Raw genomic sequence first — 55,430 nt, forward strand, 5'->3', positions numbered from 1 at the left:
GGGAGGAACAGCGGGTTTCCGAGCGCTGGAGTCTCTTGGTAGCCCCCTTTTCAAAAGGGGGCGGGCGCCGGAGGCGACGGAGATTTGCGCGGGGTGCGTGGACGAGCGCACACGCTCGGCATCCGGGCAAATCCAGTCCTACAATGCGGGGATGATGCGTCTATTGCCTGCATTGCTGATATCGGCCCTGCCGCTGCTCGCGGTGGGTCAGGTCAACGGCACCAAGGACTATCTGCAGCGCATGGATGCCGATGGCGACGGTCGGGTCAGCCAGGCCGAGTTCCTGGACTGGATGAGCTACGCCTTCGATGCGCGTGACCGCAATCGCGATGGCGTGCTGTCCGGCGACGAGCTGCCGGGCGGCAAGGGGGCCGCCATCACCCGCGCAACCCATCGCGAGCGATTGGCGGCCACCTTCCGCAAACAGGATCGCAGCGGCGACGGTTATCTGGATGCGCGGGAGCTCGCTGCTCCCCCGCAATAGGCCGCGGCCCGATCAATGAAACGCGGCGGCGTCAGCCGCCGGACAACAGCCGGCGAGCCAGGCGTTCGCTGCCGGTCAGCTCGGCCAGATGGTGCAGCTGGTTGTTCTCGTAGGCCTGGTTGAAGGTCGCCACGTCGATGGCCAGGACCTTGCGGAACGCCTGGATCGCCGCCTCGCCCTTGGCCGATGTGATGCGTTCGCCGTGGCGGGCGATCAGGTCCATCATCGCCAGCGGATAGCGGACCGGCAGTCCGATGCGCACGTGCACGTTGCCGATGCCCAGCCGCTTGAGTGCGTAGGCGTCGTCGTATTCACCGCAGAACACCTCCACGAACCAGTTGGCCAGGGTGGTGGCCAGGCGTTCCTTGTCGCCGATGAATTCCCGGGTCGGCTCATGCGACAGCAGGCGCTCGTAGAACTCGGCGACCAGGGTCGGGGCCGCTTCGCGGGCCATCGGCTCCAGCGCCTTCAGCAACGCGCATTCCTCCGCCGACAGGGTGAGCAATTCGCGCAGCTCGCGGACGATGGCTTCGTCCTTGACCGTCCAGCTCTTGCGTTCGTGATTCATGGCGTCTGCTCCTTACAGGATGGCGGTCAACTGGGTGATCACGTCGGCCACTTCCAGTTCGATCAGGCCGACATTGGTGTCCGACGGCGCCACCAGCGCCAGGCAGGCCTTGCTGCCGACCATGTAGATGAAGATGCGGCCATCCGCGGCCACCAGCTTGATGCCGCGCAGCGTTCCGGTGGACAGGGTTTCGGTGATGCGCCGGCCCACGCCCAGGGCGGTGGCGGCCATCGCCGCGACCCGCGCCGAATCGACGCCGGGATCGGTAATCGACTGGCAGACGGGCATGCCGTCGAAGGTGCAAAGGAAGCTGCCCTTCATGCCCGGAATGGCGCGTGTCAGGGCGTCCAGCGTGGCTTGCATCTGTTCTTGCTTGCTCATGATGTGTCCTCGTGAAAACAGGGAAGAAGGCCGCGTGCAGGCGATCAGACGCGCTGCAGCAGCTGGTGGATGGCATGGCGGGCGTGCGCGGCGTCGCGGGGATTGAGCGCAAGCACCTGCTGTTCGGGAACACCGAAGTAGGCGGCGACCTCGGCGGCGGTCCAGCCGTCGGCCGCCAGATCGGTCCGGGTCAGCCCGATGATGAATTCCACCGGCTGGCGGCTGATCACGAACTCCAGGATCCGCCGCGCCTGCGGGAATTCGTTGGGCGCGTCGCAGGGCACCAGCACGATCAGGCCCAGCGCGCCTTCGCTGAGGACGTCCCACATGTAGTCGAAGCGCGACTGCCCGGGCGTGCCGAACAGGTGCAGCACGTAGTCGCCCAGTGCGATCTGGCCGAAGTCCAGTGCGACCGTCGTGTGCGTCTTGCCGATCCGCTCGGTGCTGACTTCCTCCGTGCTGACCACTTCGGTCTGGGACACGGAACGGATGAAGGTGGTCTTGCCGGCGCCGACGGGGCCGGAGATAACGATCTTGAGTGGGGTCATCGGGTGAAGAAGCTGGCGATGCGCTGGCCCAGGGACTGGCGCTGCTTGCGTTGTTCCGGATCGAGCCGATCCACGTATGCCTGCATCGGCCAGACTTTCTTGACCTGACGCAGGCGTTGCAGGTTGCGGCGCGTGCCTTCGAGCGGGAATCCCAGTTGCCGCGAGATCCGTTCGGCGCTGGCGCCCTCGGTGAGCAACGGCACGGCCGCGCCGAGGAACTCGGCCAGATCCGGCGGAAGTTCCACCTGGCGACCCTTGATCACCAGGAACATCGTCTTGGGATGCGGCAGGTCGCGTTCGTCCAGTGGCACCGCGCCGCGGCCTTCCAGCAGTTCGTCCATCCGCAGGAACGAACGCTTCGCCTCCACCGTGGCCAGCGGCTCGAAACGGAACTCGCCGTTCCCCTGCGCGAACATGCGCAGCAGCACTTGTCCTTCGCTGCGCGAGTCGATGGGGCGTTCCACGGTCATCCGGGTGATGCTGGTGCCGGCGATGTCCAGGCGGAGCACCTGGCCATCCCGTTGATCCACGGTGAGCACGCCGTGCTTGCCGACAACCACGGTCAGGATGTCGCGCAGCGAGAAGTCGCTCAGGTTTCCGTGGATGGCCATGGGATGCCTCGATCGCGGGAAAGGCCGGGTCGCCTGACCGATGGCCGGGCGAACGAAGGTTCTGGGGAGAGTCCGGGCAGGATAGGAAGGCGCCACCGCTTGCGAAATCGGAGGATTCCTAAAAGCGCGTGTCGCCGCGCGCACAAAAAAACGCCGGCCACGAGGGCCGGCGTCGGGTTGGCCGGAATGCGTCCGGCCGGCGCGGAGGGAGCGCGCTTACTGGGTGATATCGACGTCCTTGGTTTCGCGCAGGAACAGGATGCCGACAATCAGGGTCAGCACCGCCACGCCGATCGGATACCACAGGCCGTAGTACATGTTGCCGGTGCCGGCGACCAGGGCGAACGAGATGGCCGGCAGGAAGCCGCCGAACCAGCCGTTGCCGATGTGGTACGGCAGCGACATCGAGGTGTAGCGGATGCGGGTGGGGAACAGCTCCACCAGATAGGCCGCGATCGGGCCGTAGACCATGGTCACGTAGATCACCAGCACCCACAGCAGGAACAGCGTCATCGGGATGTTGATGCGTGCCGGGTCCGCCTTCTCCGGATAGCCGGCCGAGGTCAGCGCGGTCTTCAGGCGGGCGCCCAAGTCGGTGCCCTTGGCCTTGGCGTCATCCTTGGACAGCCCGGCCGCTTCGTACGACTCGACTTGATTGCCGCCGACCTCGACGCGGGCCACCGAGCCGGGAGCGGCCGCCTGCACGGTATACGGCACACCCGCCTTGGTCAGCGCCGCGGTGGCGACGTCGCAGGAACTGGTGAACTTGCGCACGCCGGCCGGATCGAACTGGAAGCTGCAGGTGGCCGGGTCCGCCACCACCACCGCCGGCGAGCTCGCGCGGGCTTCCTCGATGCCCGGGTTGGCGAAGTGGGTCAGGCCCTTGAAGATCGGGAAGTAGGTGATCGCCGCCAGCAGGCAGCCGGCCAGGATGATCTTCTTGCGGCCGATGCGGTCGGACAGCCAGCCGAAGAAGATGAAGAACGGCGTGGCCAGGGCCAGTGCGCCGGCGATCAGCAGGTTGGCGGTGGTGCCGTCGACCTTGAGCGCCTGGGTCAGGAAGAACAGCGAGTAGAACTGGCCGCCGTACCACACCACCGCCTGGCCGGCGGTCGCGCCCAGCAGCACCAGCAGCATCAGCTTGAGGTTGCCGCCCTTCAGGCTGTCGCGGAACGGGGTCTTGGAGCCCTTGCCCTCGGACTTCATCTGCTGGAACAACGGCGATTCGCTCAACTGCATGCGGATCCACACCGACACGCCCAGCAGCACGATCGAGACCAGGAACGGAATGCGCCAGCCCCAGGCTTCGAACGCCTCGGTGCCCAGCGACAGGCGGCAGCTGAGGATCACCAGCAGCGACAGGAACAGGCCCAGCGTGGCGGTGGTCTGGATGAAGCTGGTGTACAGGCCGCGCTTGCCGTTGGGGGCGTGCTCGGCCACGTAGGTCGCCGCGCCGCCGTACTCGCCGCCCAGTGCCAGGCCCTGCAACAGGCGCAGGCCGATCAGGATGATCGGGGCGGCCACGCCGATGCTGGCGTAGGTGGGCAGGATGCCGACGATGAAGGTGGACAGGCCCATGATCACGATGGTGACCAGGAACGTGTACTTGCGCCCGATGCGGTCGCCCAGGCTGCCGAAGAACGCCGCGCCGAACGGACGCACCGCGAAGCCGGCGGCGAAGGCCAGCAACGCGAAGATGAAGCCGGTGGTCTCGTTGACGCCGCTGAAGAACTGCTTGGCGATGATCGCCGCCAGTGAACCGTACAGATAGAAGTCGTACCACTCGAAGACGGTACCCAGGCTGGATGCGAAGATGACCTTCTTGTGGCCTTGGCTGAGTTCGCCGGACGGCGAATGCTTGAGCGTGGTTGCGTTCATTCCTCTCCCCTCAGAACGAGTATTTGACGTGGGTGTGCAGGCGCTTCAGGTCGCCCTCGCGGTCATCCTCGAGTGAACGCTGGCCGAAGATGAGTTCCGCGCCGATGTCCAGTTTCGGAAACGGCGAGTAGATGACGTTGGCGTGCATCGACTGGGTGCGCTCGGTGACGCCCCAGCCGGTGAGCGACACGTCGTTGTCGAAATGCGAAGCCGAGTACATCAGGTTGGTACGGACCTTCGGGCTGAACACGTGGCGCCAGGCCACGAAGCCGCCGTAGCCGTCCAGCGCGCTGATGTCGCCGTCGGCCTCGGTGACCACGTCGCTGCCGACGCCGAAGGCCAGGTAGCGGCCGATGCCCTGGCCGGCGTTGACGGCGTAGCGGATGTCGTCGTTCTTGCCCAGGTTGAACTTGCCCGAGACGCTGAGCGCGGCGCCGGTGTCGGTCTCGTCGGCCACCTTGAACTGGCGCAGTAGCGCGGCCACGGTGAAGTGGCCCCAGTCGCCCTTGGTCAGCCAGCGCGCGGTGAAGTCGGGCGCGGCATTGTCTCCGCTGTTGAAGCGCGCGCCGGTCAGGTAGGGCGTGACGGTGGTCTGCGGGTTCTCGATCGAGAACGACCACGGGCCATTGGTGTAGCGCAACTGCGCCTGGCGCACGAAGATGGTGCCGTCGGTCGGGCCGACGAAATCGACCGCGTCCGGCAGCGCGCCGGCGTCCATGAAGTTGGACCAGGTCTGGCCGGCCAGCCAGTTGTTCCAGGTCACGTAGGCGTGGCGCAGGGTGACGGCATAGGTGTTGGTGGCGGTTTCGTTGCCGGCCAGCGCGTTGCTGCCGCCGCCGAAGAAGTCCGCCTCGATGAAACCCTTGAACTTGTCGCCGTTGTCGGTGACGTGGTCGGCGCTGAGCCAGAAGCGCGAGAACTGGGCATGGAAGTCGGCGTAGGGATCGCCGCCATCGGCGTTCGCGCCCGCCACCGGGATCGTGCTGGGCACGTAGAACAGGCGGCCGGAGGAACCATCGGCGATGCGGCCGTCGCTGGTGTCGGTCACCATCGCGTCCATCTTGATGAAGCCGCCGTAGGAGAACGTGGTGCCCGGATTGGCGGCGGTCATGATGGTGGTGCCCTGGATCGGCTGCTTGCCGGCCGGCAGCGCCGGCTTGGCCGCCTGCGCGGCCTGGACCTGGGTCACCTGTTCCTGGGTACTGCTGATCTGGGTCTGCTGTTGCTGCTGCGCCGACAGCAGCAGTTGCACCTGCCGCTCCAGTTCGGCCACGCGGGCCTCCAGCGCCTTTTCCTTCGCCGTCTGGGCGAACGCCAGGCCCGGCGCGATGCAGGCGACGAACAGCGCGGCGGCCAGCGGCCGCCTGGCCATCGTTGCGAAACGTGTGGTCATAACCCCTCCCGGTTTGGACGCATGCCGTGCTCGGCACGTGCCGGGCAGACTTGCGCCGTTGCCTCCGCCGCGCCTATTCGCCATTGGTCGAATGACGCGCGCCGGCCGCCAAAACCCCTTCAAAACGGCTTCCACGCGCGGGTGGGCATGCGGGTGCGCGGCTGGAATTACGACCAAGGTCTAACAGGGTTGCTGCGATGCCGCATGGCCGGATGCGGCAAACTCGGCGCGTCGCCCCTCCCGCGGAGCGTTGCCGGCGCTCGCGGTGTGATGGGCATTCTTGTCAGAATCGCATCCTCAGACTTTTCGTTCCGCTGTCCCCGGGAGGGCCCCCATGAGCGACATCTACCCCATCAAGCCGGACTTCGCCGCCAAGGCGCGCATCGACCGCGCCGCCTACCAGCGCGACTACCAGGCTTCCATCGACCATCCTGAAAAATTCTGGGGACAGGTCGCCGAGCGCCTGGACTGGTTCAAGAAGCCGACCCGGATCAAGGACGTCAGCTACCAGCTGGATGACTTCCACATCCGCTGGTTCGAGGACGGTGAGCTCAACGCCAGCGTCAACTGCCTGGATCGCCAGCTCGCCGCCCGCGGCGACAAGACCGCGCTGCTGTTCGAGCCGGACAGCCCGGACCAGCCGTCGCTGCGGGTCACCTACCGCGAACTGTACGAGCGCACCTGCAAGCTGGCCAACGCGCTGCGCGCGCTGGGGGTGAAGAAGGGCGACCGCGTCACCATCTACCTGCCGATGATTCCGGACGCGGCGGTGGCGATGCTGGCCTGCGCGCGCATCGGCGCGATCCACTCGGTGGTGTTCGGCGGCTTCGCCCCCAATTCCATCGCCGACCGCGTGGCCGACTGCGGCAGCAAGCTGATCATCACCGCCGACGAGGGCCTGCGCGGTGGCAAGAAGGTGCCGTTGAAGGCGAACGTGGACGCCGCGCTCAAGCTGCCCGGCACCAATTCGGTCGAGACCGTGCTGGTGGTGCGCCACACCGGCGGCGCGGTGGACATGCAGATGCCGCGCGACCGCTGGTTCGACGCGGTGGTCGACGAGCAGCCGGCCGAGTGCGAGCCCGAGCGGATGAACGCCGAGGACCCGCTGTTCATCCTCTACACCTCCGGTTCGACCGGCAAGCCCAAGGGCGTGCTGCACACCACCGGTGGCTACCTGCTGTACGCGGCCTACACCCACGAGGCGGTGTTCGACCTGCGCGAGGACGACATCTACTGGTGCACCGCCGACGTGGGCTGGGTGACCGGCCACAGCTACATCGTCTACGGGCCGCTGGCCAACGGCGCCACCTCGGTGATGTTCGAGGGCGTGCCCAACTACCCGAGCGTGTCGCGCTTCTGGGAAGTCATCGACAAGCACCAGGTCACCATCTTCTACACCGCGCCCACCGCGATCCGCGCGCTGATGCGCGAGGGCGAGGCGCCGGTGAAGAAGACCTCGCGCAGCTCGCTGCGCCTGCTCGGCAGCGTCGGCGAGCCGATCAACCCGGAAGCCTGGCGCTGGTACTACGACGTGGTCGGCGACGGCCGCTGCCCGATCGTGGACACCTGGTGGCAGACCGAGACCGGCGGCATCATGATCAGCCCGCTGGCCGGCGCGATCGACCAGAAGCCGGGTTCGGCCACGCTGCCGTTCTTCGGCGTGCGCCCGGCGCTGGTGGACGCCAACGGTGAAATCCTCGACGGCGCCACCGAGGGCAACCTGGTCCTGCTGGATTCCTGGCCGGGCCAGATGCGCACGGTCTACGGCGACCACCAGCGCTTCATCGACACCTATTTCCGCACCTATCCGGGCACCTACTTCACCGGCGACGGCTGCCGCCGCGACGCCGACGGTTACTACTGGATCACCGGCCGCGTCGACGACGTGATCAACGTCAGCGGCCACCGCATCGGCACCGCCGAGGTGGAAAGCGCGCTGGTGCTGCATCCGAAGGTCGCCGAGGCGGCGGTGGTCGGCTTTCCGCACGACATCAAGGGCCAGGGCATCTATGCCTACGTGACCCTGAAGGCCGGCGAGGTGCCCAGCGAGGAACTGCAGAAGGAACTGGTGCTGTGGGTGCGCAAGGAAATCGGCCCCATCGCCGCGCCGGATCACCTGCAATGGGCGCCGGGCCTGCCGAAGACGCGCTCCGGCAAGATCATGCGCCGCATCCTGCGCAAGATCGCCGAGAACGCGCCGGACCAGCTGGGCGACACCTCGACCCTGGCCGATCCGGGCGTGGTCGATTCGCTGGTCGCGGAACGGAAGGTGAAGTGAGCATGGCGGGGGCCCGCAAATCCCCCCCAGCCCCCCTTTTTCAAAGGGGGGAGTACTTGCGGTCGGCGTTCCAGCGGGCTGCCAGCATCGAAGGCACTCCTGGAAGCCGGGTAATGCCGGGAGTCGGAGGCGCCCCGCGTCTCCCTGGCCCACATCGCGGTTTTTCCGAAGGAATCCCCCCTTTGAAAAAGGGGGGCAGGGGGGATTTTCCCTCAGCGTTCGCGGATCACCCGCAGAATCACTTCCAGCACGGCGGTCGTTTCCAGCAGCGCTTGCCGATCATCGAACCGGAGGACGCGCAGCCCCTGGCCCGCCAGGAATGCATCACGGCGTCGATCCCCTGCCAGGCCGTTGGCGGTGAAGTGCTGGCTACCATCCAACTCGATCACCAGATCCGCGGCAGGGCCATAGAAATCGACGACATATCGCCCAAGCGGCTTCTGCCGGTAGAACTGCACGCCATCGAGCTGTTTCCTGCGCAGGTGGAACCACAGCCGCTGCTCGGCGTCGGTCATGTCGCGGCGCAGCCGGCGCGCATGGGGTTTGAGGTAGCGGTGGTAGGGACGCATCCTGAGAGTGAATCCCCCCTGCCCCCCTTTTTCAAAGAGGGGAAAGGCTCGATTCCGCGTAAGGAAAGTCAGCTGCCACCAACAAACTGCACCGGATTACGCACACGGCAACCTCGCAGCACTACCACCGAAGGAATTCCCCCTTTGAAAAAGGGGGGCAGGGGGGATTTGCTCCAACCCGGGAGAACCACATGACCACCCTGCTGATCGCCGACGACCATCCGCTGTTCCGCGAGGCGCTGCGCGCGGCGGTGCAGCGGGTGCTGCCGGGCGTGCGCCTGCACGAGGCCGACAGCGTGGACGCGCTGTATGCGCTGGTGGACGCGCACCCGGATGCGGATTTGCTGCTGATGGACTTGAACATGCCCGGCGCGCAAGGGTTCAGCGCGCTGGTACATGTGCGCGCGCTGCATCCGCAGCTGCCGGTGGTGATCGTGTCCGCGCGCGAGGAGCCGACCGTCATGCGGCGCGCGCTGGATCATGGCGCGCTGGGCTTCATTCCCAAGTCGGCCGATTCGGACACCATCGGCGAGGCCATCGGCACGGTGCTGGACGGTGAACGCTGGGCACCGGTCGAAGCGATGAACGCGCCGGCCATCAGCCGTGACGAACACGAGATCGCACAGCGCCTGCGCGACCTCACCCCGCAGCAGTTTCGGGTATTGCAGATGCTGGGCGTGGGCCGGCTCAACAAGCAGATCGCCTACGACCTGGGCGTGTCCGAAGCCACCATCAAGGCGCACGTCACCGCGATCCTGCGCAAGCTCGGCGTCACCAACCGTACCCAGGCGGTGCTGATGGCCGGTCGTCTTGCGGTGGATCCGGACGGCGTGGTGCCGCCGCCGGAAGAGGATTGACGACCGGCGACGGCGGACCGGCCATCGAATGGGCTGTCTTGATGCGGAACGTTCCGGGGCAGCGGAGCAAGCTCCGCTCTACTCCGCCCTTGTAGAGCCGAGCTTGCTCGGCTGCCTTTGTCGGGAAGCATCGGCCATTCGAGCAAACCGCAGCGGAGCAAGCTCCGCTCTACGTGCGGCAGGCGGCGAAGAGATCCCGATCGCGGTCGTATACGCCGGTGCGCACGTCCAGCAGGCCCAGCACGGACGGAAACAGGTTGTCGTGGCTGGCCGGTTGCGTGGATTCCCGGCGCAGGCAGGCGATGTCCAGGCCGCTGCCGGCCGCGAAACCCGGCGAGAACCACATCACCATCGGCACCCGGGTCTGTTCTTCCGGGGCGATCGCATAGGGCACGCCATGCAGGTAGAGGCCTTTCTCGCCCAGCGATTCGCCGTGATCGGATACGTAGATCATGGCGGTGTCGTAGCGGGGATTGCGGCCCAGCTGGCCGATCAGCTTCGCAAGCACATGATCGGTGTAGCCCAGTGCGTTGTCGTAGGCGTTGACGATGGACGGGCGATCGCATTCGCCCAGATCGACCGATTCGCACACCGGCGTGTAGAGGCGGAACGCGGAGGGATAGCGCTCGAAGTAGTTGGGGCCATGGTTGCCCAATGGGTGCAGCACCACCACGCGATCGCCGCCACCGGCGGGTACGGCGGCGTCCAGGCCACGCAGCAGGATCTCGTCCAGGCAGCGTTTGCCGTTGCACAGGTCGGGATCCTTCGCATCATCCAGCGCCTGCATCGGCAGTCCCTGGCAGACGCCCTTGCAGCCGGACTGGTTGTCGCGCCACAGGGTGCGGATGCCGGCGTACTCCAGCACATGCAGCAGCGATTGGTGATCGCGGATCTTCTTCTGGTCGTAGTCGTGCCGACCGTAGGGTGAAAACATGCAGGGCAGGGAAACTTCGGTGCTGCTGCCGCAGGCGGTGACGGCCGGGAAGTTGATCACGCCCATGCGCGACAGTTCCGGCGTGGTCTGGCGCGAATAGCCGTTCAATCCCCAGTTCTGCGCGCGCGCGGTTTCGCCCACCACCAGCACCAGCAGCCGCGGCTTGCGGCCGGCCGTCTGCGGCAACTGGCGGGCGTCCTGGCCGATCGGCGTCCTGGCGGTACGGCTTCCCGGCGGCGCGGCCGTCAGCACCCGGGCGAGTGAAACCAGGTAGTTCGCCGGCGTCACCAGATAACGCACCTCGCGGCGATTGCGAATCAGCGAGGACAGGTCCTGGTACGACAGCATCGCCGCGCCCGCGAAGGCCACCAGCAGCGCCGCCAGGAATCCGCCGCGCATGATCAGCGCGCGCCGCCACGGCTGTTCGCGCAGCCGCACCCGCCACAGCAGGGCGATCGGCAGGCTGGCGAACAGGATCGGCATCAGCAGGCGCCAGCTCAGCAGTTCGCTGGACTCCTTGCGATCGGTATGCAGGATGTTGCGCAGCATGTCCGAATCCAGGTACACGCCATAGCTGCCCATGTAGTAGGTGGCGATGGCGGTGACCAGGATCAGCCCGGCCAGCAGCGGACGCGCATAGCGGCGATGCACGACCAGTCCGAGCAACAGCGCGTGCACGGCGGTGATGATCACGAACAGCGCCGCGGCGAACTTCCACTGCACCGCCGGCGCGACGATCACGTTGCGCCAGAACTGGCCATTGCTGAAGAGGGTGAAGTAGAGGCTCACCGCCAGCAACAGGGTTTCGCTGGCGGCCACCGGACGCTGGCGCAGCCACGCCGGCGCGGCGGAGCGGACATTGCGGCGCAGACCGGCTTCCAGCGGACTGGCGTTCATGGCTCGCTCCGCGACAACAGGCCGGGAGCCGGCGGCGCTGGCATGACGCGCCGCGCCGCCGGGGACCGTGCCGGCACCAGCAGGCAGGCATGCAGCAGCAGCGCGATCGTCCAGCAGATGGCCAGGGTCCACAGGTCGTGCGAGAGGAAATGGGCACCGCGCAGCTGCTGGGCGAAGCCGAACAGCAGCCCGGCCGCCAGGCCGACGCCCAGACCCAGCCAGCGCAGGCGTGGCGCGGTGGCCAGGAAAAAGAAGTACAGCGCCACCCACGCATAACCGGCGCTGGCGTGGCCGGCGGGAAAGCACGACGCCGTTGGCAACCGCGCCGGCCGCGCGCTGAACAGATCGACGAACGGCCGGCTGCCGCCATAGCGGGCCAGATCCCACGGGCAGTCCATGTCCGTCCACAGCTTCAGCGTGCCGACCGCTGCGGTCGACAACGCGGTGGCCAGCAGCAGGAAGAACAGCGGCCGTCGCCATGCCTTCAGGCGCGGGAAGGAACCACTGGCGATCAGCAGCAGTGCCACGCCGTACCAGCCCAAGGTACTCAACCGCTTGCCCATCACATGGATCAGGTGCTGGGTGACGAAACCCTGCTGCAGCGACCAGCGATGGCCTTCCCAGGCGTACAGCCGATCCGCCAGCCACAGATCGCCGCGCAGCGGGATCAGGATCACCGTTGCCAGCGCGAACACCGCCAGCGGCCAGCCGGCGTGGTGGACGAGGAAGTCGCGATCGAAGGCCGGCGGCGGACGGATCTCGCCAAGCGGCATGGAGGGCTGTGGTGCGGCAAAGGACATCGGATACGTTCATTCCGGCCCCTGCGCCGGTATGAAGGCCATGCTGGTGACGCCGCTGTCGGAGAGTCGTCGGAACCCCGTTCGCGCGTCGTTAACGCGGCAGGCGGCGCAGGGCACGCTTCAGCCGCCGTTGCCATTGCGCGACCGCTTCACCCGTGTCTCCCCGCGCATGGGAGAATCGTCCCGTTCCGACCGGATTCCGACACCGGGAGGTACAGCGTGGCGACCCGCCGGGATGCCCGTGCCGGTCAACGACGAGGACGGAAACCCCGATGCGGCTGCTCGTGATCGAAGACAACCGGAGCCTGGTGGCAAACCTGTTCGACTACTTCGAAGCGCGCGGCCATGCCCTGGATGCCGCGCCGGACGGGGTGACCGGCCTGCACCTGGCCACCACGCAGGCCTACGACGCGATCATCCTGGACTGGATGCTGCCGCGGATGGATGGTCGCGAGGTGCTGCGACGCCTGCGCGAAACGCATGCCGGCGACGCGCCGGTCATCATGCTCACCGCGCGCGACGAACTGCCCGACAAGATCGCGGGCTTCCGCGCCGGCGCCGACGACTACCTGACCAAGCCCTTCGAACTGCCCGAACTGGAGGTGCGGCTGGAAGCGGTGCTGGCGCGCAGTGGCGGGCGCGGTCGCAACCGCCTGCTGCAGGTGGCGGATCTGAAACTGGACCTGTCCACCCTGGAAGCCAGTCGCGCGGGGCAGCCGCTGCACCTGTATCCGGCCTGCCGCAAGCTGCTGGAAGTGCTGATGCAGGCCAGTCCCGGCGCGGTGACCCGGGATCGCCTGGAATACGCGCTGTGGGGTGACAGCCCGCCGGACGGCGACATGCTGCGTTCGCATGTGTACGAGTTGCGCCGCAGCGTCGATGGACCGTTCCCGGTGAAGCTGATCCAGACCTTGCCGCGGGTGGGCTACCGGCTGGCGGCACCGGAGGAGCAGCGCGATGGCGGCTAGGAACAACAGCCTGCGCCGGCGCATCCTCACCTGGCTGCTGGTCTACGTCTCGCTGCTCTCGGTCGCCATCTTCATCGGCGGCCTGATCGTCAACGAGGAGGCCGAGCGCATGGTCTGGAGTTCGCTGCTGCGCGCCGAACTCCATCACTACCAGGATCGCGTGCAGGCCGATCCCGGCTATCGCTGGACCGATACCGACGACATGACGCTCTACCGCTGGAACGACGTGCCGCCGCCGCCCAAAGTATTGCGCGCGCTGCCGCCCGGCCTGCACGACGACCTGTGGGTGGAGGGCAAGCTGCGGGTGGTGATGATCCAGGACCTGCCCGGCGGCCGGGTCGCGCTGGCGCTGGACATCACCGAGTTCGAGGGATTGGAGGAGACCATCAGCAGCGGAATCGTGGTCGGCATGTTCGCCTCGGTGATCCTGCTTGGCCTGCTGCTGGCCTGGGGGCTGGGCCGGGCGATCCGTCCGCTGGGCGTGATGGCCGACGATATCGCGCGCCTGCGGCCCGAACGCGGGCGCCAGCGTATCGGGCTTGAACCCAGCGCCAGCCGCGAACTGCGGGTGATTGCCGATGCCTTCAATGACTACCTGGATCGCAGCGAGCGCTTCGTCGAACGCGAGCGGGCCTTCATCAACAGCGCCAGCCACGAGCTGCGCACGCCCATCGCGGTAATCGGCGGCGCCGCCCGGCTCGCCTCGGATCAGGTGGGCGTGCCGCCGGCCGCGCGCGAACAGATGCAACGCATCGCGCGCAACGTCCGCCAGATCGAGCAGCTGATCTCGCTGCTGCTGATCCTGGCCAAGGACCCCGAGCGCCTGGCCGCGGTCAGCGATGCGGTGGCGTTGGACGAACTGCTGCCGGAAATCGTCGAAGACCATCGCCATCTCACCCACGGCAAGGATCTTGCGTTGCGGTTGGGTCCGCTGTCGGCGGTCCGGGTCACCGCGCCGGTGGCCATTGTCCAGGCCGCGATCGGAAACCTGTTGCGCAACGCCATCGAGAACAGCGATCGCGGCGTGATCGACATCCGCCTGGACGCCGATGCCACCGTGACGATCACCGATCCCGGACACGGCATGAGTCCGGAGGAGATCAGCCGCATCTATGCGCAGTTGGCGCGCGGGGAAGGACGCGACGGCGGCGGCATCGGGCTGGATCTGATCGCGCGCCTGTGCGAACACCTGGGTTGGCAGCTGGACATCGATTCGGCGCCGGAACGCGGCACGGTGGCCCGACTGCGTTTTCGCCGGTAGCGCCATCGCTCCAGGCCGTGCCGCCGAGGATCGCTTTCCGGTGAAATGAAAGCGATCGACATCGCGCGCGTTCGCCGCCCGGAGAGGGAAGCGAATCAGCTGCGCGCGAGGTATGCCTGTCATTCGCGTAACTTTGAACGCGAATGCCTTTTTCCAGCGCGCAGGGCTGGTTAGCATCGGTCGGGCATCATCGCGCCGCCATCGCGGACGGCGCATCGACTGGCGCGTGCTCGACGGGCCATCTCCTTGTCCACCGCATCCCGGAGGCACGCCCATGCGATCCGCCCACATCCGTGTCCTGCATCGATACGTTTTCCACCGACATGATCTCCATCGACGCCGGTACCCGGCGGCAGGATTCAGCCTGCTCGAACTGATGATCGTGGTGGCCATCATCGCCATCCTGGCAAGCATCGCTTTTGGCAGCTATCAACATCACGTCGTCAATACCCGTCGCGCCGCCGCCGCCGCATGCCTGCAGGAACGCACCCAGCGCCTGGAACGCTTCCATACCCTGCATCTTTCCTATCTGGATACGGCGGGCAAGCCTCCCGCCCTCGCGGAGTGCGGCGATGGCCTGGCCCGGCACTACCAGATCAGCCTGTCCGCTGTTTCGGCGCGTGCCTTCACATTGCAGGCGGTGCCGCAGGGAACGCAGGCCAGGGCCGACACCCGCTGCGGCACGCTTGCGATCAACCAGCTGGGTGTCCGCACGGTCAGCGGGACCGCGAATGCGACACCGGGGGAATGCTGGTGACCACCGGCGGCGCGCGCGGGCAGCGGCGGTAGTCAGGCTTCCAGGCGCTGGCGGGCGTCGTGGTGCGCGGCGAGGAAGGCGCGCAGCGACGCCGGCTTGACCGGTTTGGTCAGCAACCGGTAACCGCGTTCGCGGGCGCGCTGTTTCAACTCGTCGCGGCCGTCGGCGGTCAGCAGGGCCCCGGCCATCGGGCCCGCGCTGGCGGCGCGCAGCGCGTCCAGCGTATCCAGGCCGTCCAGCCGATCGTGCAGGTGGTAGTCGACCAGCACCACCGTCGGCGCCGAGGCCATCCGTTCCAGCGCCTCGTCGACCGTGGTGGCGGTGATCACCTCGACCTGCCAGCGGCCCAGCAGCGCGCGCATGCCGTCGAGGATCTCGCGATCGTTGTCCACGCACAGCACCCGCAGGCCGGTGAGCGAATCGGCGGCGAGTCCACGCCGCGGCGTGGACGGACGCGCCGGCGCGCGGGTGGCGCGCGGAACGACGATCGAGAACATGCTGCCGTGATCGACCCGGCTGCGCGCGTCCAGGTGATGCCCGAGCAGGCGCGAGATGCGCTGGCAGATCGACAGGCCCAGGCCGAGTCCGCGCTCGCCCCAGTCGAACGGCTGCTGGTAGCGGTGGAACTCGTCGTAGATCTGCCGCATGTGGTTTTCCGGAATGCCCGGGCCGGTGTCCCAGACCTGCAGCGACACCTTGCCGTCGAGCATGCGCATGCCCAGCACGATCCGGCCCTGGCGGGTATAGCGCAGGGCGTTGGCCAGGAAGTTCTGCAGCACCCGGCGCAGCAGGCGCCGGTCGGTGCGTACCGACAACCCGCGCGGATGCACCCGCAGATCCAGCCCGCGGCCGGCGGCCACCGGCGCGTACTGGGCGGCCAGTTCGCGCAGCAGTTCGCCGGCGTCGAAGTCGCTGATCTCCACCCGCAGGCTGCCCGCGTCCAGCCGCGACACGTCGAGCAGGCCGTCGAGCAACTCTTCGGCGGCGCGCAGCGAGGCATCCACGCGTTCGGCCAGGTGCCGTTGCTCGCCGTCCTGTTCGCCGTCGCGCAGGGCCGAGGCGAACAGGCGCGCGGCGTTGAGCGGCTGCAATACGTCGTGGCTGATGGCGGCGAGGAAGCGGGTCTTGGACTGCTGGGCCGCTTCGGCCGCGCGGCTGCGTTCGGTGACGCGCTGCTCCAGGGTCTCGTTGGCTTCCCGCAGCGCCAACTCGGCGCGCTTGAAGTCGGTGATGTCGTTGTAGCTGGTGACGTAGCCGCCGCCGGGCAGGGCCTGGCCGCGCATCTCGATCACCTGGCCATCGCTGCGCACGCGCTCGAACACGTGCGGCGAGCCTGCCCGCATGTAGGCGATGCGCTTGCCGATCTGCGCGTCGACGTCGCCTTCGCCCAGCTCACCGCGCTCGGCGTTGTAGCGGATCAGGTCGGCGACCGGCCGGCCGACGTACAGCATGCCGTCGGGGTAGCCGAACATCTGCTGGTAGCGCCGGTTCCAGGCGACCAGGCGCATCTCGGGATCGACCACGCTGACGCCGGCGGCGATGTTTTCCAGGGTGGTGGAGAGGATCTCGCGGTTGAAGCGCAGTTCCTGGCCGGCCTCGTCCAGCACCGCGACCACTTCGCCCAGTTCCATGCCCGATCCGCGCAGCACGCTGGTCAGGACAATGCGCGCGGACGCCGCACCGATCGAGGCGGCCAGCAGACGCTCGGTGAATTGCACCCAGGCGCGGTCGGCAGAGGCGCCGGGCTGCATCTCGCGGCCCAACGCCTGGGCCTGTTCCTGGAACGCGCGGCGCGCATGGCGCTCGCCGACCACCCGTTCGGCCAGGGTCTGCAGGTCGCCCACCCGCACGCTGCCGGGCCATTCGCCGGCGACCAGCGCCGGGCGCTGCGCGTACGGATCCAGGAATGGCGCCGCGCGCAGGCGATCGTCCACGCCGGGCCGCCAGCGCGCGGAGATCACCATCATCGCGCCGGTGTTCACCAGCAGTGACCAGAACGTGCCGTGGGTGAGCGGATCCCAGCCGCTCAAACCGAACAGCTGGTGCGGCCGCAGCCAGGCGATGCCGAACGGTCCGGTCGCGATCCATGACGCATCGAAGCCACCGGCCTGGGTCATGGTCGGCAGCAGCAGGGTGTAGATCCAGGTGCCGAAGCCCAGCAGCATGCCCACTTCCACGCCGCGCCGGCTGGCGCCGCGCCAGTACAGGCCGCCGATCAGGCCCGGCGCGAACTGGGCGACCGCCGCGAACGCCATCAGGCCATAGGACGCCAGCGTGCTGTCGTTGCCGCTGCTGCGGTAATAGATGTAGGCGGCGAGCGCCAGCAGCAGGATCGCGAACCGGCGGATCCACAGCACCCGCGAAGCGACGTCGGCTTCGGCGTGATGATCCGCCCAGCCGCGCCGCAGCAGCACCGGCATCACCAGGTCGTTGCTGACCATGGTGGCAAGCGCGATGCTGGCGACGATGACCATGCCGGTGGCGGCGGAGAAACCGCCGACGTAGGCGATCAACGCCAGCGCCTTGCTGCCGTCTGCCAGCGGCAGCGCCAGGATGAAACTGTCATCGGCCACGCCGCTGCCGATGCCGAAGGACGCCACGCCGGCGGCGGCGATCGGCACCACCATCACCGAGATCAGGACCAGGTAGGTGCCGAACAGCCAGCGCGCCCGACGGATGTCGCCGACGTCGCTGCATTCGACCACCGCGACATGGAACTGGCGAGGCAGGCAGACGATCGCGAGGAACCCGAGCAGGGTCTGGGTGACGAATCCGACCGGTGGCGAATTCTCGAACAGCGTGCGTGCGGACTCGGCGACCGGGATGGAGCGGCCCTGCAGCCACAGGTAGGCGAACAGGCCGACCGCGATCATCGCCACCAGCTTGACCATCGACTCCAGCGCGATGGCCAGCATCATGCCGTGATGATGTTCGGTGGCGTCGACCTGGCGGGTGCCGAACAGGGCGGCGAACAGCGCCATCAGCAACGCCACGTACAGCGCGGGATCCGAGAAGAAGCCATGCGCGCTGCCGCCGGGCTGGCCGGTCAGCACGCCCAGGCTCATCGCCACCGCCTTGTACTGCAGCGCCAGGTAGGGAACGACGCCGATCAACGCGATCACCGTCACCAGCGCGGCCAGCCGGCGCGAGCGTCCGTAGCGCGAGGAGATGAAGTCGGCGATCGACACCGTGTTCTCGCTGCGCGCGATCAGTGCCAGCCGTTCGATGATCCGCCAGCCGAACAGCAGCAGCAGCAGCGGACCCAGGTAGATCGGCAGGTAGCCGATGCCGTTGCGCACCGCGCTGCCGACCGCGCCGTAGAAGGTCCAGGACGAGCAGTAGACCGCCAGCGCCAGGCTGTACACCACCGGACGCAGCCACGGCCGATCCGGATACATCGGGCGACGATCACCCCACCATGCCACGCCGAACAGCAGCGCCGCGTAGCTGATGGACACCAGCAGCAGAATCCAGCTCGAAACCAATGCCGCCTCCCGGCGCCCGACATCGGAACCAGCGTAGCAGCGGAGCTGGCTCCGCTCTACAGCGAGGGAGGAAATCCGCCGGGGATGCTGGCGGGTAAACGACGGCCGGCGAGCGCGCCCGCGTCAGCGCGCGAGCAACTGGCGGGCGACCGCTTCGGCCTGGCCCCGCAGTTCAGGAATGGCGGTGCTTTCCCACAGGTTGCCGATCCGCAGGCTGCCCAATACCCACAGGTCGGGCTGGACGCGGCCATCGGCGTCCAGCACCCGCCCGTCGTCGCCGGCGTCGATGCCGATGCCGTGCGGGCCGGTGCGCGCGTGGCCCTCGCCCAGCAGCTCGGTCAGCAGCGGATTGCGCATGGTCGGAACCCGCATCTCGACACCGGTGGCGTTCACCACCCGATCCACTTCCAGCGCCAGCCCGGGCCTGCCACGCACGTTCGCGCCGACCTGCACGCAGCGGCCGACCTGCATCACCGTGTCCAGGCGGCCGCGGTGCATGCGCAGCTGCCCGCGATCGATCAGCGCCTGCAACTGCTCGTGCACGGAAATCGCCACCCGGTGCCGGTGCACGTCCCACAGCCGCACGACGTGGCGCAGGAAACGCCGCTGGTCGGATTCCGACAGGGAACGCCACAGCGCCTGTCCGTGCGGGCGCAGGCGTTCCATCACCGCCTGCCAGGGCAGGCCGGCGGCGGCGGCTTCGCGCACGCGTTCGCGGACGAAGCGCAGGCGCGCGCGCAGGTCCAGCGGCAGCAACCGCGCCGGATCGAAATCGGCCACCGCATGCGGCGCATGCGGCTGCGGCAGCCAGCCATGCCGCGAAAGCACATGGATGGTGCCGCGATGTTCGGTGGCGACGAAGCTCAACACCGCGTCGACCATGCTCAATCCGGAACCGACGATGCACAGCCGGGCATCGCCGGGAACCGCGCGCACCGCGTCGAAATCCCAGGCCGACAGGCTGGCATCGGCGGACAGGCCGCCGGCGCCGCGCGCCGGCAGCGGGCGTGGGCGGTTGCCGACCGCCAGCACCACCGCATCGCAATCGGCCTGCGCGCCATCGGCGAGCCGCAGTCGCCAGCCCGCCTCGTTTCGATCCATCGCCATCACCGGCTGGACGATGTGCACCAGCGTGGCCGGGCTGGCCGCGCGCGCGCGCTCCAGGCGATCGCGCAGGTATTCCCCGTAGCGATGACGCTCGACGAACGTGGGTGCCAACGCGGCGCGTTCCTGCGGATCGGCGCTGAGGAAATCGAGGAAATCGTCCGGCTGATCGCTGAAGCCGCTCATGCGTTGTGCCGGCACGTTGAGCAGGTGTTCCGGATAGGGCGTGGCATAGGCCACGCCACGGGCAAGCGTGGATTGCGGTTCGTAAAGCGCGATGCGCAGCGGCGCGGTCGCCGCGCGCAGCAACTGGATGGCGGTCAGGACGCCGCCGGCGCCTCCCCCGATGATGGCGATGTCATGGGCGAGGCCCGCGGATACGCTGGTCATGGGCCGCATTGTAGTGGATCGATCCGGCGCGCCTCATGCTGGCTTGGCATCAGTGGCGCATGACCGGGCAACGCAAACTTTACAAATACGCGAAAACCGTTGCGCATCAGGCGCTTTCAACATCGACGTTTTGTTACATCAGCGAATCCGCCAGGCGCGCGATGCCATCGCGGCTGCGCCGCCACGCCGGGCGTCGTGCCCAGTCCTCGCCGTGGACGCTGCGGGCATCGCGCAAGTATTCCGATTCGATCCCGCGCAGCCGGGCGACGACCGCGCGGTCATAGCACAGCAGGCCGATTTCCGCGTTGAGCGCGAACGAGCGGATGTCGAGGTTGATCGAACCGACCAGCGCGACTTCGTCGTCCACGCTCATGTGCTTGGCATGCAGGAAGTGCGGCTGGTACAGCGCGATGCGCACGCCGCAGGCCAGCAGTTCCGCGTAGTAGGACTCCTGAGCCCACGCGGTCAGGCGCTGGTTGTTGCGATCGGACAGGATCAGTTGCACCTCCACGCCCGACAGCGCGGCGATGCGCAGCGCGCTGAGGGTGGCGTCGTCGGGCACGAAGTAGGGCGTGGCCAGCACGATGCGGCGCTTGGCCAGGTGGATCAGCGCGTTGACGGCATCGCGTGCGTTCTCGAAGGGATAGGCCGGCCCGCTCGGCAGCAGTTGCATCGCGACCTGGCCCGTGCCGGTGGCGCGAACGGGATCCACGTGCAGGCGCTCGCCGGTTTCCAGGTACCAGTCGCTGGCGAACACCGCGTCGAGCTGGGCGACGATCGGCCCGCGCACGTGGGCGACCAGTTCGCGATTGGGAAAGCCGGGAATGAACATCGGGTCGGCGAGGTTCTGCGAACCGATGAAACCGGTGGCGCCATCGATGACCGCGATCTTGCGGTGGTTGCGCAGATCCATCCGGCCACTGCGACGCCAGCGCAGACCACCGGGAAGCAACTGGTGGACCTGCACGCCGGCCTTGCGCAGGCGTCGCGCGTAGCGGCGCCATCCGCGCTTGGCGCCGACCGCGTCGAGCAGCAGCCTGCATTCCACCCCGCGCCCGGCCGCGCGTTTCAGCGCGGCGGCCACCGCATCGCCGACCGCGTCGTCGAACATCAGGTAATACAGCAGGTGGATGCGCACGCGTGCCCCGTCCATCGTCGTGATCAACGCGCGCAGGGAATCGTCATAGTCGTCCAGCAGTTCGACCGTGTTGCCGCGGATGGGCATGAACGCGCCCTGCCGCTCGACCAGCGGCGCCATCTCCGCGGCGATACCGGCGTCGGGCTGCCAGCGCAGCGCGGCGAGCGGCCGCTGTTCCTCGCGGATTACCTGCGAGGCGCGCGCCTGGCGCTGGACGCGTTCGCGCGACAGCCACGGATGGCCCAGCAGCAGGTAGGCCGGCAGGCCCAGCAGCGGCACGAACCCGACCAGCAGCATCCAGCTGCGCGCCGCCGCCGGCGAAGTGCGGCTGGGAATCCACAGCAGCGCGGCCAGCCGGATCATCCAGTCGAGGATCAGCAGTACGGTTCCCAGCGACCAGTCCATGCGGCGCCTGTGAAGGATGCGATGGCTGATTCTGGCCGCAGTCGGTGCAAACCGGAAGGTGGCGGGGTGTTGCCGGCCAACCGCGCAAATCCCCCGTCGCCCGCTACGCGGGCGCCCGCCCCCTTTTTCAAAGGGGGCTAGCAATCATTGCCGAGTTCAGCTGCCAGAGAATTGCTGTTCCTCCCCCTTTGAAAAAGGGGGACCGAGGGGGATTCGCTCTTCGCTTCATTCCCGAAGCAAACAAAAAGCCCGCCTTGCGGCGGGCTTCGGATGACGCGGATGCGCTCGCCGGGGGCAAGCGCATCACGACATCACTTGATCTTGCCTTCCTTGTAGATCACGTGCTTGCGCACGACCGGGTCGTACTTCTTCATTTCCATCTTGCCCGGGGTGTTCTTCTTGTTCTTGTCCGTCGTGTAGAAGTGGCCGGTGTTGGCCGAGGAGATCAGACGGATCTTGTCACGCTTGGTTGCCATGTTCGATTACTCCTCAGACCTTCTCGCCGCGGGCACGCAGCTCGGCCAGAACGGAGTCGATGCCGTTCTTGTCGATGGTGCGCAGGGCATGCGCGGAAACTTTCAGCTTGATCCAGCGATTTTCGCTGGCGACCCAGAAGCGGCGCTCGTGCAGGTTGGGCAGGAAGCGACGACGGGTCTTGTTGTTGGCGTGCGAGACGTTGTTACCGGTCTGCACACGCTTGCCGGTGACTTGGCATACGCGGGACATACGCACCTCGAAAAAAGTTTGATGCTTCCCTTGGCCAGGGAGGCGGCGGCCCGACGACACGGCCTGCGAACAGACCGGACGACACGCGATGCGGAGGAAAAACCTCGCTGTGGACCCAAGCCGGAATCGCGCTTCCGGCCGCAAATCCGGACAAGCCGGACACAGCGAGCCGCGCATTATGGAGGGCTTTCCCTTTCCATGCAAGCACTTAGGCCGGAAACGGGCCCGGGACGGTTCCCCACGCCCCGGGCCGTCCGGTTCAGCTCGCCGGCCGGGCCTCCGGAGCCGCCGCCGCGGCCTTCCGCCCGTGCAGCCAGCGGTACAGCACCGGCAGCACCAGCAGGGTCAGCAGGGTCGAGGAGACGATGCCGCCGATCACCACCGTGGCCAGCGGGCGCTGGACCTCGGAGCCGGCGCCGACGTTGAAGGCCATCGGCAGGAAGCCCAGCGAGGCCACCAGCGCGGTCATCAGCACCGGCCGCAGCCGGCCCAGGGCCCCGTCGACCACCGCTTCCTCCAGTGGATCCCCCTGCTCCCGCAGCTTGCGGATGAAGGCGATCATCACCAGCCCGTTCAGGACCGCCACCCCGGACAGGGCGATGAAGCCGACCCCGGCCGAGATCGACAGCGGGATCCCGCGCAGGGCCAGGGCGATGACGCCGCCGGTCAGGGCCAGCGGCACCCCGCTGAACACGATGGCCGCGTCGCGGGCCGAGCCGAAGGCCCAGAACAGCAGGGCGAAGATCAGCGCCAGGGTCACCGGTACGACCACCGACAGGCGCTGGCTGGCCGAAATCAGCTGCTCGAAGGTGCCGCCATAGTCGATCCAGTAGCCGGACGGCAGCTTCACCCCGGTCCCGACCCGCTGTTGCAGCTCGGACACGAAGCCGCCCAGATCGCGACCGCGCACGTTGGCGGTCACCACCACCCGGCGTTTGCCGTTCTCGCGGTTGACCTGGTTCGGCCCGAGGGTGGTTTCGATCTTCGCCACCTCGCGCAGCGGCACCGTCCGTGGCGTGCCCGACGCCAGCGCCATTTCCCGGCTGGACTCGTCGGCGTTGGCGTCCCCGCCCAGCGGGATCGGCAGATCCTGCAGCGCGGCCGGGTCCTGGCGCAGGTGCTCCGGCAGGCGGATGACGATGTCGAACCGGCGATCGCCCTCGAACAGCTGGCCGGCAACCTCGCCGCCGACCGCGGTCGCCACGGTGTCCTGGACCACGCCGGGATTGAGGCCGTAGCGGGCCAGCGCGCGCCGGTCCGGGGTGATGGTCAGCAGCGGCAGGCCGGTGGTCTGTTCCAGCTTGACGTCAGCCGCGCCGGGTACGCTCCGCGCCACCGCCTCGATGCGGCGGCCGACGTCCACCAGCGTGTCCAGATCGTCGCCGTAGAGCTTGATCGCCACGTCCGCGCGGACGCCGGAAATCAGTTCGTTCATGCGCATCTGGATCGGCTGGGTGAACTCGTAGTTGTTGCCGGGCAACTGCTTCACCGCCGTCTCGATCTCGGCGACCAGCTCGGCTTTGGACTTGCGCGGATCCGGCCACTGGTCGCGCGGCTTGAGGATCAGGAAGGTGTCGGCCACCGATGGCGGCATCGGGTCGGTCGCGACCTCCGCGGTGCCGAGCTTGCCGAACACGCGTTCCACTTCGGAAAACTGCTTGATGCGCGCTTCCAGCGTCGCCTGCATCCGCAACGCCTGCTCAAGGCTGGTGCCGGGGATGCGCATGGCGTGCATGGCGATGTCGCCCTCGTCCAGGCTGGGGATGAATTCCGACCCCAGCCGCGTGGCCAGCAGGCCGCACACGGCCAGCAGCGCGACCGCGCCGCCGAGCACCCAAGCGCGCCGGCGCAGCGCCCAGTCCAGCGCGGGCGCGTACGCACGGCGCGCCCACAGCATCACCCGGGTTTCCTTTTCCTCCACGCGGCCACGCAGGAACAGCGCGATCGAAGCCGGCACGAAGGTCAGCGACAGCAGCATCGCGCCGGTCAGCGCCAGCACCACGGTGATCGCCATCGGGTGGAACATTTTTCCTTCCACGCCGGTGAGGGCGAAGATCGGCAGGTACACGGCGGTGATGATGCCCAGGCCGAACAGGCTGGGGCGGATCACCTCGGCGGTGGCCGAGGCGGTGGTGTCCAGCCGTTCCTCGTCGCTCAATACCCGCCCCAGCCGGTGTTGCAATTCGCCGAACCGGCGCAGGCAGTTCTCGATGATGATCACCGCGCCGTCGACGATCAGGCCGAAGTCGAGCGCGCCCAGGCTCATCAGATTGCCGGACACGCCGCCGCGGACCATGCCGGTGAGGGTGAACAGCATCGCCAGCGGAATCACCGCCGCGGTGATCAGCGCAGCGCGGAAATTGCCCAGCAGCAGGAACAGCACCACGATCACCAGCAGCGCGCCTTCGACCAGGTTCTTGGCCACGGTGCGGATGGTGCGATCCACCAGCACGGTGCGGTCGTAGACCGGGTTGGCCGACACCCCCGGCGGCAGGCTGCGGTTGGCTTCGGCCAGGCGCGCGGCGGCGGCCTGGGCGACGTCGCGGCTGTTGGCTCCGATCAGCATGAACACCGTGCCGAGCACGACCTCGTGGCCGTTCTGGGTGGCCGCGCCGTTGCGCAGTTCCGGGCCTTCGCCGACCGTGGCCACGTCGCGCACGCGGATCGGCACGCCCTCGCGGCGATCCAGCACGATGTCGCGGATGCCGTCCAGATCCGCGACCTGCCCCGGCGCGCGCACCAGGTACTGCTGGCCGTTGCGCTCGATGTAGCCGGCGCCGACGTTCTGGTTGTTGGCGGCCACCGCGTCGACCACGTCGCGCAGGGTGAAGCCCAGCGCGACCAGCCGCGCCGGATCCGGGGTGATGTGGATCTGGCGCGCGTAGCCACCGATGGTGTTGACCTCGGTGACGCCGCGGGTATTGCGCAGCTGCGGCTTGATCACCCAGTCCTGCAGGGTGCGCAGATCGGTGGCCGTCCACTTGCCGCCATCGGGCTTGCGCGCGTCCGGCTTGGCATCGACGGTGTACATGAAGATCTCGCCCATGCCGGTGGTGACCGGACCCAGTTCCGGCTCCAGTCCCCCGGGCAACTGCGACTTGACCTGTTGCAGGCGTTCGGCGACCTGCTGGCGGGCGAAGTAGAGATCGACGCCGTCGTCGAATACCACCGTCACCTGCGACAGCCCATAGCGCGAGATCGAACGGGTGTGATCCATCCCGGGCAGGCCGGACAGCGCGGTCTCGATCGGGAAGGTCACGCGCTGTTCCGATTCCAGCGGCGAGTAGCCGGCGGCCTCGGTGTTGATCTGCACCTGCACGTTGGTGATGTCGGGGGTGGCGTCGATCGGCAACTGGCGGAAGCTCCACGTGCCCACGCCGATCAGCGCGAGGGTGAGCGCCAGCATCAGCCATCGGTGGGCGATGGCGAAGCGGATGATTCTCTCGAGCATGGCCGGGTCCTCAGTGGTCGTGGGAAGCGCCGGACTTCTCGATGTCCGCCTTCACCACGTAGCTCTGTTCGACCACGACCTGGTCGCCCGCCTTCAATCCGGACAGCACTTCCACCCGTTGCGCGTCGCGCTTGCCGAGCTTGAGCGGCCGTACCTCGTAGGTGTCGCCGACCCGCACGAACACCACGTCCCAGTCGCGGAACTTCTGCAGCGACGCCACCGGTACCACCAGCGCGGCGGGTTGCCGATCCACGGTGACGCGCGCGGTGATCGCCGAACCCGGCCGCCANACCGTCCGCGTTGGCGATGACCGCGCGCGCGACCGTGCTCTGGCTGGCGGTGGCGGTGCCGGGCAGCACGCGTTCCAGGGTGGTTTCGGCCTGCGCGCCGTCGCTGATGCGGGTGATGGTCACCGGCGAGCCGGCGCGGATGTGCTGGGCGTCGAAGCCGAACACGTGCAGATCCACCCACAGCGTGGACAGATCCGCGACCTCGAACAGCGTCGTGCCTTCGGCCGCGACCGATCCCACTTCGGCGTTGCGCGCCAGCACCACGCCGTTGATCGGCGTGCTGACGGTGTAGGTGGTCAGGCTGAGGTTGCTTTCAATCGACGCCAGCGCCTGTCCGGCGCGCACCCGGTCGCCGACGTTGGCGGCGAGCCGGCGGATCGGGCCGGGAAAGCGCGCGGCGACCTTGGCCACGCGGCCTTCGACCGGGGTCAGCAGGCCCTGCACTTCATGTTCGTCGGCGATGATGCCGGCGCCCGCCGGGGCGACCCGGATGCCGGTCTGTTGCGCGATCGGCGCGGCGATCTCGGTGCGTCCCTCATAGCTGGGATAGGCCCAGCGCAGTGAACGCCCCTCGATGCCCGCCAGTACTTCCACGTCGAAGGAGTGCGGTTCGATCACCTCGGCCGTGCCGAGCAGGCTGCCGTCGGCCTGCGCCTGCAGGCGATGGGTCTCGGCAAGGCCGCCCAGGCGCTTGAGTCGGACTTCGACCGTGCCGGCGCTGGCCGGCAGCGGTTTGCCGTCGCGGTACAGCCAGGCCTGGAATTTTGGCGGCGTGCCGTCCTCGGCCATCGCCAGTTCCACCGCCAGGCCATCCTTTTCCAGCAGGCGGCCGCCGTGCTGGCCGGTGGCCGCCTCGGTTTCGGCGTGCTCGCCGGAGGCGTGGCCGTGTTCGTCGCCAGCGGCTTCGCCATCGGCGCCGCCGCCGCAGGCGGCCAGGGCCAGGGTCAACAACAGCAGCGGCATCCACCGCAGGGCGGGAGTGCGGATATTCATGGGGAGGTTCCTTGTGCGGGGGCGGCGGCCACGAACGGCTGGCCGGTCAGGCGCTGGATTTCGATCAGCGCGCGCTGTGCGTCGAGGGCGGCGTCGAGCTGCTGCCGGCGCGCGCTGGTGCGCTCGGATTGCAGCTGCGCCCATTCCAGATAGCTGATGGCGCCGGCGCGATACGCGCGCTCGGCGGCGCGTTCGGCCTTGGCCAGCTTCGGCAGCACCGCCTCGTCCAGGCGCTCCACTTCGAACTGCGCGGTGCGGTAGCGGCCATGCGCCTCGGCCAGGGTCGAGTACAGCGCCAGCCCCTCGGCTTCGCGTTCGATCTCCACCAGCGCCAGCTCCGCCTCGGCGGCACGGATGCCGGGTTCGGCGCGGCGCGCGCTGCCCAATGGAATCGCGACGCTGGCCATCAGGCCGGTATCGCCGTTCTCCTGCAACCGGCGCACGCCGAACTGCCAGTCGACATTGGCGCTGCGTTCGCTGCGCGCCAGTTGCACGCGTGCTTCGCGGATGCGGCGCTCGTCGGCGAAGCGGGCCAGTTCGGGCGTGCTGTCCAGCAAGGCGGCCAGTTCGCCGAAGTCGGCGACCGCCGGCAGCGCCAACGGATTGCCGGCCACGGTGTCGAAGCCGGGATCGCGTTCGCCCCACAGCGCGGCCAGATGCTGGCGCGCGGACATCAACAGGCGATCGGCACGATCGCGCTCCAGTTCCGCGCGGGTGAGCGCGGCCTGCGCGGTCAGCAGCACCGATTCCGGCGAAGCGCCCGCGGCCAGCCGCTGGCGCGCGGCCGCGACCGTGCGCGTGCGTTGCTCGATATCGTCCAGCGCCACCACGCGCTGGCGCTGGGAGGCGGTGATGGCCAGGTAGCGGCGCGCGACTTCGGCCAGCAGATCCAGCCGGCGGGTCTCGCGCTGCACCGCCAGCGCGTCGATGCGGCTTTGCGCCAGCGTGCGGCGGGCGTCCCATTTGCCGCCGCGCTCGAGTATGCCGGCCAGGGTCAGGCTGATCTCGGCGCCGCCGAAACCGCTGACGTCACCGGTGCCGAGCGCGTTTTCGACCGACGCGCCGGCGGTGAGGCCCGGGCGCAGCGCGGCGACCTCGGCCTCGGCGGCGAGCACGCGCTGCTGGCCGTCAATCAGGCGCAAATCGGGATGGGTACGGGCGACGCGCGCGAACGCGTCGTCCAGGGAGATGACAACAGGCGACTGTGCCCGCGCGGGTGCGACGGACACGGCCACGAAGGCGGCCAAAGCCGCCAGACGCAACCACATGGGAATTCTCCGAAAGGATCGAGGACGAACGAAACCCGGCCGGGCCGGGGGTGCCTCAGATCGCTATCGGCGGGCGCAACAGCTTGTCGCTGCGGTGGGTGGGAACCGGCGCGTCGTGCGGGAACGACACGGAATCCAGCGGCGCGAGCGGCTGCCAGATCGTGGCCGCCACCGGCATCGCCGGCGCGTGGCCACAGCAGTGCGTGGCATGCATCAGGGCATGCAGCAGGCCGCGGGTCTTGCCGGATTCGTCGCCCCCGCGCTCGTGCCCTTCGCCGTCCGGGACCGCGTCCGCATCCACATGCGAATGCAGGCCGCCGCCGTGGCCGAGTTCGTGGACGCCGCCCACCGAGGCCATCACCGGCTGCGCGATCACGCCCAGCAGCAGCACGCACAGCGCCAGCAGGCGCATGAGGGTGGGGCGGCGGAAGCGGCGGAGCAGGGACATGGCTGCACAGGCTAACGGCGGGGCATGGCGTTACACAATCGCAGGGGCGATGGGGATTGGGGCCGGCGCCAAGAGCGAATCCCCCTCGGTCCCCCTTCTTCGAAGGGGGAGGAACAGCGCGGTAGGGTACGGCGACGCCTCGCCGTCAGTGGCTGGCCTTGTCGCGGTGCCAGCCGCGGTGCCGGATGTCCAGGTACAGGCTGTACAGCGCGGTGAAGGCCGGGAACAGGTTCTGCAGTACGCCGACCGAGTCCTGCTTGGCCGAAAACAGGAAGTAGCTCAGCGTCATCAGGCTGCCCAGCACGCTCATGTACCAGAACAGGCGCGGGATGACCGGCTTGCCGGCGCGCCGGGAGGCGATGAACTGGACCAGCCAGCGGCCGCCGAACATCAGTGCGCCTGTGTAGCCGATCAGCTTCCAGCCGGTGACATGCAGGCCGGTCCAGTAGAGCGCCTCGATCGGCTGGTTGAGCCAGTGCACTTCCACCTCAGAGCTCCCGGACCGCCGTGCGCTTGCCGCGCTTGATCAGCCAGGCCACGCCGCGCAGGTCGCTGATGCCGACCAGCGCGCGGTTGAGGTTGTTGTACTTGGACACGCCGGCGGTGCGATGGCGGTGATTGACCGGCACACTGATCGTCTTCCAGCCGGCGCGCTGCATCAGCGCGGGCAGGTAGCGGTGCATGTGATCGAAGTAGGGCAGGTCGAGGAAGGCTTCGCGTTCGAACAGCTTGATGCCGCAGCCGGTATCCGGCGTCTCGTCGCGCAGCATGCGCGAGCGGATCGCGTTGGCCCACTTGCTGGCCCAGCGCTTGCTGCCGCTGTCCTGGCGGTTGACCCGCCAGCCGGCGTAGAGCCTGGTCTGCGCCTCGCCGCCATCGCGCGCGGCGATCAACTTGGGAATGTCGGCCGGATCGTTCTGGCCGTCGCCGTCCAGGGTGGCGATCCAGGCGCCGCGCGCGGCCTTGACGCCGGTGCGGATGGCGGTGCTCTGGCCGCTCTGCTGGACATGTTGCAGCACCCGCAGTTCCGGCACGCGCGCCTTCAGGGCCTGCAGCACGGCCAGGGTGTCGTCGCGGGAATGGTCATCGACGTAGACGATCTCGAAATCGATCCGGCCACGCAGCGCGGCGGTGATCTCGTCGATCAGGGGCGTGACGTTGTCGCGCTCGTTGAAGACCGGGACGACGACGGAGAGGGCGGGGCTGGATGTCATGGGCGCCTATTTTGCCGCCACCGGCTGAATCTGGTCTTGTCGATGTGTCGGCGCGCCTCCGCTGGGGACGCGCCCCGGGCCTCAGCCGCGCGGGCCGCGCAGCTTCTCCAGCACGCCGTCGAGGGTGTCGAGATCGGTGTACTGGATGATCAGCTTGCCCTTGCCGCCGCGTCCGTGGGCGATGGTGACGCGGGTGCCGAGGCCTTCGGACAGCTCGGTTTCCAGGGCGGCGATGTCCGGCTGCGGCGCGGCCTTGCCGGGCTTGGCCTTGCGGCCGATCACCGGCACCTTGCCGGCGGCGAACTGCTGGGCGCGGTGTTCGACCTCGCGCACCGACCAGCCCTGGTCGGCGGCATCGGAGGCCAGCTTGCTGGCCAGTTCCGGCGACAGCGTCAGCAGCGCGCGGGCGTGGCCCATTTCCAGCCGGCGCGCTTCCAGCAGCGCGCGGATGGCCGGCGGCAGTTCCAGCAGGCGCAGCAGGTTGGACACCGCGGCGCGCGAACGGCCGACCGCTTCGGCGGCCTCGGCGTGGGTCAGCGAGAATTCGTTGATCAGGCGTTGCAGCGACTGCGCTTCTTCCAGCGGGTTCAGATCCTCGCGCTGGATGTTCTCGATCAGCGCCATCGCGATGACGGTGCGATCGTCCAGCTCGCGCACCACCACCGGCACTTCGGCCAGGCCGGCTTCCTGCGAGGCGCGCCAGCGGCGTTCGCCGGCGACGATCTCGAAGCGTCCGGGCGCCAGTTCGCGCACCACGATCGGCTGGATCACGCCCTGCGCCTTGATCGACTCGGCCAGCTCGCTGAGCTTGGCCGGATCCATCGCCATGCGCGGCTGGTACTTGCCGGGTTGCAGGTGCGCCACCGGCAGGGTGCGCAGGGCCTCGCCCGGCTGGGCTTCCGGTGGTGGGGTCTCGGCCGCCTTGGGGCCGAGCAGGGCTTCCAGCCCGCGGCCCAGGCCGCGTTTCTTCGACGCGCTCATCAGGCGTACTCCATCCTCTTTTCTTGCTTCTTGCGTTCACTCTGGCGGCGGATGATTTCCCCGGCCAGGCCCAGGTAGGCGACGCCGCCGCGCGAGGTGCGGTCGTAGCCGACGATGCTCTGGCCGTGGCTGGGCGCCTCGGCCAGGCGGACGTTGCGCGGCACGATGGTGCGGAACACGCGATCGCCGAAATGCTGGGTCAGTTCCGCCGAGACGGCGTTGGCCAGGTTGTTGCGCACGTCGAACATGGTGCGCAGCACGCCCTCGATCTCCAGGCCGGGATTCAGTCGTGTCTTCAGCGCCTCGATGGTTTCCACCAGCGCGCTCAGGCCTTCCAGCGCGTAGTACTCGCACTGCATCGGCACCAGCACCGAGTCGGCCGCGGTCAGCGCGTTGAGGGTGAGCAGCGACAGCGCCGGCGGGCAGTCGATGATGATGAAGTCGTAGTCGGCGCGGATCGGTTCCAGCGCGGCCTTCAGGCGCAGCTCGCGGCCGTCGATCTCCATCAGCTGGATCTCGGCGGCGGTCAGGTCGATGTTGCCGGGAAGCAGGTCGAAGCCTTCCTGGGTGGTCACGATCGCCGTGCGCGCGTCGACTTCCTGCAGCAGCACGTCGCAGGTGGAATTCTCGAGTTCGCGCTTGTCCACGCCGCTGCCCATGGTGGCATTGCCCTGGGCGTCCAGATCCACCAGCAGCACGCGCTGCGGCGCACGCGCCAGCGCGGCGGCCAGATTGACGGCAGTGGTGGTCTTGCCGACGCCGCCTTTCTGGTTGGCGATCGCGATGATGCGGGCCATGCGGGTGGTCGCCTCGGGACACGGGGTGGATGGGGGATTATGCGGGGTCCGGACCGGTCCTGCGAATTCGCCTCGCCGATCCGGCCGCGCGGCGGCGCCCGGGAACGGCGCTCATGCCCTCGCGGCGTCCAACGATATCAATCGGTTATGGGGATCGAGGCGCGGGTTCAGGCGCCTGCCTTGCGCACCACGATCAGATGGCGCTCGCCGACCAGGCCGGGCACGCGCAACGGATGGATGGCCTCGACCTGCCAGTCCGGTGGCAGCGCGGCGATTTCCTCGTCCGGCCGCACGCCCTTCATCGCCAGCAGGGTGCCGCCCGGTTTCAGCAGGTGTCCGCCGACGGCGATGATGCCGGCCAGCGTGTCCATGGCCCGCGCGGTCAGGTGGTCGTAGGCGGCGGGTTCGTCCAGCGCCTCGGCGCGCGATTCGGCCACCCGCGCGTTGCCCAGGCCCAGCTGGCGCACCGCCTCGCGCATGAAGCGGGCCTTCTTGCCGTTGCTTTCGACCAGCGTCACCCGCAGTCCGGGGTGGGTGATGGCCAGCGGAATTCCCGGCAGCCCCGGTCCGGTGCCCAGATCGGCCAGGCTGCCTTCGGCGACGTGCGCGTGCATGGCCAGCGAATCCAGCAGGTGGCGGGTCACCATCTCGGCCGGGTCGCGGATCGCGGTCAGGTTGTAGGTGCGGTTCCAGCGGTGCAGCAGGGCCAGATAGTCCAGCAGCGGCGGCGCCAGGGCGGCGGCGTCCAGGCCGAGTTCGGTCAGGCCCTGGCGCAGTTGCGCGTCCAGGCCGGCGGGCAGCGTCGAGGCATTCATCGCGCGCATTATCCCCGAACGGCGGGACTCAGGCCCGCCAGGCCAGCGCGCCGCGGTAGCCGGGTAGCGGTTCCCATTCGTGCAATTGCCATTCGGCCGGGGAGCCCAGCGCGGGATCGCAGTCGATCAGCTGCAGGCCGCCTTCGCGTTCGCCGAACACCAGCTTCTCCAGGCCGAAGGAGACGCCGTGGCCGTGCGCCTTCAGCAGCGCCTCCTTGGCGCACCACAGGCGCACGAACGCGTCGGTGCGGGCGCCGTCGTCGCGGGCGCGCAGCCAGTCCAGTTCACTGGGATGGAAGAAGCGCTGCGCGATTTCCATCATCCGCAGGCGCTCGCGATGGCGCTCCACGTCCACGCCCAGATCGCGTGCCGGCCCGAGCGCGACCAGCAGCACCTCGCCGCTGTGGCTCCAGCTGATCGCCTGGTCGTCGAAGGGCGCCGCGAAATGGGGCTTGCCGCGTGCGTCGCGCCGGATCGGCAAGGCGTCGGCCGGCTGTGCCAGTGCTTCGGCCAGCACCTGCCGCGCGGTCGGTTCGCCGCGCATGCGGGGGGGATGCGCGCGCAGCCAGACCTGGAACCGCCCGAACCGCCAGGCGGGCGGCGTGGTCGCGGATGGGAAGATGGAGGGAATCTCGGTCATGGTCGGCCGGTGGTGCGGGGCAGCGTGCATCGCGGCGCGATCCGCGTTATCACCGCGCTGCAAGGATGCCATTCCCCCTATCCGGCTTAACAGTGGTTTCACGGCGGCAATCGCTTAATCGCACCGTCCCCGGTCTTCGGGGCCGGAGTCCACAACGGAAGGAGACAGGCAGAATGAATTTTCTCATCTATCTGATCGTCGGTGGTATCGCGGGCTGGCTGGCCAGCCTGGTGATGAGGCGTGATGGTTCGCAGGGCATCATTCTCAACATCGTGGTCGGCATCATCGGTGGTTTCCTGGGCGGATGGCTGCTGCCGGCGCTCGGGCTGGGCCTGGGAGGAGGCTGGATCGGATTCCTGGTCACCGCCTTCATCGGCGCAGTGGTGTTGCTGCTGATCGTCAACCTGTTCACCCGGGGACGCGCACGCTGACGCCACGATGATCCGGTTTCGCTGCGGCCGCGTGCGCTGATTCGAGACGCACCCAAGGTCCGTGGCATCACAAAGGCCCGGCGCACGCCGGGCCTTTGTTTATTTCCTTCAAACGAGTGCGGATCAGCCGGCCAGTTGCACCCAGGCCGGCGCGTGGTCGCTGGGGCGTTCCCAGGTGCGCGGCTCGCGATCGATGCCGGCGGCGGCGGCCTGCGCGCGCAACGCGTCCGAGACCAGGGTGAGATCGATGCGCAGGCCCAGGTTGCGGCGCAGCCCGCCCATCCGGTAGTCCCACCAGCTGTACACACCGGCTTCGTCGTTGTGCATGCGGAAGGCGTCGTGCAGGCCGAGCGCGTATAGGCGGCGGAGCGCGTCGCGCTCGGCGACCGAGGTCAGGATGTGGGCATCGCCCCAGACCTTGGGGTCGTAGACGTCGCGATCGTCCGGGGCGATGTTGAAATCGCCCAGCACGACCATCTTCGGGTGCCGCTGCAGCTCCTCGGCAAGCCAGCCGTGCACCGCGTCGAGCCAGCGCAGCTTGTAGGCGTACTTGTCGGTGCCCACGTCCTGGCCGTTGACCACGTACAGGTTGACGATGCGCAGATCGCCCACGGTCGCGGCGATCACGCGCTTCTGTTCGTCCTCGAAACCGGGGATGCCGATCTGCACTTCCGTGGCCGGCACGCGCGACAGGATCGCCACGCCGTTGTAGGTCTTCTGCCCGGCGAAGATGCTGCGGTAGCCCAGCCCGGCCAGCACGGTGTCGGGGAAGCGGTGATCCTCCAGCTTGGTTTCCTGGATGCCCACCACGTCCGGCGAGAACGCACCCAGCCATTGCTCCAGATGCGGCTGGCGGACATTGAGCGAATTGACGTTCCAGCTGGCGATCTTCATCCCGTGCATCCGTGGTCGTGGGCGCCCGCGGGCGCCAGAGAGACAGAAGCGTCAGTGTAAGTGATGTGTCCGCGACGGCGTGCGCGCGGCAAGCGCCACCTTGGATGCCTCATGCGCCGGAAGCCTCGTTGGCCACGCTCGCCACATGGCCTTCGCCCTCGCCGTCGCGCATCAGGTGCGAGGCCATCCACGCCGCCAGCAGCATCATCGTTCCGCCGAACACCGCCACCAGCCGCATGGCGTCGGTGAACGCGGCGCGCGCGGTCGTTTCGATGGCGATGGCCTGGCCGGCCGGCAGCGTTTCGGCGGTGGCGATCGCGCCGCCCAGCGTGGACAGGGCATGGCCGGCGGCGGCGTGTGCCAGATCCGCCGGCAATGCCGGCTCCAGCCAGAAGCGGTACAGCGCCATGCCGGCGCTGCCGAGCAGCGCGATGCCCAGCGCGCCGCTGAGTTCGGCGCTGGTTTCCGCCAATGCCGACGCCGCGCCGGCGCGTTCCGGCGGCGCGGTGGTGATGATCAGTTCATTGCCCACGGTGAACACCGGCGCCATCCCGATGCTCATCGCCAGCATGCCAGCGATCAGGATCCACAGCCCGTGCGGCGGCACCACCAGCGCGGTGATGCCGAAGCCGACCGCCGCCACCAGCAGGCCGCGCACCATCACCCGCCGCGCGCCCCAGTGGCGCGCCAGCTTCGGCGCCAGCAGCGATCCCACGGTGAAGCACAGCGACCACGGGACGGTGGCGAAACCGGCTTCCAGCGGCGACAGCCCCAGCACCAGTTGCAGGTACTGGGTCATGAAGATGTACACGCCCATCATCGACAGGCCGGCCAGCGCGTAGGCGACAATCGCCGCGCTGAAGGCGGGACGGCGGAACAGGGTGACATCCAGGAACGGATAGTCCAGGTGCCGCTGTCGGCGCACGAACAGCACGCCCAGTACCAGGCCGGCGGCCAGCACCAGCAGACCGCGCGTATCGGCGCCGTACTCGGCGATCCGCTTGAGGCCGTACACCACCGCCAGCACCGCGAACAGCGATTGCGCCATGCTCGCCGGATCCAGCCGGCCGGCGTCGGGATCGCGGTACTCGGGCAGCAGCTTCGGTCCCAGCAGCAACAGCAGCACCATCACCGGCACCGCGGCCAGGAACGCCGCGCCCCACCAGAACCATTCCAGCAACAGGCCGCCGACCAGCGGGCCAATCGCGCCGCCGACCGAGAAGCTGGCGATCCAGACGCCGATCGCGAACTGGCGCTCGTGCTCGTCATGGAACATGTTGCGGATCAGCGACATCGTCGACGGCGCCAGGGTGGCGCCGGCCACGCCCAGCAGCGCGCGCATGGCGATCAGCATCTCCGCGCTGCGCGAGAAGGCGGCGATGATCGAGGCCGCGGCGAACGCGGCCGCACCGATCAGCAACAGTCGGCGCCGGCCGATGCGATCACCCAACGTTCCCATCGTGATCAGGAAGCCGGCCACCAGGAACCCGTAGATGTCGACGATCCACAGCAGTTGCGAAGTGGAAGGGTTGAGTTCGGCGCTGATCGCCGGCAAGGCCAGGTTGAGCACGGTCAGGTCCATCGCGTAGACCATGCAGGGCAGGGCGATGGCGGCCAGGCCAATCCATTCGCGGCGGGTGGCCTTGGGGGACGTCGGGGAGATCATGGGCGGTCCTGTGCGGGGTGACCTGACTATGACGCGCGAGCGGTGCGGTTTTCGACAGCGGGAAAATGCATGGGGGCCGCTTTCTCCGCCGTCGCCTGAATGACGGCGGGAGGACGATATCGATGAACGGGCCTTGTCGTCATTCCGGCGGTCTCCAACGGCCGGCAGGTCGGTCAAGCCGGGACCTGCATATGGATGCTGCACGCGGGTGAATCACGGCGGCGCGGCCCCGCTGGGCCGAAGGGATCGCGAGCCACGCTCGTGCTCCCAATGCCGTGGGAAGGCATGCGCCGCCGTCTCGGCCAGCAAGGCCGCTTGGATGCCGGGTTCGAAAGCGGAATGGCCCGCATCGGGCACGATGGTCAGCCGCGCTCCGGGCCAGGCTCGGGCGATGGCCAGCGCGCCATCCACGGGGCACAGCATGTCGTAGCGGCCGTGCACGATCGCTCCCGGCAGGTCACCCAGTTGTTCCGCCGCCGCCATCAGCGCATCCGGCTCCGTGAAAGCGCGGTTGATCGTGAAATGCGCTTCGATGCGTGCAAGCGCCAGGGTTTCCGGTCCGGGGAGGATTTCCTCCCCGGAAGGCAACAGGCGTTCGCAGGCCGCTTCCCAGCGGCAGAATGAAACGGCCGCCGGCATGTGCACGGCCGGATCGTCGTCGCACAGGCGTCGATGGTAGGCAGCCAGCAGGTCGCCTCGCTCCTCTTCGGGGACGAACTCTTCGAACCCGGCGAATGCCTCCGGCCAGAACCGGCGTAGCCCGCCATAGTCCCAGGCGATATCGTCCTCGCGATTCAGCCAGATGCCGCGCAGGATGAGGGCGACGCAACGATCGCGATGCTTGCCGGCGTAACTGAGCGCCAGCGTGGAGCCCCAGGATCCGCCGAACAGCAACCACCGGTCCATGCCCAGCCGCTGGCGCAGCCGCTCCATGTCGGCGACGAGGCTCCAGGTATCGTTGGCGTCCAGGCTGGCGTTCGGCCTGGACTTGCCGCATCCCCTCTGATCGAACTGGATGATGCGGTAGATATCCGGGTCGAAGAACCGCCGATGATAGGGAGAAGAGCCCGCGCCGGGGCCGCCATGCAGGATCAGCGCCGGCTGGCCCTCCGGGTTGCCGGACTGGCAGTAGTGGATTGCATGTCCGTCTCCGACATCAAGCAGGCCCTCCGCGAAGGGCTCCAGAGGTGGAAACATGGTTCAGTCCTTCGGTTGTTTGTGGAGGGCGACACCCAGCATCACCAAGGCGATGCCCAGCATGTCTTGACCGTTGGGGATTTGAGCCAGGACCAGCGCGCCAACCAGCGTAGCCACGGCGGGCAGCAGCGCCAGCATGAGGGCGAAGGTGGAACGCTTGAGCTTCGCCATTGCGAGCTGGTCGCAGACATAGGGGATGACCGAGGAGCAGACACCTACGCCGATCCCGGCCATGACGAGCAGAGGGTCGCTGAAGGCGGCGAGGGCTTGTTTGAAACCAATCGGCAGGACGACGATCAGGGCGATCGCCATGGCTGCGCCCAGCTGCTGGATGCCATTGCCGGCACCCGTCCGGGCCATCCGATGACCCAGCAGGATATAGGCGACGAACAGCGCACCGTTTAGAAAAGCCCAGAACAGGCCGACGGGATCACTCGACCAGGTGACATCGATTAGGGCGAAGACGCCAACGATAGCGAGCGCAAGGGCGGCAAGGTTCCGTTTCGTGCGCAAGCCATGGACGGCAATGCTGATGGTGCCGACAAACTCGATGGCGGCGACAAGGCTGATCGGCAGGCGGTCGAGAGCAAGATAGAAGGCGCAGTTCATCAGGGCCAGGCAAACGCCCATTGCCGCGATCAACCAGCGGCCGGACCTGTCCGCCCGACCGAGCGTTTGCCACGGTCGGGTGATCGGAGCGAAGACGAAAGCCGCCGTCGCGATCCGCAACCACGCCACCCCCAGCACACCCACGGCCGGAAAGAGAAGCACGGCAAAGGAGGGGCCGAGATAGTGGAACACGGCGCTGACGCCGAACCAGAGGTGGGGCGGCAAGGCATCAAGGGCGCGGCGCGCAGGCTGGGGTATCGCTTCCATATGATCATGATAGAAGGCGATATTCTCGTTTTACATGGACAAAATAAGGTCGAAAGCGCATTCTTCTGAGGCTTTGGATTGAAATATGACCGTTTTGCCTACAAAAAGAAGTAATCATGAGCCGACGCATTGTTCGACCCCTCGACACGCTTGATCGACGGTTGCTGGAACTGCTGTCGGAGAATGCGCGGCTATCGATGAAGGAACTCGCCGACAAGGTCGGTCTTTCTCCGCCCGCCGCGGCCGAGCGCGTCAGGAGACTCGAGGAGAGCGGCGTCATCGAGGGCTACACGATTCGATTGAATCCTGGCGCCGTGGGGCTGCCGCTGGCGGTGCACATGCGCCTGCGGCCGATGCCCGGCGAACTCTCGCGCGTTGCCGCCCTTCTGCAGGAGACGCCGGAGGTCGTGGAAGCAGAGCGTGTGACGGGGGACGACTGCTTCGTCGCACGTGCTTTCGTGCGAGGGGTGGAGGAACTTGAGTCCCTGATCGACCGGTTTCTTCCTTATGCCGCGACCAATACGGCGATCATCCAATCCTCGCCGGTGAAGCGCCGCATGCCCCGGCTGCCGCTCGACGAGGGAGATTGACCAACCAATCTCCGCTCTCGGCAACCGCCTGGTTGCTGATCGGTGTCGCGGCAACCTTGCGCGATCTGCATGGTCGGACCCGGCCACCCTCGTTTCCTGCGGGGGCCTGCCAATCGCGCCGTCGTCATCCCGGCGGCCTCCAACGACCGGTAGGTCGGTCAAGCTGGGACCCATTCTGCCGTCAATGAATTCCGGCGTTCGCCGGAACGACGGGGGAAAGATCTCGGTCTGCGCCGAAACGAGAACCGGATTCCGGCCCGCTTCGGCATCGCCGACGCGGGGCCGGGAGGTCGCCGGCGCTATCGGACGATGAAGTCGATGAAACGCGCCACCTTCGCGTAGGGCGGCTTGAGCATGTCGCTGCCGGCGCGGCGGCTTTGCCAGAGGATCGGCAGGGCCTTGCTGAACGCGTCGAAGCCGGCTTTGCCGTGGTAGGCGCCCATGCCGCTGGGACCGATGCCGCCGAACGGCAGATCGTTGATGCCGAAATGCAGCACGGTGTCGTTGACGGTGACGCCGCCGGCCAGGGTGTTCTTCAGGATCTTCTCGATCCGGGAACGGTCGTTGCTGAAGGGATACAGCGCCAATGGGCGATCGTGCGCGTTGACGTAGGCGATGGCCTCGTCGAGCGAATCGACCGAACGGATCGGCAGGATCGGGCCGAAGATCTCATCCTGCATCACCTTGGCGTCATCGCCCGGATCCAGCACCAGGGTCGGTGGGAACAACCGCTCCCGGGCATCCTCGGCGCCGGCCAGCGGAATCACCGTCAGGCCACGTGTCTGCGCGTCGTCCAGATAGCCACGCAGCCGCGCGAACTGGCCGTCGTTGATGATGCGGGTGTAGTCGCCCGGATTCTGCAGATCGCCGTAGCGCGCCTTCACCTGTTTGCGCAGCGCTTCCACCAGCGCATCGCGGCGGTGCGCCGCGACCAGCACGTAGTCCGGGGCGATGCAGGTCTGGCCACCGTTGAACCATTTGCCGGTCGCCAGCCGCGCCGCGGCCTGCTCCAGCGGATAGTCGTCGCAGACGATGGCCGGCGACTTGCCGCCCAGTTCCAGGGTCAGCGGGGTCAGCTGCGGCGCGGCGGCGGCCATCACCTTGCGGCCCACCGCGGTGGAACCGGTGAACACCAGATGGTCGAAGGGCAGGCCGGCGAAGGCCGAGGCGATCTCGGGACCGCCGCTGGCGACCGCCACCCGATCGGCGGGAAAGACCTCGGCCAGCAGTTCGCGCAGGAACGCGGTGGTGCGCGGGGTGTGTTCGGAGGGTTTCAGGTAGACGTGGTTGCCGGCGGCGATGGCGGTGGCCAGCGGGATCAGGGCCAGGTTGACCGGGTAGTTCCATGGCGCGATGACGCCCACCACGCCGACCGGTTCGGGCCGGATCTCCGCGCTGGCGGGCCAGAACCGCCAGCCCACCCCGACCCGGCGCGGCTGCATCCAGCGGCGCAGGTGCTTGAGCAGGTGATCGATCTCGTTGAGCACGGTCATCCCGTCGGCGATGCGGCTCTCGTGCAGCGAACGGTGGCCGAAATCGGCGGCGATGGTGCGGGCCATCTCGTCCAGCCGGCGCTTGAGCGCGTCGCGCAGGCGCTGCAGATCCGCCTGCCGTTGGGCCAGGTCGGGTCGTCGTGCCTGCCAGGCCACGCGCAGGCGGTCGAGGGTGGAGGGGAGTTCGGTCGCGGGCGTGTCGGCGGGAGTGTCCATGCACCGGAGTGTAGGCCCGGACGCGTGCGTATGGTCGCTACAATGGCGACATGACCGCTATCCGCCCCTATCTTGACCGTTTTCCCGCCCTCGGCCCGCGCGTCTACGTGGACCCGGCGGCGACCGTCATCGGTGACGTCGAACTGGCGGAGGACGTCTCGGTGTGGCCGGGCACGGTGATCCGGGGCGACGTCAACCACATCCGCATCGGTGCCCGCACCAACGTGCAGGACGGCACCATCATCCATGTGAGCCACCACAGCCCGTACAACCGGGCCGGCTATCCGACCCTGATCGGCGCCGACGTCACCGTCGGCCACGGCACCATCATCCATGCCTGCACCATCGAGGACCTGTGCCTGATCGGCATGGGCGCGTGCATCCTGGACGGGGCGACGGTGAAGAAGTACGGCTTCGTCGGCGCCGGCGCGGTGGTTGGTCCCGGCAAGGTCATCGGCGAGGCCGAACTGTGGCTGGGCAATCCGGCACGTTTCGCCCGCCGGCTCAGCGACAAGGAAATCGAGAGCCTGCACTACTCGGCCGCCCACTACGTGCGCCTGAAGGACCAGTACCTGCAGGCCGCGAAGGACTGACGCCGCCCGGTTTCCACGGTCCGGCCGGAACCCGCCGGTTGCCGGGATTGCGTTCCGGCTTGCCTGGAACCCGCCGAATCCTTTGCCGATGGCCGGAGGCTTGCCTGCCGCCGGCGCTCCGGCAACACTGGCGCGGGACAGGGATCTGTCCATCAACGGGGAAGAAAATGCTGAAACCATGGTTCGGTGGCCTGCTGGCCGCCGTGGCACTGGCGTGGGGAACGCCGGCAATGGCGCAGGAAGACGGGGAAGACGCCGGCCCGAGCGCTGAACAGTTCGTCGCGGGATTGCAGTTCAAGGAGGGCGACATCACCGTGCCAAAGGCACACGCGCGCTTCCAGCTGACGCCGGACTTCCGCTACCTGGAGCAGGTCGACGCCCGCCGCGTGCTGGAGGATCTGTGGGGCAATCCGCCCGATGAATCGGTGCTGGGCCTGATCGTGCCGCGCAAGCCGGATCTGCTGGCCGACGACAGTTGGGCCGTCGTGGTCACCTACTCGGACGAGGGTTATGTCTCCGACGAGGACGCGGCCAAGATCGACTACGCCGAGATGCTGACCGAAATGAAAAAGTCCACGAGCGAGGAGAACGGCGCGCGCAAGGAGGCCGGTTACGGCACCGTGGATCTGGTCGGCTGGGCGGTGCCGCCGCGCTATGACGGTTCGGCCAAGAAGCTCTACTGGGCCAAGGAACTGTCCTTCAACGGCAGCGCCGAACATACGTTGAACTACGACATCCGTGTACTCGGGCGGCATGGCTATCTCAGCCTCAACGCGGTGGCCGACATGACCGAACTGGCGCAGGTACAGAAAGGCATGCAGGAACTGCTGCCGATGACCGAGTTCGACGCTGGCGCCCGCTACGCCGACTTCGACGCATCCACCGACAAGGTCGCCAGTTACGGCCTGGCGGCGCTGGTCGGCGGCGGACTCGCGGCGAAGGCCGGCCTGTTCGCAAAGATCGGCTTGGTGTTTGCCAAGTTCTGGAAGCTGCTGCTGATCGGCGTGGTCGCCATCGGCGCGGGCATCCGGCGTGTGTTCGCTGGCAAGAAGGAAAAGCCGACCGTCAGTTGATATGCATCGCCAGGCATCAGGGCCGGGTGGCCCGCTCCAGCGCGTCCAGGTAGGCCATGGCCTCCTGGCGGCTACGCCCGCACATTTCCGGTCCCGGCTTGAGGGTGGCGCAGAACCGGGGGCGTTCGGGCTGGCCGAACAGCCGGCAGCGCAGCGCCTCGTCCAGTTGCACGCAGGCCACGCCCGCCGGCTTGCCGGCGGGCATGCCGGGGATCGGCGAGGCGATGGACGGCGCGGTGCAGCAGGCGGCGCATCCGGCGCGGCAGGGAAACAGCGATGACATGGCGGCAGTGTAGCCTTGCGCGGACTGGGCAAGCGCCGCCGTGGCGGCTAAAGTCGCAACGGATGGAACAGGGGATCGGATCGCGCATGGCGCGCAGCACGCAGATATCGCCAGGACGGCGCATCGCCGGCACCCGCACGCGGGCCGGCATCAGGTGACGCATTGAAACTGGACACCTACCGTGAGGTGATCACGCCCGAGGGCGTCGCCCTGCATCTGCCGGCTTCCGGCCCGGTGCCGCGCGCGGTGGCCTGGTCGATCGATCTGGCGGTGCGGGTGGGCATCCTGTTCGTGGTCGGCACCGTGCTCGGCTTGATGGGCAAGATGGGCCAGGGCCTGTCGATGGTGCTGATGTTCATCGTCTACTGGATCTACCCGATCGCCCTGGAGGCGTTCTGGAACGGGCAGACCGTCGGCAAGCGCGCGATGGGCCTGCGGGTGGTGTCGGCCGACGGCGCGCCGCTGGGTTGGCTCGCGGCGATCACCCGCAACCTGCTGCGCACGGTCGACATGTTGCCGTTCGGCTACATGGCCGGGCTGATCAGCAGCCTGGCCGATCCGCATGGCCGCCGGCTTGGCGACATGGTGGCGAGGACCGTCGTGGTCCACGTGGATCATTCGCGCGACGCCGTGCCGGCGCCGGCCGACGTGGTGGTGGCGGTGCCGCCCGGGCTGCAGCCCGACGAACAGGCCGCGATCGTCGCCTTCGGCGAACGCGCGCCATTGCTGACGCCGGCACGCCAGGCCGAGCTGGCCGACATCGTCGCGCCGTTGACCCAGGCGCAGGGACAGGCCGGCGTATTGCGCCTGTACGGCATGGCCAACTGGCTGGTGGGGCGTCGATGAGGCAGGAACAGTTCGTCGCCCGCTACCAGCGCGAATGGCTGGCCTTCGAACACTGGCTGGATCTGCGTGGAGAGCCGCGCCAGGCGCGCGACGCGCGCAACCGCGCCGAACTGGCCGACGAGGACGTGCCGGCCCGCTATCGCCGCATCTGCGAGCAGCTGGCACTGGCGCGCAAGCGCGGCTACAGCCCGCAGATCACCGATCGCCTGCAGCAGCTGATGCAGCGCGGCCACAACCTGCTGTACCGCACGCCGCCGCCGCGCTGGCGGCGCGCCCTGGTGTTCGTGCTGGCCGACTTCCCGCGGCTGGTCCGCAGCGAGGCGGCCTGCATGTGGGTCGCCGCGGCGCTGTTCGCGTTGCCGATGATCGTGCTGTTCGTGCTGCTGCAGTACCAGCCGGAGCTGATCCACGGGATCAAGGCGCCGGAGGAAATCGCCTCGATGGAGCGGATGTTCGATCCCAACGACCCGCGCCACCGGCTTGGCCGCGACTCGGGCAGCGACTGGTACATGTTCGGCGTGTACATCATGAACAACACCAGCATCGGCCTGCGCGTGTTCGCCAGCGGGCTGCTGGGCTGCCTGGGACCGATCTACGTGCTGATCTTCAACGGCGTGGACATCGGCGCCTCGTTCGGCCACCTCCAGCAGATCGGTTCGGCCGATCCGCTCTGGCGCTTCGTCGCCGGGCACGCGCCGTTCGAGCTGACCGCGATCGTCATCACCGGCGGCGCCGGCCTGCGGCTGGGCTACAACCTGCTCGCGCCCGGGCGGCGGCGGCGGGTGGACGCGCTGGTCGAGGCCGGCTGGAAGGGTGCGCGGATTTGCCTGGGCGCGGCGTTGATGTTCTTTGTCGCCGCCTTCATCGAAGCGTTCTGGTCCTCGATCCAGTCGATTCCCGCCCCGGTGAAATACGGCGTCTCGGCGACGCTGTGGACGCTGGTGCTGTTGTGGCTGTGGCGCGGCGGCCGGGGAACCCCCGATGAGGCTTGAACAGCTCACCGTCCAGCTGCGCGCGCGTTCGTCCTGGGAGGCGATGGAACTGGGCATGGCGCTGGTGCGCCGGCACGCGGCCGCGATCTGGAAGCCCTGGCTGCTGGTGACGCTGCCGGTGTTCGTGCTGCTCAACGCGGCCGGCTGGGCGCTCGACCTGATCGGCCTGGCCGGATTCCTGATGTGGTGGCTCAAGCCGGTGTTCGACCGCATCCCGATGTACGTCGCCTCGCGCGCGGTGTTCGGCGCGGTGCCCGGCGTACGCGAGACCGTGCGCGCGCAGGCGATCTGGGGCTGGAAGCCGATGCTGCACTACCTGACCTGGCGGCGCCTGAGCCCGGTGCGTTCACTGTACCTGCCGGTGGACCTGCTGGAAGGCGTGCAGGGCCAGCGCCTGCGCGAACGCCGTCGCGTGCTGGGGGGAGCGATCTACGGAAACGCCGCGCTGCTGACCCTGGTCTGCCTGCACTTCGAAGGCGCGCTGTTCCTGGGCGGCATCGCCGGCATCCTGATGTTCACGCCGCTGGAGCTGCTGCCGGAAACCCTGCGCACCACCTGGACGCTGATCGTCGAGCAGTCGCCGGCTTGGGTGAGGATTGGCCTCAACGCGCTGGCCTGGATGGCGATGTCGGTGGTGGAACCGTTCTTCGTCGGCGCCGGCTTCGGCCTGTACCTCAACCGCCGCACCCAGCTTGAAGCGTGGGACGTGGAGATCGTGTTCCGCAAGCTGCGCGGCCGGCTCGCCCGCGGCGCGTCGGCGCTGGTTGTCGCGCTGGTGCTGATGGGGGGGCTGGTGCCGGGAATGGCGCGGGCGCAGAGCGAGGACCCGGAGGTTCCAGCGGCCGAGGATTCCGACGCGCACGTGGTGTCCGATGACGCCGATGACGCACCGAAGCCGCCGACCCTGCCGGAAGTCTTCGGCGATCAGCGGGTTGACGATGGCGGTTTCCGCCGCGCCAGCGCGCAGGCCTACCGGGATCCGTCGCTCAACCGCAGCGTGGTGCAGAAGCAGTGGGAGCGGATCGACAAGGCCGAGCCCGAGACACCCCCCCGGCGTCCGCAGATGGGTTGGCTACAGGGCGTGGCGGCGTTGTTCGCCTTCCTCGCCGAATGGGGCTTGTGGATCCTGCTCGGCGTGCTGGTGCTGATCCTGCTGGCGACCGCGCGCTACTGGTTGCCGTGGATGCGCGGGGTGGGCGGACGTTCGCCAGTGTTCGATGCCGACGTTGCCAGCGAACCGGTACGGATTCCCGAAGCGCTGCCCGATGACGTGGCGAGCGTCGCCCGTCGCCTGTGGCGCGAAGGGCGCGCGCGCGACGCGTTGGCGCTGCTGTACCGGGCCGGCGTGCAGGCGATGGGCCGCCGCGCGCAGGTGGAATTGCCGCCGGGCGCCACCGAGGCCGAATGCCTGCGGCTGTCGCGGCGGATGGCGCAGGTGGAGGATCGGCAGCTGTTCGCCCGCATCGTCCGGGTCTGGCAGTACGCGGCCTATGCGCAGCGGCTGCCGGAGGAAGCGGAGTTCGAATCCCTGCTGGGACAGATGCAGGCGCGCGGCGGGTGGCTGGCATGAAGCGACCCGGAAAGGTGGCCCTCATCGTCGCCCTGACCCTGCTGGGCGGTTTGCTGATCGCGGCCGGCGTGTACTGGTTCACGCGCAACTACCACCGGGTCGACCAGACCCTGTACCTGCCGCCCAACGGCGAGGCGGCGTACAACCCGCTCTACGCGCTGCGCAAGGCGCTGGAGGCCGATGGAGTAAAGGCGCAGTCGCGGCAGCGGCTCGCACTGGACGCGCATCCGCCGGGACCGCGCGATACCGTGCTGCTGTTCAACGAAGCCAGTGGCCTGGACGCGGTGCAGGCCGAACGGCTGCTGGACTGGGTGGAAGGCGGTGGCCACCTGCTGGTGCGCACGCCGCCCCAGCGAATCTGGGACGGCAGCCCGGATCCGCTGCTGTTGCAGTGGCTGGGCGTGGAGAGCACCGACGACAGCAACTGCGCCGACCTGCAGGTGGAAGGCCAGCGCGCGCACGTCGAATTCTGTCGCGGCCGGCGTTTCCGCCTGCACGACGTGGAACCGGAACTGGCCTGGGGCGACCTGGATGCCGGCTACGTCTACGCCCGCTTGGCCCATGGCGACGGCCATGTCGACGTGCTGGCGGACTTCGATTTCCTGACCAACCAGGGCGGTGCCGGCAATCCGTTCGGGGACCCGCTGAAGGCGCCCCAGGGCGGCTTGCGCGATCCGCCGCACCAGGCGCTGGCGAGACAGGTGCTGGCGCCCAACTACGGCGCCGGCACCATGCACCTGGTCTACGCCGCGGACATGCCGTCGCTGCTGCGCACGATCCTGTTCCGTGGCTGGATGGTCTGGCTGCCGCTGCTGGTCGCGCTGCTGGCGTGGTTGTGGTCGCGGATGCAGCGCTTCGGCCCGCCGCTTCCGGCACCGCCGATGGATCGCCGTTCGCTGCTGGAACACGTGCGCGCCAGCGGCGATCACCTGTTCCGCTACGGACGCGGCGTGCTGCTCTACATCGCCGCCCGCCAGGCCTTCCTGAGCCGTTTGCGCCGCCGGGATCCGGTGGCCGCCGCGCTCGCCGGCGAGGCCCAGATCCAGGCGGTGGCCGAGCGCCTGGACATCCCGGTCGAGACCGTGCGCAACGCCCTGCAGACGCCGTCCACGCAGGACAAGGCCGGCTTCCGAGACCGCATTTCCACCCTGATCCAGCTGAGAAACCGACTATGAACGATTCCACCGCCGCAATCGACGGCGCAATGACCGGCGAAATCCTGGCCGAACGCGCCGCCCAGGTGCGCGAGGAAGTGTCCAAGGCGTTCATCGGCCAGGCCGAAGTGCTGGACCAGATCCTGATCGCGCTGCTGGCCGGCGGCCACGTGCTGATCGAGGGCGTGCCCGGGCTGGGCAAGACCTTGCTGGTGCGCGCGCTGGCGCAGGCGCTGGAACTGACCTACGCGCGCGTGCAGTTCACTCCCGATCTGATGCCCAGCGACGTCAGCGGCCACGCCGTCTACGACCCCAAGACCGAGAGCTTCAAGATCCGGCGCGGCCCGGTGTTCACCCACCTGCTGCTGGCCGACGAAATCAACCGCGCGCCGGCCAAGACCCAGTCCGCGCTGCTGGAAGTGATGCAGGAAGGGCAGGTGACCATCGAGGGCAAGTCCTTCGAACTGGCGCCGCCGTTCATGACCCTCGCAACCCAGAACCCGGTCGAGCAGGAAGGCACCTATCCGCTGCCGGAAGCGCAGCTGGATCGTTTCCTGCTGAAGATCCTGATCGACTATCCGGCGCTGGACGACGAAAAGCGGATGGTCGACGCGATCACCACCGGCCGCACCGCCGGCGACTTCGATCTGTCGCAGGTGCGACGCGTGCTTGGTGCGGCCGACATCCTCGCCATGCAGCGAGGCACCGCCGCGGTGACGGTGGACGAGCAGGTGATCGATTACGCGGTGCGCATCGTCGCCGCCACCCGCAAATGGCCCGGCATTTCGCTGGGCGCCGGCCCGCGCGGCAGCATCGCGCTGGTGCGCGCCGCGCGCGCGCAGGCGGTGCTGCAGGGACGCGATTTCGTCACGCCCGACGACGTGCGCGACATCGCCACGCCCGCGCTGCGCCACCGCATCGCGCTGGCGCCGGAACTGCAGATCGAGGGCCAGTCGCCGGACGACGTGCTGCGCGCCCTGCTGGCCAAGGTGGAAGCACCGCGCAAATGAGACCCGCCTGGCCACTGATCGCCTGCCTGGTGCTGTGGGGCCTGTCCGGCCTGGCCGCGCTGTTCGCCGGCATGCCTCGGGTGGCCTGGCTGGGCGCGGGCGCGGCGGTGATCCTGCTGGCGGCGATCGACGCGCTGTGGCTGCGGCGCCGGCCATCGCCGGTGGTTGAGCGGGAGATGCCGGATGCGTGGCCACTGGGGATCGCGCGCGAGGTGTCGGTGCGCCTGGAAGCGGCGTCGCGGCAGCGCGTGGACGTGTTCGATCTGCATCCCGGCCACTGGACCATGCAGGGCCTGCCGCAGCGGCTGCGGCTGCGCCGTGGCCAGTCCACGTCCTTCCACTATCGGTTGAGCCCGACCGAACGCGGCGACGCGGTTTTCGAAGGCACGCAGATCCGCCTGCACTCGCCGCTGCGCCTGTGGTGGCAATCGCGCCGGATTGGCGAGTCGCGCACCGTGCGCGTGTATCCGGACTTCGCGCCGCTGACCCGGTTCGCGTTGTTCAGTGCCGAACAGGCTTCGCGGCTGGTCGGCGCGCACCTGAAGCGCCGGCGCGGCGAGGGCACCGACTTCAACCAGATGCGCGAGTACCGGGTGGGCGACAGCCTGCGCCAGATCGACTGGAAGGCGACCGCGCGCGCGCGCAAGTTGATCTCGCGCGAATACCAGGACGAGAAGAACCAGCAACTGGTGATGCTGATGGACACCGGCCGCCGGATGATGGCGCGCGAAGGCGGCCTGTCGCATTTCGACCACGCGCTCAACGCCACCCTGGTGGTGTCCTACCTGGCGCTGCGCCAGGGCGACGCGGTCGGCCTGGGCGCCAGCGGTGGCGAGCGCCGCTGGGTCGCGCCGCAGCGCGGCATGGGCGCGATCGATACCCTGCTGCGGGCCAGCTATGACCTGCAGCCGCAGCCGGTCGCCACCGATTACCTGGCCGCGGCCACCGAGCTGTCGTTGCGCCAGCGGCGTCGTTCGCTGGTGATGCTGGTGACCAACGTGCGCGACGAGGACATCGAGGATCTGCTGGCCGCGGTGCGGCTGCTGCAGAAGCGCCATCTGGTGTGCGTGGCGAGCCTGCGCGAACGCGAGCTGGACGAGGCGCTGGCCGCGCCGGTGAAGGATCTGCCCGGCGCCGTCCACGCCGGCGCGATTGCCCGTTACCTGGAGCAGCGCGCGATCGCGCACGACGCCCTGCGGCGACACCACGTGATGGTGCTGGACGTGACCTGCGCGGATCTGCCGGCGGCGCTGGTGGAGCGCTACCTGGCGGTCAAGCGCGACGGATTGCTGTAGCCCGTCGCTCCGCGCCCCATCGAACCACCAAAGCAGCGTCACCACACGACCGAACCGGGGGTAGGAGCGCCGTCCCCGGCGCGAGCTTTTGCGCGCGGATTACGGGACGTTCAAAAAGCTCGCGGCCGGAGGCCGCTCCTACCGTCGGGTTCCACCGAACCGTGTTCGCTCAGCGCGGAGCGCGCATCGCCTTGGCGGCACCCCAGGCCAGCAGCACCAGGCCGACCGACGATACCAGGCCGAACAGCATGGTCAGCGCCGAAATCACCATGAAGAGGCCCTGCATGCTCTCGTAGCCACCTTCCGGCATGTGGTGGATGTTCCAGGCCTGGAACACGCTCGCCAGCAGCCGCAGCACGGCCGAACCCAGCAGCAGGCCGGTTCCCCACAAGGCCAGCGTCCGGCCGGGCGCTGGCAGCGCCCACATCCACAACAGGGCCAGCGCGGCACCGCAGGCCAGCAGTTCCGGCAACTGGTAGCCGACCACGGTCAGAAGCTGGATCAGGAACGGTTCCATCGGCGTCTCCGTGATTCGGCTTCAGTCGGCGGTGACCAGCAGTGCGTCCTTGCCGCGCAGCGCGGCATACACGGCATCGCTGTCGGGGCGCGCGCCATGCCAGGCTTCGAAGGCCTCGGCAGCCTGTTCGACCAGCATGCCCAGACCATCGACCGCGTCGCGACAGCCGGCCGCCCTGGCCCAGGCCAGGAACGGGATGGCGGCTTCGCCGTAGTTCAGATCCACCGCGAGCGTGCGCGGCGTGGTGAGGGTGAACGGCAAATCGAAATCCTCGCCGCCGCCGCGCGCCGCCGAGGTGGCATTGACGATCAGGCCGAAGTCACCGATATCGCCCAGGTCCTGCCAATAGCGTGACAGCGCACGCTCCGGCTCCCCCATCGCATCGATCAGGGCATCGGCGCGCTCGGGCGTGCGGTTGACCACGATCAGTTCCGAGACGCCGGCATCCAGCAACGCCGGGGCGACCCCGCGCGCGGCTCCGCCGGCACCCAGCATCAGGGCGCGGCGACCGCGCAGGTCCAGTCCGTTGCGACCGGTCAGGTCGCGCACCAGGCCCGCGCCGTCGGTGTTGTCACCGTGCCACTGGCCGTCGTTCCAGCTCAGCGTGTTCACCGCGCCGGCGCGCCGCGCGCGCTCGCTGGTGCGCGCGCAGATCGCGAACGCGGCTTCCTTCAGCGGCAGGGTGACATTGGCGCCCTTGCCACCCTCGCCGACGAACCGATCCAGCGCGCCGACGAACTCGTGCGGCGCCGCGTCGATGGCGGTGTAGGCCAGCGATACGCCGGTCTGGCGCGCGAACGCGGCATGGATGCGGGGCGAGAGCGAGTGGGAGACCGGATGGCCGAAAACGGCATAACGAACGGTGGACATGACTTGGTATATATCCCGTGGGTGAGGGAACCGGCACGGAGCGACACCATGAAACCAACACGGGCGGCTGCCGTCCTGATCGGCAGTCTACTCTCAGCCGCCGCGGCCGGGCAGTTGGCCGAGTTCGGCATCGAGGGCATGGGCGTGGTGTCCACGCCGGCCACCGAAGTGCGTGGCAGCGTGAGTCCGGACGGACAGCGGATCGTCTGGGGCAGCACCGACCGGAGCGGCGGCGCGGGCGGCTGGGACCTGTGGCAGGCGCACCTGCGTGACAAGCGCTGGACCGATCCGAAGCCGCTGCCGATCAATTCCGCCGCCAACGACTTCGACCCGCTGCTGAGCGCCGACGGCCGCTGGCTGTACTTCTTCTCCAACCGTCCCGGTGGCCACGGCGGAGACGATCTCTATCGCGCCGCAGTGAAGGCGGACGGCGGCTTCGGCGAACCGGAAAACCTGGGGCCGGGCGTCAACAGCGCCGGCAACGAATGGGCGCCCACGCCCAGCGCCGACGGCCGCCGGTTGCTGTTCGCCAGCAACGGGTTCGGTGGCGCCGGGCGCCATGACCTGTTCGTCGCGCGCTGGAACGGCAAGGCCTTCGTCGATCCGCAACCGGTGCCGGGGATCAACAGCGCGGTGGATGAATTCGACGCGGCCTGGCTCGATGGCGGCAAGGCGCTGGTGTTCGCGCGTTCGGACAAGGCCGGCGAGCAGCCGATCCAGTTGTTCGTCGCCGAATGCGATGGCCAGGCCTATTCCGGCATCGCCCCGTGGTCGCTGTCGTTCAATTCGGCCGAAGGCACCACGCTGGGACCGGTGGTGGATCCCTCACGGCCCAGCGAAATGCTGGTGAGCGGCGCCGCGCGCGCGCCGACGGCGGGCAAACTGGATATCTATCGCACGCTGGCGCCGACGCGGCGCGGCAAGGCGGGGTGTTTGCAGGGGTGAGTCATGAAAGCCCCTTTTGCAGGTGCTTCTCGACAGCAGGATGGCGGATCAAAGCAAAAGAAAAACGCAGCTTCCGAACAGGGAGGTTTTCCACTTAAGCCCCCTTTGAAAAAGGGGGCGGGCATCTGCGAAGCAGATGACGGGGGATTTGCTCTCGGCGCGAACAACAAATCCCCCTCAATCCCCCTTTTACAAAGGGGGAGGCAGAAGCCAAGCGCTTTCCCGAATCGCAGCATTTAACGGGGGATTTGCTTTTGGCGCGAAAAGCAAATCCCCTTCAATCCCCCTTTTACAAAGGGGGAGGCAAAGGCGAGCCTTTGCCGATTCCCGATTCCCGATTCCCGATTCCCGATTCCCGATTCCCGATTCCCGATTCCCGATTCCCGAATCCCGAATCCCGAATCCCGAATCCCGAATCAACCCCCACGCATCCAGCGCGCGGCATCCAGCGCGAAATACGTCAGGATGCCGTCGGCGCCGGCGCGCTTGAACGCGGTCAGTGCTTCCAGCGTGCAGGCGCGTTCGTCGAGCCAGCCGTTGGCGTAGGCGGCCTTCAGCATCGCGTACTCGCCGCTGACCTGGTAGGCGAAGGTCGGCACGCCGAATTCGTCCTTCACCCGCCGCACCACGTCCAGGTAGGGCATGCCCGGCTTGACCATGACCATGTCCGCGCCTTCCTCCAGATCCAGCGCCACTTCGTGCAGCGCCTCGTTGGTGTTGGCGGGATCCATCTGGTAGGTGAACTTGTTGCCCTTGCCCAGGTTGCCGGCGCTGCCGACCGCGTCGCGGAACGGGCCGTAGAACGCGGAGGCGTACTTGGCCGAGTAGGCCATGATGCGGGTGTGGATGTGGCCTTCCTCTTCCAGTGCGCCGCGGATGGCGCCGATGCGTCCGTCCATCATGTCGCTGGGGGCGACGATGTCCACGCCGGCGCGCGCATGCGACAGCGCTTGCTTGACCAGCGCCTCGACGGTGATGTCGTTCATCACGTAACCGCTGTCATCGATGATGCCGTCCTGGCCATGAGTGGTGAACGGATCCAGCGCCACGTCGGTCATCACGCCCAGTTCCGGGAAACGCTGCTTGATCGCGCGCACCGCGCGCTGGGCCAGCCCGTCATCGTCCCAGGCCGCCTCGGCGTCCAGCGACTTGGCTTCCGGCGCGGTCACCGGGAACAGCGCCAGCACGGGGATGCGCAGTTCGGCGGCCTGCTCGGCGACCTTCAGCAGTTCGTCGATCGACAGGCGATCCACGCCCGGCATCGACGGCACCGCCTCGCGGCCCTTCAATTCGTGGACGAAGACCGGGTAGATCAGATCATTGGCGGTGAGCACGTGCTCGCGCATCAACCGGCGGGAGAAATCGTCGCGGCGCATGCGGCGCGGACGCGTATAGGGATAAGCCATCGCTCGCTCCTGGGGGATGCCGCGATCATACGCCCCCGGATTCCAGCCGGCCTGCGACCGATGCGCGCAGGCTGGCGCGGATATCGGAACGGCGCCTCGCGGCGCCGTTCCGGGTCTGTCTATCCGCTTGTTTTTACTTGATGATCTTGGCCGCGCAGGCCATCACCTTGCCGCCCTGGTTGCCGACCAGCAGGCCGCTGGCCAGCGAGCGCGTCTTGTACGCATCCATGCAGCCCTGGTAGACGTCCTTGCTGCCGCTGGTGCGCAGGCACAGGTTGCTCCAGGCCTGCACGTTCGCGCCCGGGATCAGGCCACCACTGCCGACCACGTCGACATTGGTGGTGCAGTTGCCGATGCGCGCGTTGCCGGGATTGAGTTGCCAGCCGATGTCCTGGAACAGCGCCGGGGTCAGATCCAGGTTCACCTCGCCGCGCAGGGTGGAGGTGATGGCCGGTTCCATCAGCGCGTTGGGCACCAGCGCGGTGTCGTAGTGCGAGAACGACGATCCGCTTTCGTACGGATTCGGCGCATACAGCCGTACCCGCCCGCTGTTGTCGGCGCCCTGCAGCAGTGAGGTATCCACGCCGAAACCGACGCTCGCCGGCAGGTTGGCGCGAATCAGCGCACCATCGGCCTGCGAGACGCCCAGGCTGGGAATGGTGATCGCAGGGTCACTGCCGCCCATCGCCGGCTGCCCGGCCACGTTGTTGGCGACCAGCATGCCGGTGGCACCGGCCGCCTGCACGTTGGCGGCCTTGATCACGAAGTTGCAGTTGCCGCGATCCACCAGTGCGATGTTGCCTGCCACGGCGGCGGCATTGCCGATCGGCTCGCAGCCGTCGGTGGTGCTGACGCCGCCGTCCAGCGCCGCGACCACGGTGCCGGCGAAGTTGGCGGTGGTCGGCACCGGTCCGAAGTTGGCGAAACCGACGTCGTAACTGCCGGCAATCACCGCCGGCGCGGTGACCTTCAGCACGCTGCGGTTGTCCAGCACCAGCGCGGCCTGGCCGTTGACGTTGCCGCCTGTCCACACCAGTCGCCCGGTGTTGCGCAGCGCGGTGGCGCGTTGCGTGGCGGTCAGTTGCGGAAAGGTCGCCGCCAGCGTGTTGTCGTAGGCGAAGGTCGAATAGATGTCCTGCCGCCCGCTGAGGAAGTTGCCGGCCGAGTTGGTGAAGCCCTGGAAGCCCAGGCCATGGCCGATCTCGTGCATGACCACATTGAGGAAATTGATCTTGCCGGCCGGCGTGTTGCCGTCCAGTCCGTAGTACCAGTCCTGGCCGGTCAGGCAGTTGGGATTGACGCCGATGTCGCCGTTGAAGCGCGAGTTGATGTCGATGAAGCCGGGATTGAGATCGCTGCCGGCCAGCGAGTCCGCCAGCGCCGAGGAGTACCAGGTGTTGGGCACCACGCCGGGCGCGAAGTCGGAGAACACGAAGGTGGTGCCGGCCGATCCCAGTGTTGCGCTGGTGGGCGTGCAGGCCAGCGGCTGGAAACTCGCGCCGACATAGATGGTGACGTCGCTCTGCAGGACCGAACCCCACAGATCCATCGCGAACTGGTAGGCGAGGGTGCGCTGTGCTCCCAGGGTGGTGCCGGGATTGAGTCCTTCCGGCGCCTTCGGGGTCGGATCGTCCAGGCCGAGTCCGGTGCCGGCGTCGCCGCTGACCAGGACCAGATCGGCGGCGGTGGCCGGCAAGGCGCAGACCAGCGCCGCCAGCAGGGTTGCACGCAACGGGATCATCCTATTCATCGCTGGCCTCCTTCGCCTGCTGCAGCTTCGACGCGTCATCGGCATGGCCCATGCGCAACTGGCCATCCGCGCCGCGGACGATCATCAGGTCGGTCATGCTGCTTTCCGGCACCGGCTGGACCAGGCCGCCGGCGGGCAGCCGGCGCTGGCCGGCCTGGGCCTCGGTCTCGGTGGCGGGCGCCACGAACCCCTTCTTGCCCGCGCCCAGCGGCTCGGCGCGACGCGCCTTGGCGGCGCCGCGGGACTGTTCGCTGAGTTGCCGGCGTTCTTCCTGCGTCAGTGGACGCAGCTTGCCGGTCTTCGGGTCGATGGCGACCTTGCTGTCGGCGGCGGTGGCTTCGGTCTGGGGAGGCGTCGCCGCGGGCGGCGAGGATTGGGGACTGGCCTGGGCGGTCAGGCAGGCGGCGAAACCCGCCAGCAGCCACCAGGACGGA

At 68.3% G+C, this 55,430-nt stretch carries 51 protein-coding genes and 1 pseudogene (1 of these 52 running past the window's edge); 17 read left to right on the forward strand and 35 right to left on the reverse strand.

Features of this window, described 5'->3' with window-relative positions; translation table 11 throughout:
* Positions 1-151 precede the first annotated feature (151 nt).
* On the forward strand, positions 152-484 hold the full coding sequence (locus ACTJI2_RS14185; RefSeq protein WP_318288036.1) for an EF-hand domain-containing protein: 333 nt from the start codon (positions 152-154) through the stop codon (positions 482-484).
* A gap of 31 nt (positions 485-515) precedes the next feature.
* On the opposite strand, the gene ACTJI2_RS14190 is transcribed toward ACTJI2_RS14185, so the two are convergent.
* The 6 genes from ACTJI2_RS14190 to ACTJI2_RS14215 form a co-directional block, all read right to left on the reverse strand.
* Positions 516-1,052 carry a protoglobin domain-containing protein gene (locus ACTJI2_RS14190; protein ID WP_318288035.1) on the reverse strand — a complete coding sequence of 179 codons (537 nt, stop codon included), beginning with the start codon at positions 1,050-1,052 and terminating at the stop codon, positions 516-518.
* A gap of 12 nt (positions 1,053-1,064) precedes the next feature.
* Positions 1,065-1,433: a roadblock/LC7 domain-containing protein gene (locus tag ACTJI2_RS14195; RefSeq protein ID WP_318288033.1), complete on the reverse strand. Its 369-nt coding sequence runs from the start codon at positions 1,431-1,433 to the stop codon at positions 1,065-1,067.
* Positions 1,434-1,477: 44 nt separating this feature from the next.
* Positions 1,478-1,981, reverse strand: coding sequence for a GTP-binding protein (locus ACTJI2_RS14200; RefSeq protein ID WP_192198318.1), 504 nt, complete (start codon positions 1,979-1,981; stop codon positions 1,478-1,480).
* Positions 1,978-2,592 (reverse strand): DUF4388 domain-containing protein, encoded by a 615-nt coding sequence (locus ACTJI2_RS14205; RefSeq protein ID WP_183639680.1) that lies wholly within the window; start codon positions 2,590-2,592, stop codon positions 1,978-1,980. Before ACTJI2_RS14205 ends, ACTJI2_RS14200 begins: the two co-directional genes overlap by 4 nt.
* Positions 2,593-2,808: 216 nt before the next feature.
* Positions 2,809-4,470, reverse strand: a complete 1,662-nt coding sequence (locus ACTJI2_RS14210) for an MFS transporter (protein ID WP_318288032.1) — start codon at positions 4,468-4,470, stop codon at positions 2,809-2,811.
* 10 nt (positions 4,471-4,480) lie between these two features.
* On the reverse strand, positions 4,481-5,863 hold the full coding sequence (locus tag ACTJI2_RS14215) for a DcaP family trimeric outer membrane transporter (protein ID WP_318288031.1): 1,383 nt from the start codon (positions 5,861-5,863) through the stop codon (positions 4,481-4,483).
* 334 nt (positions 5,864-6,197) lie between these two features.
* Between ACTJI2_RS14215 and acs the strand changes: the two genes are divergently transcribed.
* Positions 6,198-8,141, forward strand: a complete 1,944-nt coding sequence (gene acs, locus ACTJI2_RS14220) for an acetate--CoA ligase (protein ID WP_192198323.1) — start codon at positions 6,198-6,200, stop codon at positions 8,139-8,141.
* Between the two features lie 212 nt (positions 8,142-8,353).
* Here the strand turns inward: acs and ACTJI2_RS14225 are convergent, their stop codons facing one another.
* Positions 8,354-8,710 (reverse strand): endonuclease domain-containing protein, encoded by a 357-nt coding sequence (locus ACTJI2_RS14225; RefSeq protein ID WP_318288030.1) that lies wholly within the window; start codon positions 8,708-8,710, stop codon positions 8,354-8,356.
* Between the two features lie 191 nt (positions 8,711-8,901).
* Between ACTJI2_RS14225 and ACTJI2_RS14230 the strand changes: the two genes are divergently transcribed.
* The gene (locus tag ACTJI2_RS14230; RefSeq protein WP_183639675.1) at positions 8,902-9,567 is read left to right on the forward strand and encodes a response regulator transcription factor; all 666 of its coding nucleotides are present in this window, start codon (positions 8,902-8,904) and stop codon (positions 9,565-9,567) included.
* Positions 9,568-9,736: 169 nt separating this feature from the next.
* Here the strand turns inward: ACTJI2_RS14230 and ACTJI2_RS14235 are convergent, their stop codons facing one another.
* Entirely contained in the window at positions 9,737-11,398 is a 1,662-nt protein-coding gene (locus tag ACTJI2_RS14235) for a phosphoethanolamine transferase (protein WP_318288029.1), read from the reverse strand.
* Entirely contained in the window at positions 11,395-12,198 is an 804-nt protein-coding gene (locus ACTJI2_RS14240; RefSeq protein WP_225562376.1) for a phosphatase PAP2 family protein, read from the reverse strand. Before ACTJI2_RS14240 ends, ACTJI2_RS14235 begins: the two co-directional genes overlap by 4 nt.
* A 272-nt stretch (positions 12,199-12,470) precedes the next feature.
* Between ACTJI2_RS14240 and ACTJI2_RS14245 the strand changes: the two genes are divergently transcribed.
* From ACTJI2_RS14245 to ACTJI2_RS14255, 3 genes are all read left to right on the forward strand, one after another.
* Positions 12,471-13,166, forward strand: a complete 696-nt coding sequence (locus tag ACTJI2_RS14245) for a response regulator transcription factor (protein ID WP_183639673.1) — start codon at positions 12,471-12,473, stop codon at positions 13,164-13,166.
* Complete coding sequence (locus ACTJI2_RS14250) at positions 13,156-14,427, forward strand: sensor histidine kinase (RefSeq protein ID WP_318288028.1); 1,272 nt, start codon at positions 13,156-13,158, stop codon at positions 14,425-14,427. The genes ACTJI2_RS14245 and ACTJI2_RS14250 overlap by 11 nt, the downstream gene beginning before the upstream one ends.
* 274 nt (positions 14,428-14,701) lie before the next feature.
* Positions 14,702-15,184 carry a type IV pilin protein gene (locus ACTJI2_RS14255; RefSeq protein ID WP_183639671.1) on the forward strand — a complete coding sequence of 161 codons (483 nt, stop codon included), beginning with the start codon at positions 14,702-14,704 and terminating at the stop codon, positions 15,182-15,184.
* A 32-nt stretch (positions 15,185-15,216) separates the two neighbouring features.
* Here the strand turns inward: ACTJI2_RS14255 and ACTJI2_RS14260 are convergent, their stop codons facing one another.
* The 15 genes and pseudogenes from ACTJI2_RS14260 to ACTJI2_RS14330 form a co-directional block, all read right to left on the reverse strand.
* Positions 15,217-18,669: a hybrid sensor histidine kinase/response regulator gene (locus ACTJI2_RS14260; RefSeq protein ID WP_318288026.1), complete on the reverse strand. Its 3,453-nt coding sequence runs from the start codon at positions 18,667-18,669 to the stop codon at positions 15,217-15,219.
* 123 nt (positions 18,670-18,792) lie between these two features.
* A complete protein-coding gene (locus ACTJI2_RS14265; protein ID WP_318288025.1) occupies positions 18,793-20,163 on the reverse strand; it encodes an FAD/NAD(P)-binding protein in 1,371 nt (456 codons plus the stop codon).
* Positions 20,164-20,296: 133 nt separating this feature from the next.
* Positions 20,297-21,706, reverse strand: a complete 1,410-nt coding sequence (gene cls, locus ACTJI2_RS14270) for a cardiolipin synthase (protein WP_440842535.1) — start codon at positions 21,704-21,706, stop codon at positions 20,297-20,299.
* A 311-nt stretch (positions 21,707-22,017) separates the two neighbouring features.
* Positions 22,018-22,182, reverse strand: coding sequence for a 50S ribosomal protein L33 (rpmG, locus tag ACTJI2_RS14275; RefSeq protein WP_141455049.1), 165 nt, complete (start codon positions 22,180-22,182; stop codon positions 22,018-22,020).
* A gap of 13 nt (positions 22,183-22,195) precedes the next feature.
* A complete protein-coding gene (rpmB, locus tag ACTJI2_RS14280) occupies positions 22,196-22,432 on the reverse strand; it encodes a 50S ribosomal protein L28 (protein ID WP_056881579.1) in 237 nt (78 codons plus the stop codon).
* Between the two features lie 259 nt (positions 22,433-22,691).
* Positions 22,692-25,883, reverse strand: coding sequence for an efflux RND transporter permease subunit (locus ACTJI2_RS14285; RefSeq protein WP_440842536.1), 3,192 nt, complete (start codon positions 25,881-25,883; stop codon positions 22,692-22,694).
* Between the two features lie 10 nt (positions 25,884-25,893).
* Positions 25,894-27,166, reverse strand: a pseudogene (locus ACTJI2_RS14290) (efflux RND transporter periplasmic adaptor subunit).
* Positions 27,163-28,434 (reverse strand): TolC family protein, encoded by a 1,272-nt coding sequence (locus tag ACTJI2_RS14295; RefSeq protein WP_318288020.1) that lies wholly within the window; start codon positions 28,432-28,434, stop codon positions 27,163-27,165. Before ACTJI2_RS14295 ends, ACTJI2_RS14290 begins: the two are co-directional and overlap by 4 nt.
* 55 nt (positions 28,435-28,489) lie before the next feature.
* Positions 28,490-28,882, reverse strand: coding sequence for a DUF2946 family protein (locus tag ACTJI2_RS14300; protein WP_318288019.1), 393 nt, complete (start codon positions 28,880-28,882; stop codon positions 28,490-28,492).
* Positions 28,883-29,027: 145 nt separating this feature from the next.
* Positions 29,028-29,369, reverse strand: a complete 342-nt coding sequence (locus ACTJI2_RS14305) for a lipid-A-disaccharide synthase N-terminal domain-containing protein (protein WP_141455054.1) — start codon at positions 29,367-29,369, stop codon at positions 29,028-29,030.
* A gap of 1 nt (position 29,370) precedes the next feature.
* Positions 29,371-30,096, reverse strand: coding sequence for a glycosyltransferase family 2 protein (locus tag ACTJI2_RS14310; protein WP_183639663.1), 726 nt, complete (start codon positions 30,094-30,096; stop codon positions 29,371-29,373).
* 81 nt (positions 30,097-30,177) lie between these two features.
* Positions 30,178-31,077, reverse strand: a complete 900-nt coding sequence (locus ACTJI2_RS14315) for a ParB/RepB/Spo0J family partition protein (protein ID WP_141455056.1) — start codon at positions 31,075-31,077, stop codon at positions 30,178-30,180.
* Positions 31,077-31,874 carry a ParA family protein gene (locus ACTJI2_RS14320; protein ID WP_318288016.1) on the reverse strand — a complete coding sequence of 266 codons (798 nt, stop codon included), beginning with the start codon at positions 31,872-31,874 and terminating at the stop codon, positions 31,077-31,079. Before ACTJI2_RS14320 ends, ACTJI2_RS14315 begins: the two co-directional genes overlap by 1 nt.
* A 167-nt stretch (positions 31,875-32,041) precedes the next feature.
* On the reverse strand, positions 32,042-32,689 hold the full coding sequence (gene rsmG, locus ACTJI2_RS14325; RefSeq protein ID WP_318288015.1) for a 16S rRNA (guanine(527)-N(7))-methyltransferase RsmG: 648 nt from the start codon (positions 32,687-32,689) through the stop codon (positions 32,042-32,044).
* Positions 32,690-32,717: 28 nt separating this feature from the next.
* Complete coding sequence (locus tag ACTJI2_RS14330) at positions 32,718-33,329, reverse strand: 4'-phosphopantetheinyl transferase family protein (RefSeq protein ID WP_318289408.1); 612 nt, start codon at positions 33,327-33,329, stop codon at positions 32,718-32,720.
* 173 nt (positions 33,330-33,502) lie between these two features.
* On the opposite strand from ACTJI2_RS14330, the gene ACTJI2_RS14335 reads away from it, so the two are divergent.
* The gene (locus tag ACTJI2_RS14335; RefSeq protein ID WP_183639660.1) at positions 33,503-33,760 is read left to right on the forward strand and encodes a GlsB/YeaQ/YmgE family stress response membrane protein; all 258 of its coding nucleotides are present in this window, start codon (positions 33,503-33,505) and stop codon (positions 33,758-33,760) included.
* Positions 33,761-33,883: 123 nt separating this feature from the next.
* Here ACTJI2_RS14335 and xth read toward each other — a convergent pair whose 3' ends face one another.
* The 4 genes from xth to ACTJI2_RS14355 all read right to left on the reverse strand — a co-directional run bounded on the left by xth (position 33,884) and on the right by ACTJI2_RS14355 (position 38,393).
* Positions 33,884-34,654: an exodeoxyribonuclease III gene (xth, locus tag ACTJI2_RS14340; RefSeq protein WP_249889072.1), complete on the reverse strand. Its 771-nt coding sequence runs from the start codon at positions 34,652-34,654 to the stop codon at positions 33,884-33,886.
* Positions 34,655-34,763: 109 nt separating this feature from the next.
* Positions 34,764-36,320, reverse strand: a complete 1,557-nt coding sequence (locus ACTJI2_RS14345; protein ID WP_440842537.1) for an MFS transporter — start codon at positions 36,318-36,320, stop codon at positions 34,764-34,766.
* A gap of 213 nt (positions 36,321-36,533) precedes the next feature.
* Positions 36,534-37,517 (reverse strand): prolyl aminopeptidase, encoded by a 984-nt coding sequence (gene pip / locus ACTJI2_RS14350; RefSeq protein WP_440842538.1) that lies wholly within the window; start codon positions 37,515-37,517, stop codon positions 36,534-36,536.
* A gap of 3 nt (positions 37,518-37,520) precedes the next feature.
* Positions 37,521-38,393 carry an EamA family transporter gene (locus tag ACTJI2_RS14355; RefSeq protein ID WP_440842539.1) on the reverse strand — a complete coding sequence of 291 codons (873 nt, stop codon included), beginning with the start codon at positions 38,391-38,393 and terminating at the stop codon, positions 37,521-37,523.
* A 116-nt stretch (positions 38,394-38,509) separates the two neighbouring features.
* On the opposite strand from ACTJI2_RS14355, the gene ACTJI2_RS14360 reads away from it, so the two are divergent.
* On the forward strand, positions 38,510-38,983 hold the full coding sequence (locus ACTJI2_RS14360) for an Lrp/AsnC family transcriptional regulator (RefSeq protein WP_203323229.1): 474 nt from the start codon (positions 38,510-38,512) through the stop codon (positions 38,981-38,983).
* Between the two features lie 299 nt (positions 38,984-39,282).
* On the opposite strand, the gene ACTJI2_RS14365 is transcribed toward ACTJI2_RS14360, so the two are convergent.
* A complete protein-coding gene (locus tag ACTJI2_RS14365; protein WP_183639654.1) occupies positions 39,283-40,692 on the reverse strand; it encodes a coniferyl aldehyde dehydrogenase in 1,410 nt (469 codons plus the stop codon).
* A gap of 50 nt (positions 40,693-40,742) precedes the next feature.
* Between ACTJI2_RS14365 and ACTJI2_RS14370 the strand changes: the two genes are divergently transcribed.
* Positions 40,743-41,285, forward strand: a complete 543-nt coding sequence (locus tag ACTJI2_RS14370) for a gamma carbonic anhydrase family protein (RefSeq protein WP_440842540.1) — start codon at positions 40,743-40,745, stop codon at positions 41,283-41,285.
* 167 nt (positions 41,286-41,452) lie between these two features.
* Positions 41,453-42,358: a DUF2167 domain-containing protein gene (locus ACTJI2_RS14375; RefSeq protein ID WP_440842541.1), complete on the forward strand. Its 906-nt coding sequence runs from the start codon at positions 41,453-41,455 to the stop codon at positions 42,356-42,358.
* A gap of 16 nt (positions 42,359-42,374) precedes the next feature.
* On the opposite strand, the gene ACTJI2_RS14380 is transcribed toward ACTJI2_RS14375, so the two are convergent.
* Positions 42,375-42,641 carry a YkgJ family cysteine cluster protein gene (locus ACTJI2_RS14380; RefSeq protein WP_183641432.1) on the reverse strand — a complete coding sequence of 89 codons (267 nt, stop codon included), beginning with the start codon at positions 42,639-42,641 and terminating at the stop codon, positions 42,375-42,377.
* Between the two features lie 162 nt (positions 42,642-42,803).
* On the opposite strand from ACTJI2_RS14380, the gene ACTJI2_RS14385 reads away from it, so the two are divergent.
* Genes ACTJI2_RS14385 through ACTJI2_RS14410 form a run of 6 tightly spaced genes read left to right on the forward strand, consistent with a single transcriptional unit; the run spans position 42,804 to position 49,508 of the window.
* Positions 42,804-43,487, forward strand: coding sequence for an RDD family protein (locus ACTJI2_RS14385; protein WP_183639651.1), 684 nt, complete (start codon positions 42,804-42,806; stop codon positions 43,485-43,487).
* Entirely contained in the window at positions 43,484-44,479 is a 996-nt protein-coding gene (locus ACTJI2_RS14390; RefSeq protein ID WP_183639650.1) for a stage II sporulation protein M, read from the forward strand. The genes ACTJI2_RS14385 and ACTJI2_RS14390 overlap by 4 nt, the downstream gene beginning before the upstream one ends.
* The gene (locus ACTJI2_RS14395; protein ID WP_440842542.1) at positions 44,469-46,049 is read left to right on the forward strand and encodes a DUF4129 domain-containing protein; all 1,581 of its coding nucleotides are present in this window, start codon (positions 44,469-44,471) and stop codon (positions 46,047-46,049) included. The genes ACTJI2_RS14390 and ACTJI2_RS14395 overlap by 11 nt, the downstream gene beginning before the upstream one ends.
* A complete protein-coding gene (locus ACTJI2_RS14400; protein ID WP_440842543.1) occupies positions 46,046-47,224 on the forward strand; it encodes a DUF4350 domain-containing protein in 1,179 nt (392 codons plus the stop codon). Before ACTJI2_RS14395 ends, ACTJI2_RS14400 begins: the two co-directional genes overlap by 4 nt.
* 29 nt (positions 47,225-47,253) lie before the next feature.
* Positions 47,254-48,213 (forward strand): AAA family ATPase, encoded by a 960-nt coding sequence (locus ACTJI2_RS14405; protein ID WP_225562395.1) that lies wholly within the window; start codon positions 47,254-47,256, stop codon positions 48,211-48,213.
* The gene (locus tag ACTJI2_RS14410) at positions 48,210-49,508 is read left to right on the forward strand and encodes a DUF58 domain-containing protein (protein ID WP_183639646.1); all 1,299 of its coding nucleotides are present in this window, start codon (positions 48,210-48,212) and stop codon (positions 49,506-49,508) included. Before ACTJI2_RS14405 ends, ACTJI2_RS14410 begins: the two co-directional genes overlap by 4 nt.
* 169 nt (positions 49,509-49,677) lie before the next feature.
* On the opposite strand, the gene ACTJI2_RS14415 is transcribed toward ACTJI2_RS14410, so the two are convergent.
* Together ACTJI2_RS14415 and aroE are read right to left on the reverse strand one after the other, a co-directional pair.
* The gene (locus ACTJI2_RS14415) at positions 49,678-50,025 is read right to left on the reverse strand and encodes a hypothetical protein (RefSeq protein WP_440842544.1); all 348 of its coding nucleotides are present in this window, start codon (positions 50,023-50,025) and stop codon (positions 49,678-49,680) included.
* Positions 50,026-50,046: 21 nt separating this feature from the next.
* Positions 50,047-50,895, reverse strand: a complete 849-nt coding sequence (gene aroE / locus ACTJI2_RS14420; protein ID WP_203323223.1) for a shikimate dehydrogenase — start codon at positions 50,893-50,895, stop codon at positions 50,047-50,049.
* 48 nt (positions 50,896-50,943) lie between these two features.
* Here aroE and ACTJI2_RS14425 point away from each other — a divergent pair, with 48 nt between their 5' ends.
* Complete coding sequence (locus ACTJI2_RS14425) at positions 50,944-51,840, forward strand: TolB family protein (RefSeq protein WP_440842545.1); 897 nt, start codon at positions 50,944-50,946, stop codon at positions 51,838-51,840.
* A gap of 416 nt (positions 51,841-52,256) precedes the next feature.
* Here the strand turns inward: ACTJI2_RS14425 and hemB are convergent, their stop codons facing one another.
* The 3 genes from hemB to ACTJI2_RS14440 form a co-directional block, all read right to left on the reverse strand.
* Positions 52,257-53,246 (reverse strand): porphobilinogen synthase, encoded by a 990-nt coding sequence (gene hemB / locus ACTJI2_RS14430; RefSeq protein ID WP_440842546.1) that lies wholly within the window; start codon positions 53,244-53,246, stop codon positions 52,257-52,259.
* A 133-nt stretch (positions 53,247-53,379) separates the two neighbouring features.
* On the reverse strand, positions 53,380-54,996 hold the full coding sequence (locus tag ACTJI2_RS14435; protein WP_183639641.1) for a PA domain-containing protein: 1,617 nt from the start codon (positions 54,994-54,996) through the stop codon (positions 53,380-53,382).
* On the reverse strand, positions 54,989-55,430 hold the 3' portion of the coding sequence (locus ACTJI2_RS14440; protein WP_183639640.1) for a post-PEP-CTERM-1 domain-containing protein. It continues 14 nt past the right edge of the window; 442 of the gene's 456 nt are visible here — the last part of the coding sequence; the start codon falls outside the window, past its right edge; it ends in the stop codon at positions 54,989-54,991. The genes ACTJI2_RS14435 and ACTJI2_RS14440 overlap by 8 nt, the downstream gene beginning before the upstream one ends.

This window comes from Pseudoxanthomonas sp. 22568, from assembly GCF_052044485.1.
GTDB classification, from domain to species: domain Bacteria; phylum Pseudomonadota; class Gammaproteobacteria; order Xanthomonadales; family Xanthomonadaceae; genus Pseudoxanthomonas_A; species Pseudoxanthomonas_A beigongshangi.

Bases quoted from the DNA above. Each gene is read 5' to 3' on its own strand.
- ACTJI2_RS14235 (WP_318288029.1), bottom strand. From the start codon at position 11,398: ATGAACGCCAGTCCGCTGGAAGCCGGTCTGCGCCGCAATGTCCGCTCC.
- ACTJI2_RS14195 (WP_318288033.1), bottom strand. From the start codon at position 1,433: ATGAGCAAGCAAGAACAGATGCAAGCCACGCTGGACGCCCTGACACGC.
- ACTJI2_RS14375 (WP_440842541.1), top strand. From the start codon at position 41,453: ATGCTGAAACCATGGTTCGGTGGCCTGCTGGCCGCCGTGGCACTGGCG.
- ACTJI2_RS14370 (WP_440842540.1), top strand. From the start codon at position 40,743: ATGACCGCTATCCGCCCCTATCTTGACCGTTTTCCCGCCCTCGGCCCG.
- cls (WP_440842535.1), bottom strand. From the start codon at position 21,706: ATGGACTGGTCGCTGGGAACCGTACTGCTGATCCTCGACTGGATGATC.
- ACTJI2_RS14410 (WP_183639646.1), top strand. From the start codon at position 48,210: ATGAGACCCGCCTGGCCACTGATCGCCTGCCTGGTGCTGTGGGGCCTG.
- ACTJI2_RS14230 (WP_183639675.1), top strand. From the start codon at position 8,902: ATGACCACCCTGCTGATCGCCGACGACCATCCGCTGTTCCGCGAGGCG.
- ACTJI2_RS14225 (WP_318288030.1), bottom strand. From the start codon at position 8,710: ATGCGTCCCTACCACCGCTACCTCAAACCCCATGCGCGCCGGCTGCGC.
- xth (WP_249889072.1), bottom strand. From the start codon at position 34,654: ATGAAGATCGCCAGCTGGAACGTCAATTCGCTCAATGTCCGCCAGCCG.
- ACTJI2_RS14300 (WP_318288019.1), bottom strand. From the start codon at position 28,882: ATGTCCCTGCTCCGCCGCTTCCGCCGCCCCACCCTCATGCGCCTGCTG.
- ACTJI2_RS14315 (WP_141455056.1), bottom strand. From the start codon at position 31,077: ATGAGCGCGTCGAAGAAACGCGGCCTGGGCCGCGGGCTGGAAGCCCTG.
- aroE (WP_203323223.1), bottom strand. From the start codon at position 50,895: ATGTCCACCGTTCGTTATGCCGTTTTCGGCCATCCGGTCTCCCACTCG.
- ACTJI2_RS14435 (WP_183639641.1), bottom strand. From the start codon at position 54,996: ATGAATAGGATGATCCCGTTGCGTGCAACCCTGCTGGCGGCGCTGGTC.
- rsmG (WP_318288015.1), bottom strand. From the start codon at position 32,689: ATGAATGCCTCGACGCTGCCCGCCGGCCTGGACGCGCAACTGCGCCAG.
- ACTJI2_RS14365 (WP_183639654.1), bottom strand. From the start codon at position 40,692: ATGGACACTCCCGCCGACACGCCCGCGACCGAACTCCCCTCCACCCTC.
- ACTJI2_RS14295 (WP_318288020.1), bottom strand. From the start codon at position 28,434: ATGTGGTTGCGTCTGGCGGCTTTGGCCGCCTTCGTGGCCGTGTCCGTC.
- ACTJI2_RS14190 (WP_318288035.1), bottom strand. From the start codon at position 1,052: ATGAATCACGAACGCAAGAGCTGGACGGTCAAGGACGAAGCCATCGTC.
- ACTJI2_RS14240 (WP_225562376.1), bottom strand. From the start codon at position 12,198: ATGTCCTTTGCCGCACCACAGCCCTCCATGCCGCTTGGCGAGATCCGT.
- ACTJI2_RS14205 (WP_183639680.1), bottom strand. From the start codon at position 2,592: ATGGCCATCCACGGAAACCTGAGCGACTTCTCGCTGCGCGACATCCTG.
- ACTJI2_RS14395 (WP_440842542.1), top strand. From the start codon at position 44,469: ATGAGGCTTGAACAGCTCACCGTCCAGCTGCGCGCGCGTTCGTCCTGG.
- ACTJI2_RS14390 (WP_183639650.1), top strand. From the start codon at position 43,484: ATGAGGCAGGAACAGTTCGTCGCCCGCTACCAGCGCGAATGGCTGGCC.
- ACTJI2_RS14265 (WP_318288025.1), bottom strand. From the start codon at position 20,163: ATGACCAGCGTATCCGCGGGCCTCGCCCATGACATCGCCATCATCGGG.
- ACTJI2_RS14425 (WP_440842545.1), top strand. From the start codon at position 50,944: ATGAAACCAACACGGGCGGCTGCCGTCCTGATCGGCAGTCTACTCTCA.
- ACTJI2_RS14215 (WP_318288031.1), bottom strand. From the start codon at position 5,863: ATGACCACACGTTTCGCAACGATGGCCAGGCGGCCGCTGGCCGCCGCG.
- ACTJI2_RS14200 (WP_192198318.1), bottom strand. From the start codon at position 1,981: ATGACCCCACTCAAGATCGTTATCTCCGGCCCCGTCGGCGCCGGCAAG.
- ACTJI2_RS14355 (WP_440842539.1), bottom strand. From the start codon at position 38,393: ATGGAAGCGATACCCCAGCCTGCGCGCCGCGCCCTTGATGCCTTGCCG.
- ACTJI2_RS14310 (WP_183639663.1), bottom strand. From the start codon at position 30,096: ATGACATCCAGCCCCGCCCTCTCCGTCGTCGTCCCGGTCTTCAACGAG.
- ACTJI2_RS14210 (WP_318288032.1), bottom strand. From the start codon at position 4,470: ATGAACGCAACCACGCTCAAGCATTCGCCGTCCGGCGAACTCAGCCAA.
- ACTJI2_RS14415 (WP_440842544.1), bottom strand. From the start codon at position 50,025: ATGGAACCGTTCCTGATCCAGCTTCTGACCGTGGTCGGCTACCAGTTG.
- pip (WP_440842538.1), bottom strand. From the start codon at position 37,517: ATGTTTCCACCTCTGGAGCCCTTCGCGGAGGGCCTGCTTGATGTCGGA.
- ACTJI2_RS14245 (WP_183639673.1), top strand. From the start codon at position 12,471: ATGCGGCTGCTCGTGATCGAAGACAACCGGAGCCTGGTGGCAAACCTG.
- ACTJI2_RS14255 (WP_183639671.1), top strand. From the start codon at position 14,702: ATGCGATCCGCCCACATCCGTGTCCTGCATCGATACGTTTTCCACCGA.
- ACTJI2_RS14330 (WP_318289408.1), bottom strand. From the start codon at position 33,329: ATGACCGAGATTCCCTCCATCTTCCCATCCGCGACCACGCCGCCCGCC.
- ACTJI2_RS14360 (WP_203323229.1), top strand. From the start codon at position 38,510: ATGAGCCGACGCATTGTTCGACCCCTCGACACGCTTGATCGACGGTTG.
- acs (WP_192198323.1), top strand. From the start codon at position 6,198: ATGAGCGACATCTACCCCATCAAGCCGGACTTCGCCGCCAAGGCGCGC.
- rpmG (WP_141455049.1), bottom strand. From the start codon at position 22,182: ATGGCAACCAAGCGTGACAAGATCCGTCTGATCTCCTCGGCCAACACC.
- hemB (WP_440842546.1), bottom strand. From the start codon at position 53,246: ATGGCTTATCCCTATACGCGTCCGCGCCGCATGCGCCGCGACGATTTC.
- ACTJI2_RS14380 (WP_183641432.1), bottom strand. From the start codon at position 42,641: ATGTCATCGCTGTTTCCCTGCCGCGCCGGATGCGCCGCCTGCTGCACC.
- ACTJI2_RS14345 (WP_440842537.1), bottom strand. From the start codon at position 36,320: ATGATCTCCCCGACGTCCCCCAAGGCCACCCGCCGCGAATGGATTGGC.
- ACTJI2_RS14405 (WP_225562395.1), top strand. From the start codon at position 47,254: ATGACCGGCGAAATCCTGGCCGAACGCGCCGCCCAGGTGCGCGAGGAA.
- ACTJI2_RS14400 (WP_440842543.1), top strand. From the start codon at position 46,046: ATGAAGCGACCCGGAAAGGTGGCCCTCATCGTCGCCCTGACCCTGCTG.
- ACTJI2_RS14285 (WP_440842536.1), bottom strand. From the start codon at position 25,883: ATGCTCGAGAGAATCATCCGCTTCGCCATCGCCCACCGATGGCTGATG.
- ACTJI2_RS14320 (WP_318288016.1), bottom strand. From the start codon at position 31,874: ATGGCCCGCATCATCGCGATCGCCAACCAGAAAGGCGGCGTCGGCAAG.
- ACTJI2_RS14250 (WP_318288028.1), top strand. From the start codon at position 13,156: ATGGCGGCTAGGAACAACAGCCTGCGCCGGCGCATCCTCACCTGGCTG.
- ACTJI2_RS14185 (WP_318288036.1), top strand. From the start codon at position 152: ATGATGCGTCTATTGCCTGCATTGCTGATATCGGCCCTGCCGCTGCTC.
- ACTJI2_RS14335 (WP_183639660.1), top strand. From the start codon at position 33,503: ATGAATTTTCTCATCTATCTGATCGTCGGTGGTATCGCGGGCTGGCTG.
- rpmB (WP_056881579.1), bottom strand. From the start codon at position 22,432: ATGTCCCGCGTATGCCAAGTCACCGGCAAGCGTGTGCAGACCGGTAAC.